The following is a 57,280-nucleotide window of genomic DNA, read 5'->3' as shown; positions in this document are numbered from 1 at the left end:
ACTCGGACGTGAAGCGCGCCCTGCAGGCCATCCCGGAGGAGTTTCGGCTGGCGGTTTACTTCGCCGATGTCGAGGGCTTCGCCTACAAGGAAATTTCAGACATTATGAATACCCCGATCGGTACCGTGATGTCCCGCCTGCACCGGGGACGGAAGATGCTGCGGGACATGCTTGCCGACTACGCCGCCGAGCGGGGATTCAAGGGCGCCGCTGCCACTGCGGCGGCCGGAAGCAACAAACAGGAGAACAGGAAATGAGCGACTGCCAGGGACTGGGCGATTGCGACGACGCCCGGATGCAACGTATCTACGAGTATCTGGATGGTGCCCTCACCCACGATGACATCGCCGAGATCAAGGATCACCTGGACGGGTGCCCGGAGTGCTTTGAGCAGTACGACCTCGAATGTGTCATCCGCGTCATGGTGAAGCGTTCCTGCACCGAGGCTGCCCCGGAGAACCTCAAAAACTCGATCCTGGACCGGATTCACAACAGCAACCCGGTCCAAGCCTGACCCTGCGGGGACATCCCGGCGTTCCGCCCGCCAAAACGAATGACCCCGGAAACCGTGAGGTTTCCGGGGTCATTCGGTTAAAGCTGTCATTCCAAGCTTTGCTTAGGCGTTGGGGCGCTTGCCGTGGTTCGCGCCGCCACGCTTACGGTCACGACGTTTACGTGCACGCTTGCTCATAGCTGGCCTCCTTAATTTTTGGTACTCAAAAGAGCTGCCCTCAAGTCTCCCACATCAGGGCACCCGCCGCGAACCGGCGGGGGCGGGGGGCGCCACAGGGGGAGCATAGAGCGGCCGAATCAGTCCAGGGAGTTGCGAATGGAGATCCGGGCCTGGTCCAGCACCGTCTTGACCGTCTCCAGCGTCACGGGCGTGATCGGATGCCGGCCGCCGTGCCGGCGCAGTTCCACGCGGATGTCATCGCGGAAGCCCTGCACCAGCATCTCCGCCTCACGCAGCCGGCTGTCGCCCTCCTGTGAGTAGCGCTGGCCTGCCAGCGCGGCGACCGTCGATCCGGCCGCACGGGCCGAGGAACGCGCTGCCTCGGCCGTGGCGGCCAGATCCGCCCGCAGCCCGCGCATGTTGACCTTTATGTCCTGCCGCAGGTTGTCCGCGAGCCGCCGGATCGAGGCGGAGATGTCGTTCTCCACGCCGGCGAGTTCGTCCCGCCGGCTGTTCAGCTCCGCAAGCCCCTCCGGGGTGATGCTGTAATACGTCCGGCGTCCCTCGGTGTGGGTGGCCACGAGCCCCTCCTCCTCGAGCTTGCCAAGTCGCGGATAGATGGTGCCGGCGCTGGGGGAGTAGGTGCCGCCGAAGCGTTCGCTGAGCGCCTTGATGAGTTCGTAGCCGTGCTTCGGACCCGACTCCAGCAGCGCGAGCAGATAGAGACGCAGCGCCCCGTGGGCAAAGACCGGCGCCATCAGGGACCCTTCGTGGGATCCGAGCCCGGCCGCCCGTGGAAGATCGACGTCTTCCCCGAAACGGAGTTGGTGCGGACCAGCATGAGCTGGGAGTCGGGGCCGGCAATGGTCTGCACGCTACCGCTGGGCTGGTTGTACCTCTGGTCGTTAATCACGATGGCCCCGCTGGCGGACTTGGCAATGATGTCCACGCCGACGTCGTGCGGGAGGCGGATGGTGACATCACCCGAGACCGAATTTGCCCCGAAGTCCTCGGTGAAGCCGTGCAGGTCAAAGCTCAGGTCCCCGCTGACGGTGTTGGCACGGATGTGGCTGAAATCGCCGGACGCCGTGACCTCCCCGGATACGCTCTTGGCCGTCAGCACGCCGTGGTGGTTGCGGGCGATCACCTCGCCGCTCACGGTGCTGACCGACAGGTCCCCGGAGGTACCGTCTGCCAGGACGGAACCGGACACCGTGTTCAGCCGGGTTCGCCCGCTGATCCCGGAGACCATGCCGTCGCCGCTGACGGTGCCGGCCTCGACCTCGACGCCGGCGGGCAGGGCGATGCTGATGACCACCGAGTTACTGCTGCTGTTGTTGACGGTGCCCATGAGGTTCTTGAACCAGCCCTGCGGCCCGTGCAACTGGTGCCTGACCTCCAGGCGGCCGTCGACGAGGCTGATCGCCAGCGGATCCCCGTGCACGTCGGACACTTCAATCCGGGTGACGGCCTCATCGTGCCTGACGATGTCGAACCGGCCCCGGACGATGCCAAGTTTAAGCGAGCTGACGCCGTCGACGTCGATGGTCTGCGGACCGGTGACGGTCCAGTAGTTCTCTGCCATGGTTCCTCCGAACGGGCGATACTTCCGCGAATCCTTGCGATATATCGTGACTATAAAGTCACGATATATCGCCGAATTTGCAGAGTCAAGATATATCGCGAAGTTCCCGGTGGCCGTAGGGGTCCCGCTACTCCGGGGCGTCGATTCTCAGCCACTGGAACCAGCCGCGGTGAAGCACGAGCCAGGCCATCAGTCCGTAGCCGGCCTGGCCCGGGGTGCCGCCGTTGGCGGCGAGGTCCTGGCGCCACTGCTCGTGGTTGAGCAGGGGGGAGAACGTGTCGACGTACAGATGTTTGCGCCGCGTGGTGACGTCGGCAAAGGCGGTGTTGAGCTCGCCCAACCTGCGGTTCTGGGTCGGGTCCAGGGTCGGCGGCGGTCCCACGACGAAGACCTCGATCTTGTTCTGCGACGCGGAGTCGAGGATGTTGGCGAGGTTGAGCCGGCTGCGGGCCGTAGAGAGCCCGAACTCGACATCGCGTCCGGACAGCCCGATCACCAGACGGTTCTCGTGGCGGTCGGTGAAGCGCCGGCCGGCTTCCTGGAACCAGCGGCCGGCCAGCCCTTCCGTGCCTTCCTGCGGGCACGGCAGGGAATAGCATTCCAGGGCCAGCCCGTCCTGCGGCGTGCGCGCCAGCACCCGCCCGAGCCAGCCCAGCGCGCGGGGATCTCCCAACCCGGCCAGCATTTCATCGCCCACGGCTGCGATCCGCAGCTTTCGATCTTCCACGACTACCTCTTCACTTCAGAGCGTCCATTAAGCCGTCCCCAGCATCCGCGACGGAGGGGACAAAGCCGGTTAAACAACGGTGCCCGGCCGGAGTTGCGTATTTCCATCTCCGGCCGGGCAGCGCTGACCTTACTTACGTGCGAAAGCCTGCTTAAGCAGCGAGTCCTGCTCGGCTGCGTGGCGTTTCATCGATCCGGCCGCGGTGGAAGCCGAGGCGGGGCGGGAAACGAGGCGGACCCGGCGGTCCAGGGCATCCGGCAGGTTGAGGCCGATGAACGGCCACGGACCCTGGTTGGCGGGCTCGTCCTGTGCCCAGACGGCCTCCGCGTTCGGGTACTTGGCAAGCTCGGCGGCAATCTCGGTGGCCGGCAGCGGGTAGAGCTGCTCAACCCGGACGATCGCCGTCGTCTTGTCGCCGGTCTTCTGCCGGGTGGAGAGCAGATCGTAGTACAGGCGGCCGGACACCAGCAGGACACGCTCAACCGCGTCACCCTGCAGCTGCTCGTGCTCGGGGATGACCGTCCGGAAGGTGCCGGTGGTGAAGTCCTCCACCGACGACGCCGCGGCCTTGAGCCGGAGCAGCTGTTTCGGCGTGAAGATGATCAGCGGCTTGCGCGGCCGGCTGTACGCCTGGCGGCGCAGCAGGTGGAAGTGCGACGCCGAGGTCGTGGGATTGGCCACGACCATGTTCTCTTCGGCGCACATGAGCAGGAAGCGCTCGATCCGGGCGGACGAGTGGTCCGGTCCCTGGCCCTCGTAACCGTGCGGCAGCATCAGCACAAGCGAGGAGCTCTGGCCCCACTTCTGCTCGGCCGAGGAGATGAACTCGTCGATGATGGTCTGCGCTCCGTTGACGAAGTCACCAAACTGCGCTTCCCAGAGCACCAGGGCATCCGGGCGTTCCACGGAGTAGCCGTACTCGAAGCCCATGGCCGCGTATTCCGACAGCAGGGAGTCGTAGATCCAGAGCTTGGCCTGGTCGTCGGAGAGGTGGGCCAGGGGCAGCCACTCGTCGCCATTGGCACGGTCGTGGAAGACGGCGTGACGCTGCACGAAAGTGCCGCGGCGCGAGTCCTGGCCGGCGAGCCGGACGGGAACGCCTTCCATGATGAGCGAACCGAAAGCGGCCAGTTCGCCGAAGCCCCAGTCGATGCCGCCTTCACGGGACATCACTTCACGCTTCTCCAGCAGCTGCTTGAGCTTCGCGTGGACCGTGAAGCCCTCGGGGATATCGATGTGGGCCTTGCCGATGCGCGCCAGGGTTTCGGTGGAAATCGCCGTCGAGGCCGGGGCGCTGATGCCGGTGTCGGACTGCTGGGCCATTGGGCGCTCCAGATCGGACACCGCGGCGGAATCGGCCTTGATGATCGGGATCGGGGAGGTCTGCGCGGCGTGGGTTTCGGCGAAGACACGCTCCAGCCGCTCCTGGTAGTCGCGCAGCAGCTGTTCGGCTTCTTCTTCGGTGATGTCACCGCGGCCGATCAGTGATTCGGTGTACAGCTTGCGGACCGACCGCTTGGCCTCGATCAGGTTGTACATCAGCGGCTGGGTCATCGAGGGGTCGTCGCCCTCGTTGTGGCCGCGGCGGCGGTAGCAGACCATGTCGATGACAACGTCCTTGTGGAACCGCTGGCGGAACTCATAGGCGAGCTGCCCGATGCGGACCACGGCTTCCGGGTCATCGCCGTTCACGTGGAACACCGGCGCCTGGATCATCTTGGCGACGTCCGTGGAGTAGGTGGAAGAACGGGACGAGGACGGGGCGGTGGTGAAGCCGACCTGGTTGTTGACCACAATGTGGATGGTGCCGCCGGTGCGGTAGCCGCGCAGCTGGGAGAGGTTGAGCGTTTCCGCCACGACTCCCTGTCCTGCGAAGGCGGCGTCGCCGTGCACCATGATCGGCAGCACGGGGAAGGCTTCGCCCTGGTCGAGGCGGTCCTGCTTGGCGCGGACTATGCCTTCGAGGACGGAGTCCACGGCCTCGAGGTGGGACGGGTTGGCGGCGAGGTAGACCTTGGTCTCCTTGCCGTTGTCCGAGGTGAAGGTGCCCTCGGTGCCGAGGTGGTACTTCACGTCGCCGGAGCCCTGCACGGAGCGCGGGTCCTGGGTGCCTTCAAATTCGCGGAAGACCTGGGCGTAGGTCTTGCCGGCGATGTTCGTGAGGACGTTGAGCCGGCCGCGGTGGGCCATGCCGATCGCCACTTCGTCGAGTTCGTCGTCGGCCGCATCGGAGATGATGGCGTCCAGCAGCGGGATCAAAGACTCGCCGCCCTCGAGCGAGAAGCGCTTCTGGCCGACGAACTTCGTCTGCAGGAACGTCTCGAAGGCCTCGGCAGCGTTGAGCTTGGAGACGATGCGCAGCTGCTCGTCGCGGCTCGGCTTGGAGTACGGGTGCTCGATCTGGTCCTGGAACCACTTGCGCTCTTCCGGGTCCTGGATGTGCATGTATTCGATGCCCGCGGTGCGGCAGTAGGCGTCGCGGAGCACGCCGAGGATGTCGCGGAAGGCGAGCATCGGCTTGCCGCCGAAGCCGCCGGTGGGCCACTCGCGGTCCAGGTCCCACAGCGTGAGGCCGTAGGTGAGGACGTCCAGGTCCGGGTGCTTGCGCTGCATGTACTCGAGCGGATCGGTGTCCGCCATGAGGTGGCCGCGGACGCGGTAGGCGTGGATGAGCTGCTGGATCCGGGCGACCTTGTTGATCTCGTCGGCCGGGTCCACCTGCAGGTCCGGGCTCCAGCGTACGGGCTCGTAGGGGATGCGCAGGGATTCGAAGATCTCGTCGTAGAAGTTCTGCGCGCCAAGCAGGAGCTGGTGCACCAGCTTCAGGAACTCGCCACTGCCGGCACCCTGGATGACACGGTGGTCATAGGTGGAGGTCAGCGTGAGGACCTTGCTGATGGCGTTGTGCGCAATGATCTTCGCGCTGGCACCCTGGAATTCGGCCGGGTAGTCCAGCGCGCCGACGCCGATGATGGCGGCCTGGCCCTTGGACAGGCGCGGCACCGAGTGCACGGTTCCGATGCCGCCGGGGTTGGTCAGCGACACCGTGGTGCCGGAGTGGTCGTCGGCGGTCAGCTTGCCGGCGCGGGCCCGCTTGATCAGGTCCTCGTAGGTGTGCCAGAACTCGGAGAAGTTGAGGGTCTCCGCCTTCTTGATATTGGGCACCATCAGCAGACGGGAGCCGTCGGGCTTCGGCATGTCGATGGCGATGCCAAAGTTCACGTGCGCCGGCTGGACTGCGACAGGCTTGCCGTCGACCTCGTCGTAGTAGACGTTCATCGACGGGAACTGGGCCAGGGCGCGGATGACGGCGTAGCCGATCAGGTGCGTGAAGGACACCTTGCCGCCGCGGGCACGGGCCAGGTTGGAGTTGATGACCACGCGGTTGTCGATCAGCAGCTTCGCCGGGATCGCCCGCACGCTGGTGGCGGTCGGGACCTCCAGGCTGGTGATCATGTTGGTGGCGATGGCCTTGGCTGGTCCGCGGAGGACGGAGACGACGTCTTCCTCCGGGGCGGTCGGGGCCTTGATGTTCTTGGGGAGCTGGGCAGGGATCGGCGCGGTGCCGGGGCCGGCGTCCGAGGTCTTGGAGCCGTCGCGGGCAACGGTGGCCGGGGCCTTCTTCGCCGGGGCGGGGGCGGGGGCAGGGGCGGCGGGGGCAGGGGCGGGCGCGGGCGGCTGCGTTGCCGTCGCGGCAGCCGGAGCTACTACGGGAAGTTCTCGGGTGGCGGGGTGCGCAACTTTCGCTGCGCCTGAGGCTCCGTTGGTGGACGAGCTGTCTCCGGCATCGAAGGATTCGAACAGGGGCCACCACTTGGCATCCACCGTGTTCTTGTCCTGCTGATACCGCTCGTACAGTTCGTCAACGAGCCACTCGTTTCCGCCAAATTCCTCTGGTAGACGGTGGCTAGGCTGCTCTGGCACTTGAATTACGCCTCTTCCATGAGTTTGATTCCCACTGGTTTCACGGTGCCTCAGCACGGCGATCGAACCAGTCTCCGCGTCCAGTGAACCCAGACCTCTGCCAGTCTAGTGACGATTCTTGCCAAACCGCCAATAAGGGTGACTCAAATCATCAAGTCGTCTCAACGCGCCATCGCGGCACCCCATCCGGCCCTCCGGAGCGGCCCGGGGCGGTGGCCCGGACTCGTGACGGGGCCCGTGGCTGGCCTCGCTAGAATCACACTGAGAACCCGTTGAGCACCGGAATGCCTATTGAAGGAGCAGCCGTGCGTTTCCTGACCGAGCCCACCACCGACCTGACCTACTCGGACCTCTTCCTTGTACCGTCCCGTTCCGACGTCACCTCCCGGCTGGATGTGGACCTGGCGGCGGACGACGGGACCGGTTCCGCGATTCCCCTCGTCGCGGCGAACATGACGGCGGTGACGGGCAAGCGCATGGCCGAGACCATGGCGCGGCGCGGCGGGCTGGCGGTGCTGCCGCAGGACGTGCCGCTCGACGTGATCCGTGACGTCACGGCCTGGATCAAGACCCGCCACCCCCTCCTGGAAACCCCGGTGACGCTGTCGCCGGCGGACACCGTCATCGATGCCCTGCACCTGATGGGAAAGCGTCCGCACGGGGCCGTCATGGTCGTCGATGACGCCGGGGCCGTCACCGGCGTCGTCCGTGCCGCCGACTGCGAGGGCCAGGACCGGTTCGCCTCCCTCGCCTCGGTGATGCGCCACCAGCCGCTGGTGCTGGACGCGGCTCTGCTGGAGGAGGGCCCCGACGGCGGCGGGTCCGGCGCCGGGGCCGCCGGGGGATCAAGCGCCGGCCTGCGCCGCGCCTTCGACGCGATGGACGCCGCCGGGACCGACTTTGCGCCCGTACAGCGGGACGGTGTCCTGGCCGGCGTCCTCACCCGGAAGGGCGCCCTGCGCTCCACGCTGTACCGTCCCTCGCTGGACGCTGCCGGCCGGCTGAAGGTGGCCGCCGCCGTCGGGATCAACGGCGATGTCGCCGGGCGTACCGCCGAACTCTTGGCCGCCGGGGTCAACGTGTTGGTCCTCGACACCGCGCACGGGCACCAGCAGAAGATGTTTGATGCCCTGGCCGCGGTGAAGGGTCTCAATCCCGGTGTGCCCGTGGTGGCAGGGAACGTGGTCACGGCGGAGGCAACCCGTGAGCTCATCCAGGCCGGCGCGGACATCGTCAAGGTCGGTGTTGGCCCCGGGGCGATGTGCACCACGCGCATGATGACGGCCGTGGGCCGGCCGCAGTTCTCCGCTGTGCTCGAGTGCTCGGCGGCCGCGCGGGCTGCCGGCGGGCGCGTCTGGGCCGACGGCGGAGTCCGCTACCCGCGCGACGTCGCACTGGCCCTGGCGGCCGGCGCCAGCCAGGTGATGATCGGATCCTGGTTCGCCGGCACGCACGAAAGCCCCGGGGACCTGCAGCAGGACGCCACCGGGCGGCAGTTCAAGGAAAGCTTCGGCATGGCGTCCGCCCGCGCCGTGCAGAACCGCAACCAGCGCGAGGGCGCGTTCGAAAAGGACCGCAAAGCCCTTTTCGAGGAAGGCATCTCCACCTCCCGGATGTTCATCGATCCGGCGCGGCCCGGCGTGGAGGACCTGCTGGACATGATCACGGCGGGGCTCCGCAGCTCGATGAGCTACGCCGGCGCTGCGGATCTGGCGCAATTCCGGGAACGCGCCGTGGCCGGCATCCAGTCCGCGGCCGGGTATGAGGAAGGCCGTCCGGTCCCGCGGAGCTGGTGAGCAGCGGCGCTGCGCGGCGGCCGCCGTCGGGCGACACCTGCGGTGTCCCGGCGGCGGCCGGCGCCTGCGCTCCTGTAGACTGAAACTCTTATGGACAGTAAATCTAGGTGCCGGCCTGGGGGCTGTCAGGCGGGAACGGAAACCGTTCCCGCGCAGTCCACCCGAAGAGCCGGCAAACCCCGAACACGTGCCCATCACTCCCCGGCGGCGCGCCAGCCAGGTGCATTTCAGAAAATCGGGACCTGCCAGGAATCGGGGCCGGCCGCGGCTGACCATCCTCCGCCGGGCAGCCCGTCCCGGTACCCAGACACCCGGCACCCCGGCAGCCGGGCGCCGCGCCGCGCCGCCGCCCCGGAAGCAGGCCGCTAAATGGAGTGGCTTCTTCTCGGAACCGGCCTGCTGCTCGTCCTCGGAACCGGCTTCTTCGTCGCCGTCGAATTTTCCCTCGTTGCCCTTGACCAGGCCACCGTCCAGCGGGCGGTGGATGACGGCGATACTGCTGCTGCGCCACTGCTCAAGTGCCTGAAGTCCCTGTCCACGCAGCTCTCCAGCTGCCAGTTGGGCATTACCATCACCACGCTGCTCACCGGCTATGTCATGGAGCCTTCGGTGGGCAAACTGCTCGAAGCCCCGCTGGGCGCCCTGGGCCTGCCGGAAGCCGCGGTTTCCTCCGTGTCGCTGGTCATGGCGATGGCCTTCGCAACCCTCCTGTCCATGCTGATCGGCGAGCTGGTCCCGAAGAACATGGCCATTGCGCTGTCGTTCCAGGTCGGCAAGGCCCTGGCCCGGCCGCAGCTGATGTTCACGGCCGTTTTCAAGCCCGCCATTGTGGTGCTCAACGGCTTTTCCAACAAGGTGCTCAACATCTTCGGTCTGGAGGCCAAGGAGGAGATTTCGGGCGCGCGGACTCCGGCCGAGCTGGCCTCCCTCGTGCGCCGCTCGGCGGCGATGGGAACCCTCGACGCCGGAACCGCCAACTTCATCGCCCGGACCCTCAAGTTCTCGGGCCGGACAGCCGCGGACGTCATGACGCCCCGTATCCGGGTCGAGACCATCGACGGGGACCAGCCGGTCTCCGACATCGTGGAGGCCGCACGCCGCACGGGTTATTCGCGATTCCCGGTCATCGGGGAATCCTCGGACGACATCCGCGGCGTGGTGCACATCAAGAAGGCCATCGCCGTACCCTCGGGCCGGCGCGCCAAGCTGGAGGCCGGTGCCATCATGACCGATGTGCTCCGGGTTCCGGAAACCATTCACCTGGACGCCCTGCTGGCCGAACTGCGCGAAGGCAACCTGCAGCTGGCCGTGGTGCTGGATGAATACGGCGGCACCGCCGGCATCGCCACCCTGGAGGATCTCGTCGAGGAAATCGTCGGGGAAGTGGCGGACGAACACGACAAGGTGCGTCCGGGACTGCTGCAGAGCGCTTCGGGGGACTGGTACTTCCCTGGGCTGCTTCGCCCCGATGAACTCTCCGAACAGATTCCGGGCCTGACCATGCCCGACGAGTCTGCCTACGAAACGGTGGGAGGCTACGTCATGAGCAAGTTGGGCCGGATCGCAGCGGTGGGGGACACTGTCGACGTCGACGGCGGCACCCTGGCCGTCACCCGCATGGACGGGCGCAGGATTGACCGGATCTGCTTCAAGCCGGTCCAGGTGCACCACGGGGAGCACTCCAACGGCCAGGTTGGTGCCGCATGAGCGACTGGGCAGGAATCCTCTGGCTGGTGGTGCTGCTGCTCGGCAACGCCTTCTTTGTTGGTGCCGAATTCGCGGTCATGTCCGCCCGCCGGAGCCAGATCGAGCCGCTCGCCGAGGCGGGATCCAAGCGGGCGCAAACCACCCTGCGGGCCATGGAAAACGTCTCGCTGATGCTCGCCTGCGCGCAGCTCGGGATCACAGTCTGTTCGCTGCTGATCCTGCAGGTGGCCGAACCGGCGATCCACCACCTGATGGCCGTGCCGCTGGAGGCCGTCGGCATCCCGGTGGAAATCGCCGACATTGTGGCCTTCGCCGTCGCCCTGCTGCTGGTCACCTTCCTGCACGTCACCATCGGCGAGATGGTCCCGAAGAACATCTCGGTCTCCGTGGCGGACAAGGCAGCCCTGCTGCTGGCGCCGCCGCTGATGTTCATCGCCCGGCTGGTCAAACCGGTGATCGTGGCGCTCAACTGGTCCGCGAACCACATCCTGAAACTGATGCGGATCGAGCCGAAGGATGAAGTCACCTCCTCCTTCACGCTCGAGGAAGTCCAGTCGATTGTGCAGGAATCCACGCGCCACGGGCTAGTGGACGACGACGCCGGACTCATCACCGGTGCACTGGAGTTCTCGGAACACACCGCGGCCGATGTGATGGTCCCGCTGGACAAGCTCGTGATGCTGAAATCGAACACCACCCCGGTGGAGTTCGAGAAGGCGGTAAGCCGGACCGGGTTCTCCCGCTTCCCGATGCTCGATGACGACGGGATGCTCTCCGGCTACCTGCACATCAAGGACGTGCTCTCCATCCCTGACGCGGCGTACCACCAGCCGATCGCGGAGAGCCACATCCGGTCGCTGGCGAACCTGGCGATGGACGACGAAATCGAGAAGGCCATGTCCGTCATGCAGCGGACCGGCTCGCACCTGGCCCGCGTGATCGGCCCGGACGGCCTCACCCAGGGCGTCCTGTTCCTGGAGGACGTGATCGAGCAGCTCGTCGGCGAGATCCGGGACGCCACCCAGGCCACCGGCTACCGGAGGCTCGGCCAGGAGCAGTAGCTGCCGGTGTATCCCTAAATAGGAATCATTCCTATTTAGGGATACACTCGAGCTATTGCTCCTGATTCTCAATAACAGATCCGAGGTTTTCCGTGCACCGTCCCGCTGCCCGCGCCATCGCCGCCGCCTTTGCCTGCGCCACCCTGCTGCTGACGGCCTGCGCCCCGACGTCGGGAAATCCCAGCGCGGGGAATTCAGCCGGTGCCGGCGACGGAATCGTCGAGGTGGTTGCCTCCACCAGCGTCTACGGGGACATCGTCAGCAGCATCGGTGCAGACAAGGTGCGGGTCACATCGATCATCGCGCGCACCAGCCAGGACCCGCACTCCTACGAGGCCACCACGCAGGACAAACTGGCGGTGTCCAAATCCGAGCTGGTGATCGAAAACGGCGGCGGTTACGACGACTTCCTCCACAAACTCGCGGACGACGCGGGGCTGGACCGCGGCAAGGTCCTGACGGCCGTGGAGCTTTCCGGGCTGGCCCCGGAAGAGACTGCCGGTCCGTCCACCACCGCCGACGGCCACGGCCAGACACCTGCCGGCTTCAACGAGCACGTCTGGTACAGCCTGCCGGCCATGGCCCGGCTCGCGGACGCCGTCGCGGCCAAGCTCGGCGAGCTTGAACCGTCCTCCGCCGAGACGTTCCGCAGCAACGCCGCAGCCTTCAAGGAATCGCTCGGCGGCCTCGAGGCCAGGCTGGCGGGAATCAGGGCGTCCGCCGGTGAGGCGCCCGTCGCCGTGACGGAACCGGTGCCGCTCTACCTGCTCGAAGCCGCCGGCCTGGAAAACCAGACCCCGGATGAGTACACCGCCGCAATCGAAGAAGACACCGACGTGCCGCCCGCCGCGCTCAAGGCGGCCACCGACCTGATGGGTGGGGGCAGCATCAGGCTGCTGGCCTACAACGAGCAGACCGAAGGCCCCCAAACGGTCGCCGTCAAGGACGCGGCAGCAGCCGCCGGTGTCCCGGTGGTGAACTTCAGCGAGACCCTGCCGGAGGACAAGTCCTACCTGCAGTGGATGACGGACAACGTCGACAACATCGCCAAGGCACTGGCCTAAGATTAGCTGGACAGCGTGAGCCGGAGGCTTGTGCAGAATTCGAGGAATCCAAGTTGACACCCGTAGTGAGCCTCCGTGGAGCCTCCCTCGCGTTCGGTAAACGCACGTTGTGGGAGGGCCTGGATCTGGACATCAACCCGGGTGAATTCTTCGCTGTCCTCGGCCCTAACGGCAGCGGTAAAACGACGTTCCTCAAGGTGCTGCTCGGACTGCAGGAGCTGAGCGCCGGATCGGCCATGCTCGCGGGCCGGCCGGTGGAGCGGGGCAGCCGTGGGATCGGCTACGTGCCGCAGCAGAAGTCCTTCGACCCCGACACGCCCCTTCGCGCCCGCGACCTCGTGGGGCTCGGCGTCGACGGCCACCGCTGGGGGCTCCGGCTCGGCACAGCAAAAGTGAACCGCAGAATCGATGAGCTCCTCGACCTGGTGGGAGCCGCCGATTACGCACGGGTCCCCGTCGGTCAGCTCTCCGGCGGCGAGCAGCAGCGGTTGCGGGTGGCGCAGGCCCTTGCCACCGATCCCAAGGTGCTGCTCTGCGACGAGCCCCTGCTGTCCCTGGACCTGCAGCACCAGCAGGCCGTGAGCGCCCTGATCAACAAACAATGCCACGACCAGGACAGTGCCGTGGTGTTCGTCACGCACGAGATCAACCCGATCATGGACTATGTCGACCGGGTGCTGTACCTGGCCGGGGGACGGTTCCGCGTGGGCCCGCCGGAAGAGGTGATGACCACGGAAGTGCTGTCCGACCTGTACGGCAGCCACGTCGAAGTGATCAACGCCAACGGACGGCTGGTCGTCGTCGGGCTGCCGGATGCCACGACGCACCACCACGAGGATGCCCACGCGGTGGCGGGGGAGGTGGGCTAGATGGACCTGGACAGCCTCCTCAATTCAATTTTCAACTTCGAAAACTACGGCGAACTGGTTGCGCTGGTGCAGAACTCCCTTTGGGCGGGCGCGGTGCTGGGCCTGCTCGGCGGGCTGATCGGAACCTTCGTGATGAAGCGTGACCTGGCCTTCGCCGTCCATGGGATCTCTGAACTGTCCTTTGCCGGTGCGGCCTTTGCCCTGCTCATCGGGGCGGACATCGTCTTGGGCTCGCTGGTGGGATCCGTCGTGGCGGCGCTCCTGCTGGGCCTGCTGGGCGTCCGCGCCCGGGACAAGAACTCGATCATCGGCGTCATCATGCCGTTCGGATTGGGCCTGGGGATCCTGTTTCTCTCCCTGTACGAGGGGCGCGCCGCCAACAAGTTCGGACTGCTCACCGGCCAGATCGTGTCCGTCGGAACCGTACAGCTCCAGGTCCTGGCCATCGCCGCCGTCGTGGTGATGATTGCCCTGGCGGCGATGTGGCGTCCGCTGACCTTCGCCAGCGTAGACCCCGACGTCGCCTCGGCCCGCGGTGTGCCCGTGCGGGCCCTTGCCCTCGGGTTCATGCTGCTGCTCGGCGTCAGCGTGGCGCTCTCCATCCAGATTGTGGGCGCACTGCTGGTGCTGGCGCTGCTGATCACTCCCGCGGCGGCGGCCATGCGGGTGACATCTTCACCCCGGTTGGTGGTGATCCTCAGCGTGGTGTTCGCCATGACGGCCACGGTTGGCGGGATCCTGCTGGCCCTCGGCGGCCGGATTCCCATCAGCCCGTACGTGACCACCCTGTCCTTCCTGATCTATGTGGTCTGCCGGGTGATCGGCGGGATCCGGGCCAGGCGCGGTGTCAACGGCCGGGTGCTGCGCCGCGCGGCGGTGCCAGCCGCCTGAGCCGGCCTGCTGACCAACGGGACGCCCTCTCCAAAAGGTATCCCACGGCGCTCAGCCGTCACGTCATCATGATTCCTCAGGCTCGTGCTGCTCTGGCGTCCGTTTTTCCCAAGCGAGGACAGCCAGGAACGACGTGGGAGACTGGCAGCTGCAGGCCCGGCTCCGGCCGGAACCTTCCACCGAGCCAGCCACCTTCGAGGTCATCCACAATGCAACCGCCCCGCACGCCCGCGCCAGCTGAAGCCAGGTGACTCCAGAGCTGGCCCCGGAGATGCCTAGGGGGATGGGGCGGCGGCCGGTAGCAGAGGGGAACATCCTGATCACGGCCAACGACGCCGACGACGAGGCCCCCGTTCCGGCCCGCAGGGCCAAAACTAGCCGGCAGCCCGGGCGGTGCAGTCCGGGCACAGCCCGAAGATCTCGACCGTGTGTTCCACCGAAGTGAAGCCGTGCTCAGTTGCCGTCCGTGCGGCCCATGCCTCGACCGCGGGTGCCTCAACCTCGACGGCCTTGCCGCAACTGCGGCACAGCAGATGGTGGTGATGGCCGGTGACGGCGCAACGCCGGTACACGGCCTCGCCGTCGGCGTTCCGGAGGACGTCCGCCAGGCCCTCGTCCGCAAGGGACTGCAGAATCCGGTAGGAGGTGGCAAGGGACACCGAGGTGCCGCGGTCCTGCAGAATGCGGTGCAGCTCCTGGGTGCTGACGAAATCCGTCAGCTCGTCGAGGACGGCGCTGACCGCGAGGCGCTGCTTGGTGACGCGCTGCTCCTTGGCCGCGGCAGGAGCCGGCACCGCGGCCTGGCTGCCGTCGGTTGTGGCGCCGTGGGACATCGTGGAACTCGCTTCGCTGGTGGTCTCGATACGGGGTGGTGGCAAGGTCCCAGATTACCAGCCGGGCGCGTGGACAACCCCGGGGCGGGACTCTAGGCTGGCCAGATGTTGCTGACGAAGTTCACGCATGCCTGTGTCCGGCTTGAGAAGGACGGCAAGGTGCTGGTGTTCGATCCGGGGAACTTCTCCGAGACCGACCAGGCCCTCGCCGGTGCCGACGCCGTGCTGATCACCCACGAACATGCCGACCACATCGACGTCGACGCAGTCGCTGCCGCCCTGTCGGCCGGCACGTCCCTGCAGTTGTATGCTCCGGCCGGCGTCGCGGCACAACTGCGCGACAAGGCGCCCGGCGCCGGGCCGCGGATCCATACCGTGGTCCCGGGCGAGGATTTCAGGACGGCGGGGTTCTCCGTCCGGTGCTTTGGCGGGCAGCACGCGCTGATCCATCCGCAGATTCCGGTGGTCGCCAATATCGGCTATTTGGTGGACTCCAACGTCTACCACCCCGGCGATTCGTTCATCGGGCCCGACGGCGCGGACGTACGGACGCTGCTGGTGCCGATCCACGCACCCTGGAACAAGGTGGGGGAGGTGGTCGACTTCGTGATCGGAGTCCGCGCCCCGACAGCCTTCCCTATCCACGACGCCCTGCTCAATGACAACGGGCGCGGCATCGTGGAAGGGCACGTGACCCGGTTCGGCGCCAGGTACGGCACCGAATACCGGCACCTCTCCAGCGGGGACAGCGTCGAGGTCTAGGAAGCCCGCGATCCCTACTGCGGCCAGGCCCCGGTGGCGAAGAATTCCCGGATCGCCGCCTCATGCGGTTCGGGGTCCAGGCCCTGGGACTGCAGCCACTCCGGGTTGTAGTAGTTCCCGGCGTAGCGGTCTCCGCCGTCGCACATCAGCGACACGACACTGCCGCGGCGGCCCTGGGCGATCATCTCCGCGATGAGCTGCCAGACGCCCCACAGGTTGGTGCCGGTGGAGGGTCCGGCGTGTAGGCCGGCGTGCTCGAGCAGGTGCCGCATTGCGGCCACCGAGGCCGCGTCCGGGACCTGGAGCATGTGGTCGATGACCGCCGGAACAAAGCTCGGTTCCAGCCGTGCCCGGCCGATTCCCTCGATCCGGGAGGGCCGGCCCGCCGGGGCCGCGGCGGCGATCCGGTACGTGGCGGGGACCCGGGCCGGGCCGGCAACTTGGGCTGTGTCGGCGGGGTCCGCCGTATCGGAGGGGCGTCCGCCGTCGGCAGCCTGGCGGCTTTCCCGCCAGCCGGGGTAGAACGCGGAGTTCTCCGGATCCACGACCGCGAGTTCCGTGTCGTGGCGGTGGTAGCGCAGGTACCGGCCGATGGTGGCGCTGGTCCCGCCGGTGCCGGCGCCCACCACAATCCAGCGGGGGATCGGGTGCTCCTCCAGGGACAGCTGGTCGAAGATGGACTCGGCGATGTTGTTGTTGCCCCGCCAGTCCGTGGCCCGTTCGGCGTAGGTGAACTGGTCCATGTAGTGCCCGTGGGTGCGCTGGGCTAATTTCGCGGCGGCCTCATAGACCTCCGAGGCGTGGTCCACGAGCAGGCAGGAGCCGCCAAACTGTTCGATCAGGGCGATTTTTTCCCGGCTGGTGGTCCGGGCCATCACCGCAATGAACGGCAGACCCAGCAACCGGGCGAAATAGGCTTCCGATACCGCCGTGCTGCCGCTGGAGGCCTCAACGATGGTGGTGCCCTCCGAGATCCAGCCGTTGACCAGGCCGAAGAGGAACAGCGAGCGGGCCAGCCGGTGCTTCAGGCTGCCGGTCCGGTGCGTTGATTCGTCCTTGAGGTACAGCTGGACGCCCCACTGCCCGGGCAACGGGACGGAGTACAGGTGGGTGTCCGCAGACCGGTTGTTTTCTGCGTTGATTCTGCGGATGGCCTCGGCGGCCCAGGCCCTGTCCTGCTGTCTCCCTCTGATCACCGCATCAGCCTACCCGCGGCGGCAGATTCCGATGGATAGAGTTGGCGGATGCAGACCCTCATGGACGTAGCCACCTTGAAGGACCGGCTGGACGCAGCCGACAACACCGGCCGGCGGACCGTCGTGCTGGACGTGCGCTGGGCGCTCGGCGACCCGCACGGCCGGGACCACTACCTCGCCGGACACCTCCCCGGCGCCGTCTTCGTGGACCTCGCCACCGAACTGGCCGGACCCGCGGATCCGGGCCGCGGCCGGCACCCGCTCCCGGCCCGGGAGCAATTCCAGGCATCCGTCCGGTCCTGGGGGGTCCGCAGCGGTGACGTTGTCGTGGCCTATGACGACAGCGGCAACCAGGCCGCCGCCCGGCTCTGGTGGATGCTGCGGAACGCCGGCTTTGCCGACGTCTGCCTGCTCGACGGCGGCCTGGCCGCCTGGCGCGGCGCGGGCTTCGGCGTCGAAAGCGGCGAATACCACACGGTGCCCGGGGACGTTGTGCTGACTGGCGGTGCCATGCCCGTGATCGACGCCGGGGAAGCGGCCTCCTGGGGACAGCGGTGCCTGCTGCTGGACGCCCGGGCGGGGGAGCGGTACCGGGGCGACTTCGAACCGGTGGACCCGCGGTCCGGCCACATCCCTGGAGCCGTTAGCGCCCCCACCACCGGAAACCTCGGAGCGGACGGCAGATTCCTGTCCCCGGCTGCCTTGCTGGAGCGCTTTACCGGACTGGGAGTGCGCGCCGACGTCCCCACCGCCGTCTACTGCGGTTCCGGCGTCACGGCCGCCCACGAAATTGCGGCCCTCGAAATTGCCGGGTTCCCTGCGGCACTCTATCCGGGGTCCTTCTCGGAATGGTCCAACAACGCCGCGAATCCGGTTGTAACCGGGGATGCACCCTACGCCGACGGCACCGCCGCGGACTAAGCGGAGGCCCGTGGACCAACAGATCAGGTGGAGCCCTCGGTGTTGACGGCCCATGGACGACAGCGTCGCTCCACGGGCGTTCGTTTACGCCGCAGGTAGCCTTTGCCTTCGGGTGCGGAGGAGATCGTTGGCTCTTTGGCGGCGTTTGCGGCGGTGGTCCTGGCTCTTTGCCACGGCCAGGTCCGGTTCCGCGTGGCGGACCGGGGACCCCGGGAGTGGCGGGGCGGTGGATTGGTAGCTGTGGCCGGTGGGGGTGGTGACGTCGAGGGTGTGCCGGGGTCCGGGGCGTGGTCTGGAACTCCAGCCGGGGGTTTCTTTGGTGTGGTTGCAGGCTTCGCAGAGCCCGGCGCCGTTGTTCTGAGTGGTGGTGCCGTTGTGGTGCCAGGGGGTGATGTGGTCGAAGTGGCGGATGGGGGCGTCGCAGTAGGGGGTGCGGCAGGTGTCGTCGCGGGCGGTGAGGTACCGGCGGAGCCCGGCCGGGAAGAGCCGTGCCCGGGAGTCCATCGCGGTGAGCTCGCCCGCTCCGGGGGCGGTGTAGAGCCGGCGGAGCCAGACGTTCATTTCGTTGTCCCCGGACTTCTCTCCGGTGCTGTCCCCCGCGTGGGGACCTGTTCCCGCCGCCCCCGTTCGCTCCCTGCCTGTGCCCGTCCACGCGTCTTTTCCGGCGTCTTTGAGCATTTCCCGGGCCCGGCCGGCGGGGACGATGCCGTAGCCGGGGAGGCGGGCGGGTTCGCTGTCGCCTTGAAAGAGGGTGCGGTCGGTCATGACGAGCTGGATTTCGATCCCGCTGATCCCGCCGGCCTTTCCGGTGGTGCGTTCGACCAGGGTGTCGGCCATGAGCTGCCCGCGGGTCCGGGGGTCCCCGGAGTTGCGGAGGGTGTCCGCGTGCCGGGTGAGGCCGGCGTAGACGGCGACACCCTGGGTGACGGGGAGCAGGGCGGTGAGGTAGCACATGGTGTCCGGGGCCGGGCGGAGGCTGACGTGCCGTTCGGCCGCCGCGTGGCTGGCGCGCTGGGTGACCGAGCGCGGGTCCCGCCGGCAGGCAGCGGTGCGGGCCGCGGCGATGATTCCCCGGTCCCCGGCGCCGTCGAAGGTTCCGGTGTCGGGGGCGAGTTCGGCGTCGACGGCGGCCCGGTCCTCCGCGGTCAGGCACGCGGTTTCCTTCACCAGCAGGGTGGCGCGCCATTCGTTGAGCTGCCCGGTGTCCAGGGCCGCGAGCGTGTGGGGCATTTCGGTGACGAGGGCCTTCGCCAGGCCCAGGAGCCGGCCGCCGCGGGCCGGGGATTCCCGCCGGGCCAGGGCGATCTGCGCTGCGACCCCCGATCCCAGCTCCGCCGCCGGCACCCCGGAGGAGGATTGTTCGCGGCGCTGGAGCAGATCGAAGGCGACGGACAGGCGGGCCTGGCGGGCAGCCAGGGCAGACTTTCGGTCTTCCAGGGACCGGATTTCAGCAATCAAACGCGCACCATCCAGCTCAGGACCGCCGCCGCACGGACCGACAGCGGCCAGAGAACGGGCCACATCCGTGACCGTCACCTGTTTTGGCTGAGCCTCGTCGGGCCCCTGATTGCCGTCCATGGAAACACACTATCGGGCACCTCAGACAATAAGACGCCGGCTGATCCGCCCTAGGCATTTCCACGACTTGCCCGCCTGATTGCCACCGCAGGGACGCGGGCCAAAGCAGTACAAGGCTGCCCGCCACAGCAACGCGGGGTCATGTATCGCCCGTAGTTCCCCGTCGGACATGCCGGAATGACCCCGCGCTGCCCGTTTCGTTCCTGTGATAGTCAGACAGCGGGCGACGCAACGGTGCTTTTGGAGTCGCTGACCTGTCGCCCCAACAAGCTGCCCTTGCTGATTGGATAAGTCCCGTCACCCGGGGGTAGCGTCGAGTCATGACTCCTGGACGCCCCGTACCACCGCCCCTCGCCAAGCCGCTGCCCGACCTCGGCGGGCCGCCCGAAGTCACTGACGGCCCGCGGCTTGCCGCGGCCTACGGTGCGACAGCCAGCGACAGCGGCCTGGTTCCCCTGACGGTGGCCCGCCGCGCGCCGAAGCAAGACGACGTCGAGATCGCCGTCGAATTCTGCGGACTCTGCCACTCGGACGTCCATGCCACCCGGGGCGAATGGGGACACCAGAACTACCCGCTGGTCCCCGGCCACGAAATCGTGGGCAGGGTCAGCCGCGTCGGGTCCGCCGTCGACGACTTCACCCCCGGCGAGCTGGTCGGCGTCGGCTGCCTGGTCGATTCCTGCCGTGAATGCGACAGCTGCCTCGATGGCCTGGAGCAGTACTGCGAAAACGGCATGACCGGAACCTACGGCGCGAAAGACCGCCGCAACGGGGACGCCATCACGCAGGGCGGCTACGCCACCTCCGTCGTGGTGGACCGCCGCTACGTACTGCACGTCCCGGAAAGCCTCGACCCCGCCGCGGCCGCGCCGCTGCTGTGCGCCGGCGTCACCACTTACTCCCCGCTGCGACACTTCGACGTCGAAGCGGGGGACGTCGTCGGCGTCGTGGGCCTGGGCGGCCTGGGCCACATGGCCGTGAAGCTGGCCAAGGCCATGGGCGCCGAAGTGAAGGTCTTCACCACGTCCGAGTCCAAAATCGCCGCGGCCCGCGAACTCGGCGCGGACGAGGTCATCCTCTCCCGCGACCAGGCCGCGATGGACGCCGCGAACCGGAGCATCGACGTCATCATCGACACCGTCGCCGCGCCCCACGACCTCAACCCGTACTTCCGCACCCTGCGCGTCGACGGGGCCCTCTTCCAGCTCGGGCTCCCCTCGGAAGACATGCCTCCCGTGAACCCCGGTGCGCTGATCCGGCGCCGGATCGCGTACGCCGGGTCGCTGATCGGCGGCATTGCCGAGACCCAGGAAATGCTGGACTTCTGCGCCGAGCACGGCGTCACCTCCGACGTCGAGGTCGTCCGTGCCGACCAGCTCAACGAGGCCTATGACCGCATGGTGGCCGGCGACGTGAAGTACCGTTTTGTCCTGGACACCAGTACCCTCGGAACACCCTCGGAAAGGGCAGACGCATGAGCACTCTCTTCACCAGGATCATCAACGGCGAGATCCCCGGCCGCTTCGTTTGGCGCGAGGACGACGTCGTGGCGTTCCTGACCGTGGGCCCGCTCGCCGACGGCCACACCCTAGTGGTGCCGACCGAGGAAGTGGACCGCTGGACCGATGCGTCCCCCGGGCTGCTGGCCCGCGTGATGCAGGTGGCCCAGAAGATCGGCGCCGTCCAGGTCGAGGTGTTCGACGCCGCGCGCGCCGGACTCATTGTGGCCGGCTACGAGATCAACCACCTGCACGTCCACGTGTGGCCGTCCAACACGATGGCGGACTTCGACTTCGGCTCGGTGGACCAGAACCCCGACCCCGCGCAGCTGGACGCTAACGCGGAGAAGCTCCGCGACGGCCTCCGGAAAGCCGGACACGAGGCCCACGTCCCGGACTCGTAGTCAGGGGCCTTGCCGACCACCACTGGCGCGGGTCTGCCGCCCGTCACCGGGCGTCAGACCGGCGCCAGCGCCTTATTAAGGACCGCGCGGATCCGCTTCTCCGAGACCGAATAGGCGGTCCCGAGTTCGACGGCGAAGAGGCTCACGCGGAGCTCCTCGATCATCCAGCGGACCTGGGTTAACTCCGCTCCGGCCCGCCGGCCCGGGAGCAGCGCCGACACGGCGTCGTCGTAGTCGTCCTCCAGTGCCTGGACCGCGGCCATGTTCTGGGCGTCCCGCTGGACGTTGGTGGGGAGCTTCTGGAGTCGCTTCTCGATCGCGGCAAGGTAGCGCGGCAGCTGGCTGAGCTGGCTGTAGCCCGTGCGTGCCACAAAACCGGGGAACACCAGTTGCTCCAGCTGGCTCCTGATGTCGTTAAGGGCGCTGATCAGGGCAAGGCTTGTGGTGCCCTTGAGTGCCTTCTCGATCCGCCGGGTGCTGGCCAGGATGCGCTCCACGACGGCGGTGACGGTGAAGACCGTGTCGATCAGCTCGGCGCGGACCTTCTCGTAGAGCGCAGTGAAGGACGCATCGTCCCAGGGCAGTTCGGCCGGCGTGAGCTTGTCGATGGCGGCGAGGGCGCAGTCGGCAATCAGTGCCGTGACGGAACCGTGCGGGTTCTGGCTGAACGTGAGTTTCTCGGTGTTGTTCAGGTGTTCCAGGACGTAGCGGTCCGGCGGCGGCACCTTGAGGGCGAGCAGGCGGATGACGCCGCCGCGCATGGCCTGTTCCTGTTCGGACCGCGTCTGGAACAGCCGCAGGGCCACGGACTGGCCCTCATCCACGAGCGCGGGGTAGCCGGTGACGGTGTGGCCCTTCACCGTGCCCTGGACCTGGCGCTGCAATGTGCCGAAGGACCAGGAAGTCAGCCCCGCCTGCTCGGCGAAACCGGTTGCGGCCGCCGACACAGCGGAAGCCGCGGTCCCCGGTGCCGCGCCGGTGGCCTGGGCTGCCGCAGTGGCGGTCGCTGTGCCGCTGGACGCGCCGTTGGACCGGCCGATCGGGGCAGGGGCCGTCGTCGCGGGCGTGGCGCCCAGCGACTCGGCGATCGCCCGGCGGGTGGCCGGGGCCAGCCGTTCCTGCAGCACGGGAAGGTCCTTGCCCTCGTCCAGGATCTTCCCCTGCGAATCCACGACACGGAAACTGACCCGCAGGTGTGCCGGAACAGCGTCCCAGTTCCAGGACTTCGGCGGGACGACCTGGCCGCGGAGCCGGCGCAGGACGAGCTCCAGGGAGGCCTCCAGTTCGTCGGCGGCCGGATCGAAGTCCGCTTCGAGGGCCGCGACGGCCTGCCGGGCGACGTCCGGGGCCGGCACGAAGTTCTTGCGCACCTGCTTGGGCAGCGACTTGATCAGGGCCGTGACCAGCTCCACCCGCTGGCCGGGAATCAGCCAGCGGAACGCCGCGTCATCGAGCTGGTTCAGGAACAGCACCGGCACCTCGGCGGTGACGCCGTCGGACGGGTTGGGTGGCGAGCCGGGGGCCACCGGGTGGAACTCGTAGCTCAGCGGCAGCTCAAAGCCCTTGTGCAGCAGGGTCTTCGGGTAGGCCGAGGCGTCCAGGGCATCCGCATCCTCGCTGATCAGCAGCGCCTGGTCGAAGTCGAGCAGCGCGGGGTCCTGCTGCCGTGCTTCCTTCCACCACTTGTCGAAGTGCCGCTCGGACACGACGTCCTTGCCGATCCGGGCGTCGTAGAACTCGAAGAGCGTCTCGTCGTCCACCAGGATGTCCCGGCGCCGCATCCGCGCCTCGAGCTCCTCAACCTCGAGGAGGAGTGACCGGTTGCGGTGGAAGAACTTGTGGTGGGTCTGCCAGTCGCCCTCAACCAGGGCATGCCGGATGAACAGTTCCCGGCAGAGCTCCGGATCCACCTTGCCGTAGTTGATCCGGCGGCTCGGGATGATGGGCACGCCGTACAGCGTGACCTTCTCATGGGCCATCACCGAGCCCATCTTCTTGGACCAGTGCGGTTCGCTGTAGCTGCGCTTGACCAGGTCCGGCGCCACCTGCTCGACCCAGAGCGGATCGAATTTCGCGGCGACGCGGGCCCACAGCCGGCTCGTCTCCACGAGTTCCGCGGCCATAACGAACGTGGGGGACTTCTTGAACAGCGCCGAGCCCGGGAAGATCGCGAAGCGGCTGCCGCGGGCGCCGGCGTACTCGCGCTTGCGCTCATCGAGGATGCCCACGTGGCTCAGCAGGCCCGAGAGCAGGCTGATGTGGATGCCCTCATGGTTGCCCACCGGATCGGCCAGGCGCTTGTTGTCCAGGCTGATGCCGAGCGGCCGGGCCAGCTGGCGCAGCTGCGCGAACAGGTCCTGCCACTCGCGCACGCGCAGGTAGTTGATGAACTCGGCGCGGCAGAGCCGGCGGAAGGCCGTGGAGGAGAGCTCCTGCTGCTTCTCCTGAATGTAGTTCCAGAGGTTCAGGAAGCCGGTGAAGTCCGAGTTCTCGTCCCGGAAGCGCGCGTGCTTCTCAGCGGCGAGCTGCTGCTTGTCGGTAGGTCGCTCGCGCGGGTCCTGGATGGTCAGCGCGGCGGCGAGGATCATGACCTCGCGGACGCAGCCGCGCTTGCCGGACTCGACGATCATCCGGCCGAGCCTGGGGTCCACGGGAAGCTGGGCAAGCTGCTGCCCGACGGCGGTCAGCCCGCCGCCGTTTCCTCCGGCAGCACCGCCGGCAGCCGGCCGGCCGCCGGGGCGGCCGTCGCCGTCGCCCGCCTCAGCCTGAGGTCGCGCGGCGCTCAAGGCGCCCAGCTCGCGCAGGAGGGTGACGCCGTCATTGATGGCCCGGGAGTCCGGCGGCTCCACGAACGGGAAGTTCTCGACATCCTTGGGCCCGCGGGCGACGCCCATCGCGGTCATCTGGAGGATGACGGCGGCGAGGTTGGTGCGCAGGATTTCGGGGTCGGTGAACGGCGGCCGGGACTCGAAGTCCTCCTCCGAGTACAGCCGGATGGCGATGCCGTCGGAGACGCGGCCGCACCGGCCGGAGCGCTGGTTGGCGGACGCCTGCGAGACCCGCTCGATCGGCAGGCGCTGGACCTTCGTGCGGTGCGAATACCGTGAGATGCGGGCGGTACCGGTGTCAATGACGTATTTGATCCCGGGAACCGTCAGGGAGGTCTCGGCGACGTTGGTGGCCAGCACGATCCGGCGTCTGCTGCCGGGATGGAAGACCTTGTGCTGTTCCTGCAGGCTCAGCCGTGCGAAGAGCGGGAGCACCTCGGTGCCGGCCAGCTTCCGGTTGGACTGGATCCTGCCGTTGAGGGCCTCGGCAGCGTCGCGGATTTCGCGTTCGCCGGAGAAGAAGACCAGGATGTCGCCCGGCGCCTCCTGGGCGAGTTCGTCGACGGCGTCGCACACTGCGTCCAGCGGGTCGCGGTCCTCTTCCAGCTCGTCGTCGGAGGCCGCAGCTGCAGCGTCGTCGGCGCTGTCACCGGCGGCCCCGCCGGCCGGCTGGGACAGCGGGCGGTAGCGGATCTCCACCGGGTACGTGCGCCCGGAGACCTCGATGATGGGCGAGGGCTCCTCCTCGCTGCCGAAGTGCTTGGCGAAGCGCTGCGGATCGATGGTGGCCGAGGTGATGATGATCTTCAGGTCCGGCCGCTGCGGCAGGATCCGCTTGAGGTACCCGAGGATGAAGTCGATGTTGAGGCTGCGTTCGTGCGCCTCGTCGATGATGATGGCGTTGTACCTGCGCAGCAGCTTGTCGCGCCGGATCTCGGCCAGCAGGATGCCGTCGGTCATGAGCTTGACCTTGGTGTTGCGGCCCACCTCCCCGGTGAAGCGGACCTGGAAGCCGACTTCCTGGCCGATCTCGACGCCGAGTTCCTCCGCGATGCGCTCCGCGACCGTGCGGGCGGCCAGCCGGCGCGGCTGCGTGTGGCCGATCAGTCCGTTCTCGCCCAGGCCAAGCTCCAGGCACATCTTCGGAATCTGGGTCGTCTTACCGGAACCGGTCTCGCCGGCGATGATGGTCACCTGGTTGGCCGCAATGGCGGCCATCAGGTCCTCGCGGCGCTCGGAGACCGGCAGCTCGGCGGGGTAGGAGATATGCAGTGTCATGGCTGCACACAGTCTACTGGGAACTGTCTGCGCGGCGGTTCCGGGACAGAGAGGTGCCCGGTCCCTGTCGGGGCCGGGCAGCGGGTGGGGGCGGATGGTGGACGGGATGCGGTGTGATCTGGTCTCGGCCGGGGTTCAGAAGATCCGGAAGGTGTAGTTGGTGCTGGGCAGGTCCAGCGCGGTCCAGTAGTCTTCCGAGCGGACCGGCGGGTTGTGGCCGAGCCCGTCCTTGCGGAGTGCTGCGACGGTGGCGGCGAGGCCGACGACGATGAGGACAATGAAGGCGATTCCGATGAGTTCCATACCTCCATGGTTCTCCGGTCGGGAAGGCAAAAGAAGTGGCAGAAATGCCCAAAAAGCCATAATTTCTGCCACTGTTTCTGTCAGACTAGAGTCATGATCAAATCAGTGGCGATGATGGTGGTTCCCAACTTCTCGATCTTCGAGTTCGGGACCGCCTTTGAGGTCTTTGGGGTGGACCGGTCGGACCGGGGGACCGGCGTGCCGGCCTTCGACTTCCGGGTCTGCACCCCCGTCCCGGGCGAGGTCCCGATGGAGTCCGGCCTGTCCCTGCACGTGGGTCTTGGGCTCGACGCCGCAGCGGATGCCGACCTGGTCATCATGACCCCCTACGGCCGGGACGAGGACCTGCCGGACACCGTGCTTGACACTCTGCGGGCGGCGCACGCCCGCGGGGCCTGGGTCATGTCCATCTGTTCGGGAGCCTTCGCCCTGGCCCGGGCCGGTCTGCTGGACGGCCGCCGCTGCACGACGCACTGGCACTATTCCCGGGAGCTCGCCGGCCGCTACCCCGCTGCGCGGGTGGATGAAAACGTCCTGTACGTCGAGGACGGCCGGATCATCACGAGCGCGGGCACGGCCGCGGGCATCGACGCCTGCCTGCACCTGGTCCGGCGGGAGTTTGGCGCGAATGTGGCGGCGGCCATCGCCAGGGACATGGTGGTTCCGCCGCACCGCGACGGTGGCCAGGCCCAGTTCATCGACCGGCCGATCCCGGCCTGCGGCTCTGAGCCCATGGAGGAACTGCTGCAGTGGATGGTCCGGCATCTGGGGGAGGACCATTCGGTCAACGAGCTTGCCGCGCGCGTCCACATGTCGCCCCGGACCTTCGCCCGGCGCTTCCGCTCCGAGACGGGTGCGACCCCGGCGGCCTGGCTAAACTCACAGCGGGTGCTGCGGGCCCAGGAGCTGCTCGAGACCACGGACCTGAATATCGACGAAATCGCCCGCGAATCCGGCTTCGGCCACTCGGTGCTGTTGCGGCACCACTTCGCCAAGGTTCTGGACACCAGCCCGCAGTCGTACCGCCGCACCTTCCGCGGACACCTGGCTGCGGCAGTCTAGATACTCCCAGTAGCCGCGATGCTCCCACTAGCCGCGGCCAGGCGGGGGCGTCAGCGGGAGTCCCGGCGGCCCGTCCGACGACGGCGGCGGGGGCTCGGCCGCCGCTTTGGCCGTCTCGACGAGGTCCCGCCAGGGGCCGGTGACGGCCTGTTCGGGCAGTGTTGCGCGGTGCTGTCCGGCCCGGATGTTGTACTGGAACCGGTCCGGCTGGCCGGCGGCGGCACTCCGGCCCGACGTGGGGACGGCGTCCCACGGGCAGGCCTCAATGAGGGGCTGCCAGAGGTCCGTATCCTCCGGCGGTGTGGGCTGCACGGTCCACGTCCGCTTCATGCCGGCCATGCCGCCGCTGCGCTGGACAGTGATTTTCATTGGTCTCGGATCGTCGGGAAACGGCAACGTTTATGGGTCTCGGAGCGCCATGAGCTAGTTACCGTCTGGCTCCAGGGAACTTTACCTTCACAGTTTCCCACGCGGACCGCACGGCGTCATGCTCTGCGGAATCCGCCCCGAACAGCTCCCTGGCGGAGGCGGCAGTGGCCTTGGCGAATGCGCCGAATGTGGCGGTCGGGGCGAGCGTGCCGCCCGTCAGCGTCTCGTACCAGATCCGGCCCGGCGCGTCCCACGCGTTGCCGCCGAGGGCCGTGGCCACCAGGCAGAACGCCCGGTTGGGGATCCCGGAATTGATGTGCACCCCGCCGTTGTCAGCGCTTGTGTGCACATAACTGTCCATGGAGTCCGGCTGCGGGTCCTTGCCGAGCACGTCGTCGTCGTACGCCGTCCCCGGAGCCCTCAGGGAACGCAGAGCGGTCCCCTGGACCTGGTCCGTGAAGAGGCCCTCGCCGATCAGCCAACTGGCCTCCGCCGTCGACTGCCGGCGGACGTGCTGCTCCACGAGGGCCCCAAAGACATCGGACATCGATTCGTTCAGCGCGCCGGCCTGGTTGCGGTAGACCAGCCCCGCGGAGTACTGGGTGACGCCGTGGGCGAGTTCGTGGCCGATCACGCTCAAGGACTTCGTGAACCGCTGGAACACCTGGCCGTCGCCGTCGCCGAACACCATTTGCCGGCCGTCCCAGAAGGCGTTGTCGTACAGGCGGCCGTAGTGGACCGTGGCCTCAAGGTGGAGGCCGTTGCCGTCGATCGAGTTCCGGCCGAAGGCTTCGGCGTAGAGGCGGTGGGTGTGCCCCAGCCCGTCATAGGCCTCGTCGGCGGCGGGATCGCCGGTGGGCGGTTCCCCCTCTTTGCGGACCACGCTGCCGGGGAGTTGCTCGGCGAACTCCGCGTCGTAGACTGTCCGTTCCGGCGGGGCCGGCCGGGGTTCGCGCAGTCCCGGATGGCTGCCGGGGCCGGGCACGGCGCGTGACGCCTGGAAGCTCGGGACGTGGTGCAGGGCTTCCTTCGCCGCACGGGCGGCGCCGGAGAGCTCAGGTTCGCGTTGGGCCGCCAGGCGGCGGAGCATGTACGGAGGAATGATGGAACAGTGCATGTGAGACCCCTTAGTGCTTCGGCGGGATCCGGTGGTGGTGCGGCGGCCGGCACCCGGTCCAGCCACCCGGCCGCCGGAACCCCGCTGCCGATGCAGACAGCCTACGAGCGGGCACCGACAATTGGCAGGGTGGCGCGCCTGGTTCCCTATTCCGCCCCGGCCCCTTCAGCACCCGGCCTGCTCCGCGGTTCCGGCCCGGACGAGAATCACGCAGCGGGAAACACGGTATCCGGTGACGGTTGTGCCGCTGCGTGACGGATGGATCCCAGCCGGCTGCCGACCGGGGGCACATTGACACGGACACGCCGGCCATTGGTGCCGGTACGGTCCAGCCGGGGCCCAACATGCCCCCGGACGGAGTCCATCCCCGCCCGGCAGCCAGGGGACTGACCTCCGTACCTCCTACCTGGCCACCCGGGGAGCCCGCGGATCGAGGACGAACTGCTGCACCATGGTCCACGAATTCGTGGTGGTCCAATAGATCAGGACACCGATGGGGAAGATGATGCCTCCAATGCCGAAAACGATCGGCAGGGCGTAGAGCACCGCTTTTTGCTGCCGCAGAAACGGGCCCGCCATGGACTCCGTGGACGCAGTCCTGGCCATGATGTGCTTCTGGGTGATGAACTGCGCCGCCGTCATGGCCAGGATCATCACGACCGAGAGGACCCACACCGCGACCACGTTGCCGCCGGGAGGGGTGCCGTGCAGCACCGTGGCGGACAGCGGGGCACCGACGATGCTCGATTCGTCGAACTGAACCACCTGTTCGTGGCTCATGGCGCCGATACCCTTACCGCTGTTGGCCGCCGCCGTCATGCCGGTCAGCACGGTGAAGAGGGCCAAGAAGAACGGCACCTGGACCAGCAGCGGAAGGCACGCCGAGAACGGGTTGGTGCCGTGCTTCTTGTAAAGGGCCATCTGCTCCTGCACCATGGCCTGGCGGGAGAGCGGGTCCGTCATACCTTTGTATTTCTCCTCCAGCTTCTTCAGCTCCGGCTGCAGGAGCCGTATGCGGCGCTGGGCCCTGATCTGCCGCAGGGCTACCGGGACCAGAGCGGCGCGGATCACCAGCACCAGCCCGATGATGGACAGGGTCCACGTCCAGCCGCTGGCAGCGGGCATGCCGAGGGAGCTCAGACCGTCATGGAGTCCCGCCATGATGACGGACACCAGCCACTGAAACGGAAACAGCAGCGCTGCGCCGGCGTCCATCCGATGCCCCCTTCGTAGGGCCGCAGCGCGGCCTCTGACCTTGCACCCTGTCAGCCAACACGAAAGAACCCCCAGAATCCAGTGGATCCTAGGGGTTCTTGTGTGTGCCCTCGATTGGAATCGAACCAACGACCTTCTGCTCCGGAGGCAGACGCTCTATCCCCTGAGCTACGAGGGCAGTCAGGGTTCCTGCCGTTACCGGCGGGACGTCCTAGAGCTTAGCAGGAAGGTGGGCTCGAAGGGAAAATCGGGCGCTCAGTAGCCCGCAAACGAGTCCACATGGATCCGCCGCGCCCCGGCCCGGCGGGCGGCGGCCCGGAGGGAGCGGACACTCGCCGGCGAGCCCGAGACGTAGACAATGCGGCCCGTGATGTCGGGGACGAGGTCTTTCAGCGCGGCGCCGTCGATCCGGACGGCGCCCGCATCCTGCATGAACGCCGGCGGCGCGGAGCCGTCGGCAAGCCGGGCGATGACCCGGGCCCCGGTACGCTCAAGTTCGCCGGCGTAGGCGAGCTCGGCGGCAGTCCTGGCCAGGTACAGCAGGACCACATCCCGGCCGCCGGCGGAGCCCCCGGACAGCTGGGCCAGATACGGGGTGATGCCGATACCTGCCGCTATCAGCAGCACGGGCGCCTCCGGACTCCGCGGCAGGACGAAGTCGCCGCCCACGGTGGTGGCGGTCAGCTCGTCGCCGGGCTCCAGGGCGAGGAGCGACCGTTTCGCCGTGGACCGCGGTTCGGCCGTTCCGACACCGATGGTCAACTCCGGGGAGTCCGGGGCACTGGTCAGGCTGAACACCCGCCGCCGGCCTTTGTGGTCCGACTTCCCTTCCGGCAGGTTCAGCTCGATGTACTGCCCCGGAGTGAAGCGCAGCGGCCGCCCGGGCTGGAAGCGGAACTCCGTCGTCGTCGGGGTAAGCGGGCGGGAGCCCCGGAACCGGAGCTGGATGCGGCCGCGCTGGCCGGCGGCGAAGGCGAGGGCGTTCCCGACGAGCAGCGCCAGCTCGGGGGAGTTGGCCACGAAGCCCAGGTTGTAGGGGATGGCGAACAGCAGCCCGACGACGGCGGCGAGCGCCAGTTGCTGCCAGCGGCGCGGGGGCAGGGTGAGCGGCTCGGTCAGCATAAAGCCGGCGAAGAACAGCACCGGGCGCTGGGCTACGGACTGCCATAGCGCTTCGCCCGCTCCCATGCCGGCGCGCAGCAGTTCCACCGACACGATCGACACGGCCACCACGGTGAACACGGACGCCATCAGCAGCTTCCGGACCCGGTAGAGCACCAGCAGGACCCCCGGCAGCACCAGCCACAGCATCGCAGGGGTGGCGGCCCACCAGGTGGCGATATTGAGTCCGGTCAGCCCGGTGATGAACGCGCCGGTAGCCGCCGGATTGAAAATGTGGCGCCCGCGCCAGGCCAGGGCGTACTTGGACGCCGACGCGAGCACGCAGGCGAGGGCCACGCCGGCCAGGTCCAGGTACTGCAGTCCCGAAGGGAACTGCGTCGGCCAGAAGAGGAAGTAGAGCAGCAGGCCGGTGATCAGGGAAGACTCGGAGTGCGGCCGCACACCGAACATGGCAGCGAGGGCGCGGTTGGACGCGTAGCTCAGGCCGAGACAGAGCGCCAGGTGCGCGATCATCTCCGGGAGCCCGAACGTCAGCCAGCCGAGCACATCGAGCAGCAGGCTGTAGCCGGCGAGCACGGCCAGGACCCAAAGAACCAGCCGGTACATCGTGAACCTGCCCAGGGCAGTGTCCAGCCGCGAACTGATGGCCGTGGAGATGGTGGCGGTCATGTAAACAACACCCCTTCAAAATCGGCCGAATACTCCGCGTGGCCGTCCGAGTGGACGGTCAGCCAGGAACATTCGAATTCCTCCCGCAGGCGGGCCCCCTCGACGAAGAACAGTGCGGTCGCCAGCGCGTCGGCCACCATGGCGCTCGCCGCCATCGCCCAGCTGGCGACGACGGTGCGCACCGGCGCCCCGGTGGTGCCGTCGAGCACGTGGTGCAGCCCGTCGCCCCAGGCGCGCCGGTTGGCCGCGGAGGCGCAGAGCGCCCCGGCTCCGAGGCTGACGATGCCGATGGCCCGGGCCGGATCATAGGGATGCTCCAGGCCCACCTCCACCGGTACGGCTCCCGCGTTGACCAGGTCACCGCTCGCGTCGATGAAGTGCTCGCTGATGCCGCCGCCGCGCAGTTCGGCGGACAGCAGATCCGCCAGCTGGCCCTTTCCGGCTGCCCCGACGTCGATCACCACCGGGGCCCGGGTGGTCAGGACCGTGCCCTGCCAGTCGAGCACCCCGTCCCAGGCCGGGGCGGGCAGCGGAGGGCCCCCCGGGCGGAGGGAGTAGCCGGCGTCATAGCCGAGCTGTTCGAGGCTTCCGCCGATCAGCGGCGTCATGGCCCCGCCGCTGAGCCGGTACAGGGTTGCGTAGAGCGGCCCCAGCTCGGCGGCCCCGGCCGGCAGGGTGTAGCGCCCGGGCTGCCGCGCGGCGGCGGCAATTACGGAGTCCGGCCGGAAGCGGGACCACGCGGCGTCGTAGTCCGCCACCGCAGCCAGCAGTTGGCGGCGGAGCGCGCCGGAGAGCGGGGCGGGTGTTGAGATGTCCCAGCGGGTACCGATCCCGTCGAAACTGAAATCCGTCCAGCCCGGATGCGGCACGTTACCTCCTGCTGGCTGCTGGCTGGTTGTGACGTGCTGTTATGCCCGTGCCTCGGACTTGATCTTTTCCACGGCCTGGTTGAAGCCGCCGCTGGTCAGGGATGAACCGGCCACTTTGGAGACCTTGATCTCGTCCATGCTCTTCCCGACGATCTGGGACTGGATGCCGCCGGCGAATTCGCCCTGGAATTTCCTGGTGTTGGGGTTCGACGGATGCTGGGTGATCTGGACGTCGGACACGGTCCCGCCGGCCAGGGTCAGGGTCACCCCCACCGTCTCGGTGCCGTTCGGTGAGACGTAGTTGCCGTCCGCACTGTAGCTGCCGTCCTTATAGCTGGCGCCGCCCGCGGCGGCTGACGGTGCGGCGCTCGTTGCCGGGGTGCCGGTGGCCTGCCCCGGCGCGCAGCCTGCCGCGGAGCCGGCCAGGGACAGCCCTGCGATGCCAACGAAAACGCTTTTCCGGAAAGAGGTGTTCATGTGGCTGCTCATTTCTCTGGCGACGATCGAAAGGGGCAATGACGGAGAGCTGTGACCCGAGCGCTGTGACCCGCGAGCGGATACTCCCATGACAACGACCCGCGAGCGGATACTCCCATGACAACGTATGAATCAGCGTAGTGGTTCACCCGGTGGACCAGCATCAATTCCGCCACACTGCAGGCCACCGGTAGGCTGGAACCGTGACCCCAGAAGAACTCTCCCTCGCCATATCCGCCTGCCTGAAGGACGCCGTCGCCGCCGGTGAAATCACCCTCCCCGCATCCGATGTCCCGGATGAGGTGCGCGTCGAGCGACCGAAGAACCGGGACCACGGCGACTGGGCCACCAACATCGCCCTGCAGCTGGCCAAAACGGCGGGCACCAACCCGCGGGAGTTCGCCTCGGTCCTGAGTGCCCGGCTGAAGTCCATCGACGGGGTCTCCGCCGTCGACATCGCCGGTCCGGGATTCCTGAACATCACCGTCGACGCTGCCGCCGCCGGCGCCCTGGCGAAGGCCATCGTCGAGGCTGGGCCGGAGTACGGCACCAACACCGCGCTCGCGGGCCACACGGTCAACATGGAATTCGTCTCCGCCAACCCCACCGGGCCGCTGCACATCGGCCACACCCGCTGGGCGGCCCTGGGCGACGCGATTGCCCGCGTCCTCCGGGCCTCCGGCGCCGACGTCACAGCCGAGTACTACATCAATGACGCCGGGTCGCAGATGAACGTCTTCGCCCACTCGGTCCTGTCCCGGCTGCACGGCCGCGGGGTCCCGGAGGGCGGCTACCCCGGCAAGTACATCGCTGATCTTGGCCATGAGGTGCTGACCCAGCACCCGGGCATCCGTGAGCTGACCGACGTCGCCGCGCTGCCGGTGATCCGCGGTGCGGCCTACAAGGCCCAGCTGCACGACATCAAGCGCACCCTGGCTGAGTTCGGCGTCGCCTTCGATGTCTACTTCTCCGAACAGGAACTCCACGACGGCGGGGCGATCGAGGACGCCGTGGCGCGGCTCCGGGAACAGGGCCACGTCTACGACGACGGCGGCGCGGTCTGGCTGCGCACCACGGACTTCGGTGATGACAAGGACCGCGTGATGATCCGCGCGAACGGCGAGCCGACGTATTTCGCCGCCGACGCCGCCTACTACCTGTCCAAGAAGGACCGCGGCTACACCGAGAAGATCTACCTGCTCGGCGCGGATCACCACGGCTACATCAACCGGCTCAAGGCCATTGCTGCCGCCGCCGGTGACGACCCCGAGGTCAACATCGAGGTCCTGATCGGCCAGCTGGTCTCCGTCAACGGCGCCAAGCTCTCCAAGCGTGCCGGGAACATCATCGAGCTCAAGGACCTCATCTCCTGGCTGGGCAAGGACGCGGTCCGCTACTCGCTGGCCCGCTTCCCGGCCGATTCGCCGCTGACCCTGGACCCGGAACTGCTCAAGAAGCACAGCAACGAGAACCCGGTGTTCTACGTCCAGTACGCGCATGCCCGGTCCCGCGGGACGGCCCGCAACGCCGTTGCCGCCGGGGTGGACCGCAGCTGCTTCGAGGCATCGCTCCTCGAGCACGCTACCGAAAACGAGCTGCTCTCCTACCTCGGCAGCTACCCCTCGATCGTGGCCAAGGCCGCCGAACTGCGCGAGCCGCACCGCGTGGCCCGCCACCTCGAGGTCGTCGCCGGCGCGTATCACCGCTGGTACGACGCCTGCCGTGTGGCGCCACTGGGCGACGAACCGATCACCGATCTCAACCGCACCCGGCTGTGGCTCAACGACGCCACGAGCCAGGTGCTGGCCAACGGGCTGGAACTGCTGGGCGTCTCGGCGCCGGAACGGATGTAACCGCCATGAACACGAACCCGTCCACCACCGCCGGCGCGGGCTCCCCGCTGGCGCCCGAATGGCTGGCCGTCCCCGCTGACCTCAATGCCCTGCACGAGCCGCTGTGGGCAGCCGGGGTGGCCCGGAATGACGAGGGCGAACTCGCCATCGACGGCATCCCCGTCAGCGAGCTCCAGCGCCAGTTCGGCACACCCCTGTTTGTGATGAGCGAGAACGACTTCCGGGCCCGGGCCCGCGCTTTTTCTGATGCCTTCAACGACGCCTTCGCTGACATCTGCGGGGGAGTGGACGTCTACTACGCCGGCAAGTCCTTCCTGTGCACGGCAGTGGTCCGCTGGGTCGAGGAAGAGGGGCTGCGGCTGGACACAGCCTCCGGCGGGGAACTCGCCGTCGCCGCCCGCGCCGGGATCCCCGGCGCCGACGTCGCGCTGCACGGCAACAACAAGTCCGACGGCGAGATCCACCGCGCGCTGGACCTGAAACTGGGCCGGATCGTGGTGGACAGCCTCGCCGAACTCGATCGCGTCGCCAAAATCGCCGACGCCCGCGGCGAAATCGCGAAGGTCATGCTGCGGCTGACCCCGGGTGTGCACGCCCACACCCACGAATTCATCGCCACAGCCCACGAGGACCAGAAGTTCGGCCTGTCCATGGCCGGGGACTCCACCGAGCAGGCCGGGCTGTCCGCGGCCGAGGAAGCCGTGGCCGCGGCGTCGGGCTACCCCGGCATCGAACTGCTGGGCCTGCACTGCCACATCGGTTCGCAGATCTTCGAGCCGGACGGCTTCGCCCTCGCCGCGGAGAAGCTGCTGGACTTCCTGGCCGCGATGCAGAACAAGTACTCGATCGTGCTCCCCGAACTGGACCTCGGCGGCGGCTACGGCATCGCCTACACGCCGGTGGACACCCCGCGCCCGGCCGCCGAAATCGCCCAGGCGATGGCCGCCGTCGTCCGCTCCAAATGCGCCGAGCTGGGGATTTCCGCCCCGCGGATTTCGATCGAACCGGGCCGTGCGATCGTCGGCAGCACCACCTTCACGCTCTACGAAGTGGGCACGCTGAAGACCGTCCGGGTCGATGCACCGGCACCCGGCGAAGCCGGCAAACCTGAAGAACCCGGCGAAGCCAGCCAAGCCTGCGAAAACGTTACGTACCCGCGCCGGTATGTGTCGGTGGACGGCGGCATGAGCGATAACCCGCGCCCGGTGCTGTACGACGCGGATTACTCGGCAATTCTGGCCTCCCGGACCTCGGACGCGGCCCCGCAGCTTTCCCGCGTAGTGGGCAAACATTGCGAGAGCGGCGACATAGTTGTTAGAGATGTATATCTGCCCGAGGACGTGGCAGCCGGTGATCTGCTCGCTGTACCGGGTACCGGCGCCTACTGCTGGGCCCTGTCAAGCAACTACAACTATCTGGCCCGGCCGGGCGTTGTCGCTGTGCGCGACGGATCTGCCCGGCTCATTGTCCGCGGGGAAACCGAAGAAGATCTGCTCAACCGCGACATGGGAGTCTGAATGACCGAATTGCGAACCCTGAAAGTAGCCCTGCTGGGCTGTGGCAACGTCGGGGCCCAGGTCGCGCGGATTCTCCTTGACGACGCCGACATGCTCGCCTCACGCGCCGGCGCCCGCCTGGAGCTGGCCGGCATCGCCGTGCGCAACCTCGAGGCCGCCCGCGAGGTCGAGCTGCCCCGCGGGCTGTTCACCACCGACGCGGAGAGCCTCGTCAAGGACGCCGATCTGGTGATCGAGCTGATGGGCGGAATCGAACCCGCCCGGACCCTGATCCTGACCGCCATGCGCAACGGCGCCTGCGTGGTCACCGGCAACAAGGCGCTCGTTGCCAAAGACGGCCCCACCCTCCACGAGGAAGCGGACAAGGCCGGTGTACAGCTGTCCTACGAGGCGGCCGTTGCCGGCGCGATCCCGATCCTGCGGCCCATCCGGGACAGCCTCTCCGGCGACCGGATCACCCGGGTGCTCGGCATCGTCAACGGCACCACCAACTTCATCCTGGACCAGATGGATTCCACCGGGGCGCAGTTCGCCGACGCCCTGGCCCAGGCCCAGCGGCTGGGCTACGCGGAAGCGGACCCCACCGCCGACGTCGAGGGCTACGACGCCGCCTCCAAGGCCGCCATCCTTGCCTCGCTGTCCTTCCACACCCGTTTCTCGCTGGATGACGTGTACTGCGAGGGCATCAGCTCCGTCACGTCCGCCGACATCGCCGCGGCGAAGGACGCAGGCTTCGTCATCAAGCTGCTGGCGATCGCCGAGAAGCTGGGGGCCACAGGCAGGGAAACAGGCACGGAAACAGGCAGGGAAACAGGCACGGAAACAGGCACAAAAACAGGCACGGAAACAGCCGACGGGAACACGGGCGTGTCCGTCCGCGTGCACCCGACCCTGCTGCCGCGCGAACACCCGCTGGCGGCGGTGCGCGGAGCGTTCAACGCCGTCTTCATCGAGGCCGAAAACGCCGGCGAGCTGATGTTCTACGGCCAGGGCGCCGGCGGCAAGCCGACCGCCTCTGCCGTGATGGGGGACCTCGTCTCCGCTGCCCGCAGCATCGTCCTGGGCGGTCCCGGCCGCGCCGAGACCACAACGGGCAAGGTGTCTGCCCTTCCCATCGCCGCCGCGGTCACCAGCTACTACATCGGACTCGACGTAGCGGACCAGCCCGGTGTGCTGGCCAAGATCGCCCGGCTCTTTGCCGAGCACGGCGTTTCCATTGAAATCATGCGGCAGACCATCCACCGCGATGCTGATTCGAATGTCGAGTCAGCGGAGCTCCGGATCGTGACCCACCGTGCAAGTGAGGCTGCACTGGCAGCCACCGTCGAGGCCGTCAAGGGCCTGGACGTCATCAATTCAGTTACATCCGTACTGCGGGTAGAAGGAGTCTAAGTGGCTCACCAATGGCGCGGCGTTATCCGCGAATACGCCGAACGACTGCCGGTCACCGAGGCGACCAAGGTCATCACCCTGGGGGAGGGAGGCACCCCGCTGGTGTACGCGCAGCAGCTTTCCGCCCTTACCGGCAGCGAGGTCTACCTCAAGGTTGAGGGGATGAACCCGACCGGCTCCTTCAAGGACCGCGGCATGACCATGGCCATGACCGCGGCGGTCGCCGCCGGTGCCAAAGCCGTCGTGTGCGCCTCCACCGGCAACACCTCCGCCTCGGCGGCCGCGTATGCCACCGCGGCCGGGCTCAAATGCGTCGTGCTGGTGCCTGAGGGCAAGATCTCGATGGGAAAGCTGAGCCAGGCGATCGCGCACGGCGCAACCCTGCTGCAGGTCGACGGCAACTTCGACGACTGCCTCGACATTGCCCGCAAGCTGGGGGAGTCCTACCCGGTGTTCCTGGTCAACTCGGTCAACCCGGCCCGGATCGAGGGCCAGAAGACCGGCGCTTTCGAGGTGGTCGACTGGCTCGGTGACGCCCCGGACCTCCACGTGCTCCCGGTGGGCAACGCCGGAAACATCACCGCGTACTGGAAGGGCTACAAGGAATACTGCGCACCGTTTGAGTCTGTCACCGCCGGAACGCTGGCCGCAGTCTCCACCAGGACCCCTGTCATGTGGGGCTTCCAGGCCGCCGGCGCCGCACCGTTCGTCGCCGGCCACCCGATCACGGAACCCGACACGATCGCGACCGCCATCCGGATCGGCAACCCCGCCTCGTGGGATTCCGCGATCGCCGCGCGCGACGAGTCCGGCGGCGTGATCGAAGCGGTGACGGATGAGGAAATCCTGTCCGCCCACCGCTGGCTGTCCGCCCGTGAAGGCGTCTTCGTCGAGCCGGGCTCCGCTGCCGGCGTCGCTGGCCTGATCAAGAAGCATGCCGCCGGCGAAGTGCCGGCCGGCAAGACGATCGTCATTACGGTCACCGGCCATGGCCTCAAGGACCCGCAGTGGGCGCTCCGCACCGAGGACGGCAGTGAAGTGGAGCCCGTCAAGGTCTCGAACGACGTGGTCACCGTGGCCACGGCCCTGGGACTGGAAGAAAAGTAACCGTGGAAACCACCCTCACCATCCCGGCCGAATCCGCCGCCGACACGCCGGCGGTTCCGGCCGGGCAGCTCGTGACGGTCCGCGTGCCGGCCACGAGCGCTAACCTCGGCCCCGGGTATGACAGTCTCGGCCTGGCGCTGACGCTGTTCGACACGCTGACGGTGGAAACCCTGGACAGCGGCGAGCTGGAATTCGAGCTCAGCGGTGAAGGGGCGGAATCCCTGCCCCGCGATGCCAGCCACCTGGTGGTCAGGGCCATCACGGAGGCCCTGCACCGCCTGGGCTTCCGGCACGCCGGCCTGCGTATCACGGCAGACAACATCAATCCGCACGGCCGCGGCCTGGGCTCCTCGGCCTGTGCCGTCGTCGCCGCGGTGACCGCAGCCAATGCCTTGGTCCCGGAGGCATCGCGCCGGGACAAGGACTGGATCCTGCAGCTCACCAGTGAGATGGAAGGGCACCCTGACAACGTGGCACCGGCGATTTTCGGCGGGCTGGCGCTGTCGTGGCAGGACAGTGACCAGTACAGCAGCACCTGCGCGGCGGTCGCCTCCGCGGTCATTCCGGTGGTTGCCGTTCCGGACTTCGAACTCTCCACGGACGCCGCACGGGCGCTGCTGCCTGCCTCGGTGGGCCACCACGCCGCGGCCATGAACTCCGGACGTGCGGCTCTGCTGATCCACGCCCTGACGCAAAAGCCGGAATTCCTGCTGGCCGGCACCGAGGACTACCTGCACCAGAGCTACCGCGCCGCGGCCATGCGCCCCAGCGCGGACCTGATCGCAGCCCTGCGGCGGGCGGGCTTTGCCGCCGTCGTCTCCGGCGCCGGACCCACCGTACTGGTCCTCGCCAACGGACAGGCCCAGGCCGATGCCGCCGTCGGGTTCATCGGCACGTTCGCGTCCGGCAACACGCCGGACGTGGGCTGGCGTGTGATGAAGCTGGCTGTGGACGTCGAAGGTGCTAAAGTGGAAGTGCACCGGCGGTAATCACGCAGGCAGTAATTCAGTTACTGTTCAAAAGACCGCGATGTTGGCGTAGTTGCCTGTCTCATCTTCACTGCGCAATATTTTCCGGTGCCACCTGCTTTTGGTCTGACGCAGGAATCCGCAGAACAATCTCTGCACCCCTGAAAACGTCAGCCCGCCGTTCCTTATCTTCCGGAATGCGGCCGGTGTTGCTATATCCGGCCGTGCTGGCCAATATCTATCCGGCAAGGCCGAAATCCCGGCTGCAGATCTGAACTGCAGCCCAGATCAAATCATCGCGTCCAGCTCCTGGCCTGGACGCCGTCGAGGGGGAAGGATCCTTCGTGACCGAAACCACTGAGCTGTCTTCAGCTGTGGAAACATCATCTTCTGCTGCCGGATCGTCTCCGGCAGCACCCGCCAAGAGCAGCGGCCTCGCCGGCCTCAAGCTCGCCCAGCTCCAGGCTCTTGCCAGCCAGCTGGGGATTTCCGGCGGTTCGCGGATGCGGAAGGGCGACCTCGTGTCTGCCATTTCCGCCCACCGCGCCGGTACTCCGGTGAGCAAGGCTCCGGCCCGCGCTGCTGAAAAGGCGACCGACAACGGTACCGTCGCCCAGGCCTCAGCGCCCGCCGCCGACTCTGAGGCCCCGGCCCAGGAGAACCCGCGTGCCCGCGGACGTGGCCGCAGCCGCCGCGCCGGCAGCGACGGCGTCATCACGACTCCCGCCGCCGAGGCCCCCGCAGCCGCTCCGGCCGCGGACGCCCCCGGGGCTTCCGCCGAGGCAGGCTCTGCCGAGAACGGCTCCGCCGCTGCCTCGACGGAAGGCAGTGACCGCACCCGCCAGCCGCGCACCCGCAACCGCCGCCGCGGCGATGCCGCCGAGCAGTCCGCGGGACAGGGCGCAGGGCAGAACACAGCGCAGTCCGCAGCCCCGGCCGCAACCGTTGTCGAGGCTCCGGCCGAGCAGCGTTCGGACCAGCGCAGCGAGCAGCGTTCGGACCAGCGCAGCGAGCAGCGTTCGGACCAGCGCAGCGAACAGCGCACCGAACAGCGCACCGAACAGCGCCAGGCGGAGCAGGGCAGCGAAGACGGCCAGCGCCGTGAGGGCGCCCGCACCCGCGGCGGCCGCGACGAGGCTGCCGGCACCCGCGACAACAGTGCCAACCGCGACAACAGTGCCAACCGCGACAACAACCGCGACGGCGACGACAGCGACGGCGGCAGCCGCCGGAACCGCCGGAACCGGCGTGACCGCAATGACCGTCCCGAGCGCTCGGGCGGGCAGGACAGCCGCGACAACACCTCACGCAACGACCGCTTCCGCGACCGGAACGACCGCCGTCGGGGACGCGTGCAGGGACCGGACGTCGACGACGTCGAGGTCACCGAGGACGACGTCCTGCTGCCCGTCGCCGGCATCCTGGACGTGCTGGAGAACTACGCGTTCATCCGCACCTCCGGCTACCTGCCGGGCCCGAACGATGTCTACGTGTCCCTCGCCCAGGTCAAGAAGTACAACCTGCGCAAGGGCGACGCCGTCGTCGGGGCCATCCGCGCACCGCGTGAAGGCGAGGCCCCGCAGGGGGGCCAGCAGCAGACCGCGCGCCAGAAGTTCAACGCACTGGTCCGCGTCACCTCGGTCAACGGCAAGACCCCCGAGGAACTCAAGGACCGCGTCGAATTCGCGAAGCTCGTCCCGCTGTACCCCTCCGAGCGCCTGCGCCTTGAGACGGACCCGAAGAAGATCGGCCCCCGCGTCATCGACCTGGTTGCCCCGATCGGCAAGGGCCAGCGCGGCCTGATCGTTTCGCCGCCGAAGGCCGGCAAGACGCTCATCCTCCAGTCCATCGCCAACGCCATCACCACCAACAATCCTGAGGTCCACCTCATGATGGTGCTCGTGGACGAACGCCCCGAAGAAGTCACGGACATGCAGCGCACCGTCAAGGGCGAGGTCATTGCCTCCACCTTCGACCGTCCCGCCGACGACCACACCACCGTGGCCGAGCTCTCCATCGAACGTGCCAAGCGCCTCGTGGAAATGGGCATGGACGTTGTGGTTCTCCTCGACTCGATGACCAGGCTGGGCCGTGCCTACAACCTGGCGGCGCCGGCCTCCGGCCGTATCCTCTCCGGTGGCGTCGACTCTGCAGCGCTGTACCCGCCGAAGCGCTTCTTCGGTGCAGCCCGCAACATCGAAAACGGTGGCTCGCTGACCATCCTGGCTACCGCGCTCGTCGAGACCGGCTCCAAGATGGACGAGGTCATCTTCGAAGAGTTCAAGGGCACCGGCAACATGGAACTGCGCCTGTCCCGCCAGCTCGCGGACAAGCGCATCTTCCCGGCCGTGGACGTCAATGCGTCCGGCACCCGCCGTGAGGAAAACCTGCTGTCCCCCGAGGAAGTCAAGATCATGTGGAAGCTGCGCCGTGTCCTTTCCGGACTCGAAACGCAGCAGAGCCTTGAGCTGCTGACCAACAAGATCCGGGAGACCCAGAGCAACGTCGAGTTCCTCATGCAGGTGCAGAAGACGACGCTCGGTGCGAAGTCCGATAACGACAAGTAGCGACGCGTAACCGCTCGGAAATTGGCGGCCCTTCCCGGGCCGCCAATTACCCGGGCGGTTGTTGCGTTAACCGGTTCCTCCGCTTCAGGAAGCAACGCGGGGTCACCTAGAGCCCATCAGGGACCACAGGACGGGCCGTAAGTGACCCCGCGTTGCAGTAACTAGACTTGTAAGAGTCGAAAGAGGTTTTGAAAATGTTTGAGTCCGTACAGGGCCTGTTGGATGAGCATGACGCCATCCAGGCACAACTTGGGGATCCTGCTGTTTATGCTGACCAGAAGCTGGCCCGGAAGCTGGGGCGGCGTTCTGCCCAGCTGAACGGCATTGTCGAGGCGTACCATGCCTGGCACGGCATCCAGGATGACCTTGCGGCTGCCAGGGAAATGGCGGGGGAGGACCCGGAATTTGCGGCCGAGGTGCCGGAGCTCGAGGCTGCGCTGGAGACGGCGGCGGCCAAGCTGCGCCGGCTGCTGATCCCGCGCGACCCGGACGACGCCCGCAACGTGATCCTCGAGGTCAAGGGCGGCGAAGGCGGCGACGAGGCTGCCCTGTTCGCGGCGGACCTGCTGCGGATGTACACCCGGTACGCGGAAACCCGCGGCTGGAAGACCGAGATGATATCCGCCAACGAATCCGACCTGGGCGGCTACAAGGATGTCCAGGTGGCCATCAAGGGCAATTCGAACGATCCGGCCGAGGGCGTCTACGCGCGGCTCAAGTTCGAAGGCGGCGTGCACCGTGTGCAGCGCGTTCCCGTGACGGAATCCCAGGGCCGCATCCACACCTCCGCGGCCGGCGTGCTGGTGCTCCCGGAAGTGGACGAGCCCGAAGAACTTGAGATCAACCAGAACGACCTCAAGATCGACGTCTACCGTTCCTCCGGCCCCGGCGGCCAGTCCGTGAACACGACCGACTCCGCCGTCCGGATCACCCACCTTCCCACCGGAATCGTGGTGGCCATGCAGAACGAGAAGTCACAGCTGCAGAACCGCGAAGCCGGCATGCGCGTCCTCCGCGCCCGCATCCTGGCGCACCAGCAGGAGCAGATCGACGCCGAGAACTCGGCCCAGCGCAAGTCACAGATCCGCACCATGGACCGCTCGGAGCGCATCCGGACCTACAACTACCCCGAAAACCGGATCGCGGACCACCGTACCGGATACAAGGCCTACAACCTGGACCAGGTCATGAACGGCGACCTGGAGCCGGTCATCCAGTCGGCCATCGAGATGGACGAACAGGCCCGCCTCGACGCCATCGGCGACTGATCCTGGCCCGCGCAGTGATGACAGAAGGAACCGGGCTGAGCCTCGCGGACGCGGTCCGCGAGGCCACAGCCGTCCTGGCGGCCGCTGGCGTGCCGAGTCCCCGGGCCGACGCCGAACTCCTCGCCGAGCATTTGCTCGGCGTCGGGCTTGGCCGGCTCCGGGCACTGATGCTGGGCGACACCGCAGCCCCGGAGGGCTACCAGGAGCTCATCGGGGAGCGCGCCCGGCGCATTCCGCTGCAACACATCACCGGCGTCGCGCATTTCCGCTACCTGGAACTGGCCGTCGGGCCGGGAGTGTTCATTCCCCGGCCGGAAACCGAATCCGTGGTGCAGCTCGTGATTGACCGGCTGCAGGGCCTGGCACATCCCAAGGTGGTGGACCTGGGCACCGGATCCGGGGCCATCGCCGGCTCGATCGCGCACGAGGTTCCCGGCGCGGAGGTCCACGCCGTCGAAGTCAGTGAGTTTGCGCACGCCTGGGCTGCCCGGAACCTGCTGCCGCTCGGCGTCCACCTGATCCGCGGAGATCTGCGCGATGCCCTGCCGGAGCACAACGGGACGTTCGACGTCGTCGTGTCCAATCCGCCTTACATCCCCGCCGAAGCGGTCCCCAACGAACCCGAAGTGGCGCTGCACGATCCCCCCGAAGCACTGTACGGCGGGGGAGCGGACGGCATGGAGCTCCCGACGGCGGCCGCAGCCTCCGCGGCACGGCTGCTGGTTCCTGGCGGCTACTTCGTGATGGAACACGCCGAAGTCCAGTCCGGCTGGATCGCCGCGATGCTGGAGCGCTCCGGGCTGTGGGCCGAGGTGGCCACCCATCCTGACCTCAACGGCAGGGACCGCGCCACCAGCGCCGTCCTTGCCGACCCGGCCGGCCCGCGGTGAACCCGGGCAAACGAAGTGATGAAAGAATAGGCCAGTGACGACTAGCTACGATTGCACAGCAGCTGAGCAGCGCGCTGCCGGACTTGAACATGCCCAGCGGGCCATCAGGGACCACAAGTGCGTGGTCTTCCCGACGGACACCGTGTACGGGATCGCCGCCGATGCGTTCTCACCGCTGGCGGTGACCCTGCTGCTGGCGTCAAAAGGCCGCAGCCGGAAAATGCCGCCCCCGGTCCTGATTCCGAGGCTCAATGCCCTCGACGGCCTCGCCACGGACGTTCCGGCCGAGGCCCGGCGCCTGGCCGAGGCGTTCTGGCCGGGCGGACTGACGCTGATCCTGCATGCCCAGCCGTCCCTGGACTGGGATCTTGGCGAGACCAAGGGCACCGTCGCCCTGCGGATCCCCGCGGACGACGTCGCCCAGGACCTGCTGACGCTGACCGGGCCGCTGGCCGTGTCCTCGGCGAACCGCACGGGCCAGGCGGCAGCGCTGACCGCCGCCGAGGCCGAAGCCCAGCTCGCAGAGTCAGTGGAGGTCTACCTGGAAGGCGGGCCGCGTCCGGCCGAGGGCGCCGACGCCCTGCCCTCCACCATTGTTGATGCCACCGCCGTGCCGCTGCGGGTGGTCCGCCAAGGCGCCATCAGCCTGGAACGGCTCCGCGAGGTTGTCCCGTCCGTACTCGGCGTCGGTGAGGAACCGGAACCTGCAGAGCCGGAAGCTGCCGAGCCGGACGCTGCAGAGCCGGAAGCTGCAGAGCCGGAAGCTGCAGAGGACGGCGCCGCCACGGCGGAAACTGCCGGGCCCGGGGAACCCGGGGAGCCCGCCGGAACCATGGAGCCTGCTCAAAATGCGGAACCGGCAAATGGGGAACCCGCCGCGGCTGCCCAACGTCCCAGCGCGGGGGCCGGCACCGCATGATCCTCGCCCGACAACGCGTCCCCGTCCTTGACGTGGACGCGACGCCCCTGACGGTTCCTGAACTGACAGTGGTCCTGAACCGGTTCGTGGCCGAAGGCACTACCCGCACGGTCGTGGGACACAATCTGCACAGCGTCACACTGTGCCACTCCGACCCCGACTTCCGGGCGTTCTACGACCAAAGCGACGTGGTCCTGATCGACGGCGCGCCGGTGCTGATGTTCTGGGCCCGCGGCAGCGGGGCGCGGCAGGGCGGGGGGCCCGGCATGGACTACCGGCTGGGCTCCACGGACTGGATCCCTGCGCTGGCGGACGTCGAGGGTCTTGAGCGGATTGCCGTGATCGGAGCCGGACCCGAGGCAAACTCCCAGGCCGTGGCCCGTCTCGCGGCCCTGGTCCCGCAGGCCCGGGTGGCCGGACTGCCGGGGGAGGGCTGGAACAACCAGCTCGAGGACTCGGCGCTCACGTGGCTCGCGGAATTCGGGCCGCAGCTGGTGCTGCTCGGGCTGGGCATGCCGCTGCAGGAGCAGGTTCTCGCCCGCCGGCTGGCAACGCTGCCCCCGGCGGTCTACTGTGCCGTGGGCGGTGCGATCGAGCAGATTGCGGGGATCCAGAAACTGGCACCGCGGTGGCTCGGACGACTGGGCCTCGAATGGGCCTGGCGGCTGCTCCTGGATCCCCGGCGGGTCGCCTACCGGGTCTTCGGGGAGCCCTGGCTGCTCGCCGGGCTGCTGATCCGGCGCCGGCTACAGCCCGGGCGCTAGAACTTCTGGTCCTTAAGGGGGCCAAAGCCCTTGCCGCGCAGCCCGGCGGAAAAGGCCCCGAACCAGGCGGCCAGACCGCGGAGATCCCCGCGCTGCAGGAAGTAGCCGAGGTAGCCGCCAACATCCGCGACGAACGACTTGATCCGGAAGTGGCGGCGGATGAGGTACCCGCGGTTCCGGTAATAGAAGTAGCGCTTGAAGGCCGACTCCGGCACGATGACGTGCCACCGGGCGCCATAGACGTGCTTGGTCTCGGAAAAGGCGTGGGGGTGCGTGATCGCCGTCGTCGTGACGGTGCCGAAGCGGATGCCGGCCTTGCGGAGCCGGATGGTGAAGTCCACCTCGTCCCCGCGGATGAACAGGCGCATGTCCGGCAGGCCGACTTTGAAAAAGACATCCGAGCGGATCAGCGCGCCGTTGAAGAAGTGCCCGTCGTCCGGCAGGAAACCGATCTTCTCCACCTCGGCACGGTCGTGGGTGACCTTGCCGTCCAGGCGGAAGAAAAAGGAGAGCCGGTCGGGGTGGCCGGGGGCAACCACGAGCGGAACGACGGCCTCGAGGTCCCTGGCCTCCGCCTCGCGGACGAGCGTGGCGAGGCATTCCGGGTCGCCGGGCTCGGCGTCGTCGTCCATCATCCAGATCCAGTCGGCCCCGGTGGCGACAGCCTTAAGGATCGCGAGGGAGAAGCCTCCAGCACCGCCAAGGTTGGCCTCGGACCGGACGTAATCCACGTTTTCGTGCGCCTGCGCGACATCCTGGGCGGGGACCGTGCCGGAGTCGACAAGGCAGATTGAACGCACCGATGCCGTCTGGTTGTTGATGGCGTTCAGCAGAACCGCCAGCTCCCGGGGACGGTCAAACGTCACGGCGGCAACTGCAACCGACAGGGTCATCGAGTGTTCCTTTCAGCACGGCCGCCGGTGGTTTTCCCGCCGGCGATGGGCCGTGTGACGCGAAGACAAGTGGCCGTTGGCGTTAGTATCTTGACTAGAGTCCACTGTAATACAGCCCTGTCAGGCACTACGCACTGCCTGCCCTGCGCACGGCGACGGAGAAGTTTCATTTATCGCAAGACAGACCCACAGCAACCGAGTTCACCCCACCCCAAGAGCCACGCAGCATCATCGTGGCTCCGGGCTGTGAAACCGGGTGCGCCCTGGGCGGACGGCTCCAAGCGGGTGTCTTCGCAGTGATTATGTACCTTCTCATGATGTTCTCGGCGGCAGTCGTGAGCTACACAGCGACCTGGGGTGCCCGCTATGTCGGCAACCGGATGGAGCTGTTCTCCCCGATCCGCAGCCGGGACATGCACTCGACCCCCGTGTCCAGGCTCGGCGGCCTCGGAATCTTTGCCGGGCTTTTCGTAGCGCTGCTCATCGCCAGCCAGTCCTTCTTCGTCAAGGACATCTTCCGGAACAACGACGGGCTTTGGGGGATCCTCGCGGGCGCAGCCGTTATCGTGCTGGTCGGCGTGGCGGATGACCTGTTGGATCTGCGCTGGTGGGTCAAGCTCATCGGCCAAAGCGCCGCGGCCCTGGTGGTGGCGATCTGGGGCGTCCGGATGACCATCATTCCGTTCGTGCCGGAACCGTATGTGATCGAGAGCGACGCCGTGAGTATCGCACTGACGGCCGGTCTAATTGTGACGACGATGAACGCGTTCAACTTCATCGACGGCCTGGACGGGCTGGCTGCGGGTGTGGCCATCATCGGGGGGACGGCGTTCTTCCTTACGGCCTACTGGGTGCACCGGACGGCCATTCTGCTGGACCGCTCGGATCTGGCCACCCTGCTCACCGCCGTGCTCGTCGGCGCCTGCATCGGCTTCCTGCCGCACAACTGGTTCCCCGCCAAGATCTTCATGGGCGACTCCGGGGCCATGCTGATCGGCCTGATCATGGCCTCGGCGGGCATTGTCTCCACCGGCCAGATCACGTCCGGGCTGTACGACCGGGCCAACGGCATCCCCACCATCATCCCGATCCTGCTTCCCTTTGCGGTCCTGTTCCTGCCGCTGCTGGACCTCGGCCTGGCCGTCGTGCGCCGCACCGCGCTCGGGCGCTCGCCCTGGTCCGCGGACCGTGGCCACCTGCACCACAAGCTCCTGGATATCGGGTATTCGCACCGCGGTGCCGTGATCCTGATGTACCTGTGGACCTGTGTGCTGGCCTTTGGAGGCCTCGCCCTCGCCATCTTCCAGTGGCAGGTCGTCATGGTCGTTAATGTGGCCGCAATGGCCATCATGGCCGGGGTGACGGCATGGCCGTACCTGCGCCACAGGGCTCCGGGACTGGGGCCGCGTTCTGCAGCCGAGGATGAATGACACTGCATGGAGGCGCCCACCCCAGGGCTTTTCCGAATAATTTCTATCTCATGTAGAATTCATGTGCGGTCCTACGCCGCACCACTTTGACCAGCACGCCACGCCTCGACGATTGGGATCTCATGACCTCCAACGCCGACCCCGGACGAACGTCCGGCGCCGGAGAAGTTGGTGTCTCAGGTCCCACAAAATCATTGTGGCTGCGGCTGCTGGCCGTCAGTGCGGCCGTTGGCGGCGGCGCCTTGCTGCTCACCAGCCTGGCGGCGTTCCTTATCGACAGCATGGCCGCGGCGCTGTCGTCTCTCTTCGGCGGGGCGCTGGTGATCGCTTTCTTCTCGATCAGCCTCCTGGTAGGCCATTTCGGCGGCCGCAACCACTCCTCCGGAGCCATCGGGCTGTTCGCGGGCACCTATTTCATCAAGGTCGTGGGCTTTGCTGTGGTGCTTTTTGCCATCGGCAGTCCCGAATGGCTGAACGGGCGCTGGTTCCTGGCCGGCGCCGTCGTGACCGTGGTGCTGTGGCAGGCCGCCGAAATCTATGGTTTCAGCAAGGCCCGGCTCCAGCTCTACAACGACCCCGAGACCACGGAAGGCGACACCGATGTCTAGCCGCAAAGTTCGCCCCGCGAACCAGCCCCGCAGCCGGGAAAACACCTCCGGAGCCCCCGGTGTTTCCGACAACGGACGCGACGGCGGATACAACGCCGGCATCGCCGTCTTTAGCTACATTGTTGGCGGAATCCTCGTCTGGAGTTTGATAGGGTGGGGTCTGGATAATCTGTGGGGAACCCGCTGGATTGTACTCGCAGGCGCCCTGCTGGGAGCCGCGGGAGGGTTCTATCTTTCTCATATGCACGGCCTCACCAGCCCGGATAAATCCGTTGGCGGGGACAATACTGCACGTGGCCCGTCCAAGGACGAGGATCAGTAATGCCAAATAATTTCACACGGGGAGAATGCGACAGCAACGTTGCCTTTCCCCGACCAACGCCCAATGATGGACACTGCAGAGAGGAAACGCGTTGATCGCGCTTGCGCTCCCGGCCCAAGATTCAGGAACTTTTACGCCTCCTGGAATTGAAGAAATCCACCTGCCGGCAATCCTGCCGTGGGGGGCGGCCGACGGATTTTCCAAGCAGATGCTGCTGGTAATCCTTTCGGTCGTTATTATCGCCGCATTCTTTCTGATGGCTGCCCGCAAGGGTCAGCTCGTCCCCGGCAGGCTCCAGTTTGCAGGTGAAGCCGCTTACGGCTTCGTCCGCAACGGCATCGGCAAGGACATCATCGGCGGCAAAGACTTCATGAAGTACGTCCCGCTGCTGTTCAGCCTGTTTTTCTTCATCCTGGTGAACAACATCTACGGCGCCATTCCGGTGATCCAGCTCCCCACCTTCTCGCATGTCGGCGGCGCCTACGTGATGGCCGCGATCGTGTATGTCACTTGGATCGTCATCGGCGTCAAGAAGAACGGTCTGCGCTACTTCAAGCTGGCCACCGTGCCGTCCGGAGTCCCGGGCTACATTCTTCCGATCGTGATTCCGATCGAGATCATCTCCAACTTCCTGGTCCGCCCGGTAACGCACAGTCTGCGTTTGTTCGCGACCATGCTGGCCGGCCACCTCATCGTCATGATCGCCGGTTCCGGTATCGAGTACCTCGTCACGCAGGAGAACATCCTGCTGAAGGGCGCTTCGGTTCTCGTCCTTGGCGGGGCGATCGCCATGTACATGCTGGAAGCGTTGATCATGGTCCTGCAGGCGTACGTGTTCACGCTGCTGACCGCGATCTACATCGAAGGCGCGCTGCACGCGGATAGCCACTAGGCACCCAAAATCTTCCCCTCTGGGGATGAAGTACACCAAACAACCTGCCACATAGATGGCATCTTGAAAGGAAAAAAATGGAAGGCAATCTCAACCTCGTAGGTTACGGTCTGTCCGCAATCGGCGGTGGTATCGGTGTTGGTCTCGTGTTCGCCGCGTACATCAACGGCGTAGCACGTCAGCCGGAGGCACAGCGTGTTCTCCAGCCGATCGCATTCCTCGGCCTCGCGCTGACTGAAGCCCTCGCCATCCTCGGCCTGGTCTTCGCGTTCGTTCTTTAGTCTGAACTTTAGAACTAAGCGAACATCCAGAACCGAGTAGATAAGGACGGGTGAATTATGAATCAGCTGATCATCTCAGCCGCCACAGAGGGCACCAACCCTCTGGTTCCCAATGTCTGGGAAATGGGCGTCGTCTTCGCCGGCTTCGCTGTTCTCATGTTCATCGTGGTCAAGTACGTTGTCCCGATGTTCGAGAAGACCTTCGCAGAGCGTGCCGAGGCCATTGAAGGTGGCATCGCCAAGGCTGAAAAGGCCCAGGCGGAGGCTTCCGCTGCTCTCGAAGAGTACAAGCAGCAGCTCACCGATGCCCGTGCCGAGGCCAACCGCATCCGCGAGGAAGCACGTGCCGAAGGCGCTCAGATCCTCGCGGACCTGAAGGAGAAGGCAGCTGTTGAGTCTGCCCGCATCACGGCCCAGGCGCACGCGGCGATCCAGTCCGAGCGCCAGGCGGCCGTTGTGTCGCTGCGCACGGAAGTTGGCACGCTGGCCACCACCCTGGCAGGCCGCATTGTTGGCGAGTCCCTCGAGGACGACGCGCGCTCAGCCCGTGTGGTTGACCGCTTCCTGGCAGATCTGGAGAACCAGAACGCAGGTGCAGCTAAGTAATGGCAGGTGTATCGAGCGAATCGCTCACCGCGGCCTTGGTGGCGCTGGAAGCCAAGCTTCCATTCGCCTCGCTGCAGTTGGCTAAGGAACTCTTCGGAATCCTGGGAACGGTGGACAGCTCGGCTGGCTTGCGCCGCGCCCTGACTGACCCGTCCCGCAGCGGTGACGAAAAGTCGGCGCTTATCAAGCAGCTCTTCGGCGGGAAAGTCTCCGCGGACGCTGTGGATATCGCGAGCGGACTGGCCAGCTCACGCTGGGCGTCGGCCCGGGATATCGGTGATGCACTCGAGACTCTTGCCGCTTCGGTGGTAATTGCCGTTGCTGAGAACAAGTCTGCCGTCTCTGCCTCGGGGATCACCGGCCTGGAAACGCTGGAGAACGATCTGTTCTCCTTCAACCAGGCCGTGGAGTCCAACCACGAGGTACAGCGTGCTGTGTCCGAGCCGCAGGCTAGCGCGGCCGCCAAGGTTGCCCTCGCCGAAAAGCTCGTACCACGTGCAAGCGAGGAAGCGAAGGTCCTTATTGGACAGGCAGTTTCGCAGCCGCGTGGCCTCAAGGCAACCAAGCTCGTCCGTCGTTTCGCGGAGCTGGCAGCCAAGCGCCAGCAGCGCTGGATTGCCACGGTCAGCGTCACCCGTCCGCTGACGGAGACACAGACCAGCCGTCTGCAGGCAGGGCTGAACGCCCTGTACGGGCGCGAGCTCAAGATCAACATGAACGTTGACCCGGCACTGATCGGTGGCATCCGGATCCAGGTTGGTGACGAAGTGGTAGACGCTTCGGTGCTCGCCCGCCTGGGCCAGCTCCACCGCCAGCTTGCTTAGCCAGCCGGACCAGCACAACTAAACGAAACCCCGGTCATCGTGAGCAACGATGATCACGAAAACAGGAGAGCAGGGACTGCAGATGGCCGAATTGACCATCAACGCCGACGACGTCCGTAATGCGTTGAACGAGTTCGCGGCGTCCTACGAACCCGGAAACGCAGAGCGCGTAGAGGTTGGCCGTGTAACAACCGCAGGTGACGGCATCGCCCGTGTTGAGGGCCTTCCCTCGGTCATGGCGAACGAGCTGCTTCGCTTCGAAGACGGCACTCTGGGCCTGGCCCAGAACCTCGACGTCCGCGAGATCGGCGTTATCATCCTCGGTGACTTCACCGGGATCGAAGAAGGCCAGGAAGTTCACCGCACCGGACAGGTTCTGTCCGTACCGGTGGGCGACGCCTTCCTCGGCCGCGTTGTCGACCCGCTGGGCGAGCCCATCGATGACCTCGGCGAGATCAAGGCCGAAACCACCCGTGCCCTGGAACTCCAGGCGCCCGGCGTGACCCAGCGCAAGTCGGTTCACGAGCCAATGCAGACCGGCCTCAAGGCTATCGACGCCATGATCCCGATCGGCCGCGGCCAGCGTCAGCTGATCATCGGTGACCGCCAGACCGGCAAGTCGGCTATCGCCATCGACACGATCATCAACCAGAAGGCCAACTGGGCCTCCGGGGATGTCAACAAGCAGGTGCGCTGCATCTATGTGGCCATCGGCCAGAAGGCATCCACGATCGCGGCTGTCCGTCAGACCCTTGAGGACAACGGCGCACTGGAGTACACGACCATCGTGGCTTCCCCCGCGTCCGACCCCGCAGGCTTCAAGTACCTGGCACCGTACGCCGGTTCGGCCATCGGCCAGCACTGGATGTACGGCGGCAAGCACGTCCTCATCGTGTTTGATGACCTCTCCAAGCAGGCCGAGGCCTACCGTGCAGTGTCGCTGCTGCTCCGCCGCCCGCCGGGACGCGAAGCCTACCCGGGCGACGTGTTCTACTTGCACTCCCGTCTGCTGGAGCGTTGTGCCAAGCTCTCCGACGAGCTCGGTGCCGGTTCGATGACCGGTCTGCCGCTCATCGAGACGAAGGCAAACGACGTCTCCGCCTACATCCCGACCAACGTGATCTCCATCACTGATGGCCAGATCTTCCTGCAGTCGGACCTCTTCAACGCCAACCAGCGTCCGGCCGTCGACGTGGGTGTCTCCGTTTCCCGTGTTGGTGGCGCCGCCCAGGTCAAGTCCATGAAGAAGGTCTCCGGTACCCTGAAGCTGGAACTGGCTCAGTACCGCGACATGCAGGCGTTCGCAATGTTCGCGTCGGACCTCGACGCCGCATCGCGCCAGCAGCTGACCCGTGGCGCACGCCTGATGGAACTGCTCAAGCAGGGCCAGTACTCGCCGTTCCCGGTTGAGAACCAGGTCGTCTCCATCTGGGCCGGCACCAACGGGCACCTCGACAACGTTCCGGTTGAGGACATCAACCGCTTCGAGACCGAGTTCCTGGAGCACCTCAAGCACAAGTCCTCCATCCTGACGACGCTGGCCCAGACCAACGTCATGAGCGATGACACTGCAGAAGCTCTGAAGACCGCGATCGTGGACTTCAAGAAGGGCTTCTTCGGCGAGGGAGACAACCACCTGGTTGGTGCGGGGCACGAAGAGCACGCCCCCATCGATGAGGCACAGGTCGACCAGGAAAAAATCGTCAAGCAGAAGCGCTAGTTTCGCTGGCAGGGACTGCCGGGACCCCACCGGGTTCCGGCAGTCCCGGCCACCGGGATCTTAGGAAAGGATAAGTATGGGAGCCCAGATCCGGGTCTACCGCCAGAAGATCAGCTCGACGACGTCGATGCGCAAGATCTTCAAGGCGATGGAACTGATCGCTACCTCGCGCATCGGGAAGGCCCGAGCACGCGTAGCAGCTTCACTGCCTTACGCAAACGCCATCACGCGTGCCGTTTCTGCTGTCGCAAGCCAGAGCGAAATCGACCACCCGCTGACCACCGAGCCGGAGCAGATCCGCCGGGCCGCCGTCCTGGTAATCACCTCGGACCGTGGCCTTGCAGGTTCGTACTCCGCGAGCGTGCTCAAGCAGGCGGAAGGCCTCAACGAGTTGCTCGTCGAGGAAGGCAAGGAAGTCAAGTTTTACCTGGTCGGCCGCAAGGCGCAGGCCTACTTCGACTTCCGGAACCGTCCGTACGGGCGCGTTTGGACCGGCGGCACGGATGCGCCGGAGTTTGCCACCGCACAGGAAATCGGCGAGGCATTGCTGTCTGACTTTGCGACGGACTATGCAGAGGGCGGCGTCGACGAGATCCATGTCGTCTACACCCGCTTCAAGTCCATGGTCACCCAGGAGCCGACGGTTATCCGTCTACTCCCGCTTGAGGTTGTCGAAGAGCAGGCTGCGTCCGAATCGGACCTCCTGCCGCTCTACGAATTCGAGCCGGAAACGGAGCAGGTTCTTGATGCTCTGCTGCCGCGCTACATCGAATCACGCATCTTCGCCGCGATGCTGCAGGCAGCAGCTTCGGAGCTGGCAGCCCGCCAGCGGGCAATGAAGTCCGCCGGCGACAACGCCACGGACCTCATCAAGAAGTTCACGCGTCTGCGCAACACTGCCCGCCAGGCTGAAATTACGCAGGAGCTTTCTGAAATCGTGGCCGGCGCCGACGCGTTGAACGCGTCCTAGCCAGCCCGGTCTCGGATTCCGCTGTACCTGCACCAAAGTAAACTTAACCCAACGCCATCTACTGAGTGAAGTGAGAGAGATGACTGCCACTGCTACCGAACACGTAGCCGCGACGACCGGTGCTACCGGCCGTATTGCACGTGTTATTGGCCCGGTTGTCGACGTCGAATTCCCGGCTGACGCAATCCCCTCGATTTACAACGCACTTACCACCGAGATTACTCTCAACGGTGAGACCAAGACGATCACGTTCGAGGTTGCCCTGCACCTCGGCGACAACGTCATTCGCGCCATCTCCCTGCAGGCAACCGACGGACTCGTCCGCGGCACCGCTGTAGTGGACTCGGGTGCCCCCATCTCCGTTCCTGTCGGCGACGTCGTCAAGGGACACATCTTCAACGTCCTCGGACAGCCGCTGGACGTGGCTGAGTCGGAACTCGGCATCACCGAGCGCTGGCCCATCCACCGCAAGGCTCCGGCCTTCGCGACGCTCGAGGGTTCCACCGAGATGATGGAAACCGGCATCAAGGTCATCGACCTTCTCACCCCGTACATCAAGGGTGGCAAGATCGGCCTGTTCGGTGGTGCCGGTGTCGGCAAGACCGTGCTGATCCAGGAAATGATCACCCGTGTTGCCCGCAACTTCGGCGGCACCTCGGTGTTCGCCGGTGTCGGCGAGCGTACCCGTGAAGGTAACGACCTCTGGGTTGAAATGGAAGAGGCGGGCGTCCTCAAGGACACCGCCCTTGTGTTCGGCCAGATGGACGAGCCGCCGGGAACGCGTCTGCGCGTGGCCCTGTCCGCCCTGACTATGGCGGAGTACTTCCGCGATGTGCAGAACCAGGACGTGCTGCTCTTCATCGACAACATCTTCCGCTTCACCCAGGCAGGCTCCGAGGTTTCCACCCTCCTCGGCCGCATGCCGTCGGCCGTGGGCTACCAGCCCAACCTGGCTGACGAGATGGGTCTCCTCCAGGAGCGCATCACGTCCACCAAGGGCCACTCGATCACCTCGATGCAGGCCATCTACGTCCCCGCAGATGACTACACCGACCCGGCCCCGGCCACGACCTTCGCACACCTCGACGCGACCACGGAACTTTCCCGTGAAATCGCTTCCCGTGGTCTGTACCCGGCCGTTGACCCGCTGACGTCGACGTCCCGCATCCTGGATCCGCAGTACATCGGCAACGACCACTACAACACGGCCGTCCGCGTCAAGCAGATCCTGCAGAAGAACAAGGAACTTCAGGACATCATCGCCATCCTCGGCGTTGACGAACTCTCTGAAGAAGACAAGATCGTCGTGTCGCGTGCACGCCGCATCCAGCAGTTCCTCTCGCAGAACACCTACACCGCCAAGCAGTTCACCGGCGTCGAGGGCTCCACCGTGGGCATCAAGGACACTGTTGAAGGCTTCACCGCGATCTGCGACGGCGAACTCGACCACATTGCAGAGCAGGCGTTCTTCAACGTCGGCGGCTTGGATGACGTTGAGCGCCAGTGGGCCAAGATCCAGGAACAGACCAAGTAATATGGCTGAGCTTGAGGTTGAGATTGTCGCAGCGGACCACTTCGTGTGGTCCGGAGCGGCCACGATGGTCAAGGCCCGCACCAGCGATGGTGAAATCGGAATCCTGCCCGGCCACGCGCCCCTGCTGGCGATTCTGGCCGAAGGCGAGCTGGCAATCCAGCCGGTCTCCGGCGACCGCATTGCCGTAGTTGTCGACGGCGGGTTCTTCTCCGTCGACAACAACCGGGTCGTCATTGTTGCTGACAACGCCCAAATGGGCGACGCGGCTACTGCGGGGATCCGCTAGCACGACCTTGATGAACGATACAGTTTTTCCGTTCATCGTCCTAGCAACGGTCTTTGGGTTGCTGGTATTTGCACTGTGCCTTTCCGGGGTGCGCCGCTTCAATCTGCGGCGCGCCTTGGGCACGGTGGACGCCTCCATTTGCACGGCTGGAAACAGCTGGCAGATGGGGGTTTGTCGTTATCAGGACAACGACCTTGAGTGGTTCCGCCTTGCCTCGCTGAGCATGCGGCCGAAGCACACCTTCCGCCGGAGTTCGCTTGAGCTGATCGGCCGGCGCAAACCCACCGAATCCGAACTTGTCAATGTCCAGCCCGACGCCGTGATAGTCGAACTCCGGTACGAAGGGCAGGACGTCCTGCTGGCCATGCGGTTCGACGCCTACACGGGGCTCTCGTCCTGGCTTGAGGCCGGGCCCGTCGTCGGCGTCGGCACCTGGCGCTAGCCCCGGTGGACTTCATCGAAGACCTCCGGGTCGTCGACGGACCGGTGCTCTGGATCGCCTGGACAGCGGGGACCGCGGGCCTGGTCTACTTGTTGTGGCAGGGCGGACGTCCCGCCGCCCGGGTTGCCTCGGGAGCCACAGCAGCCCCCCGCCGGCTGGCAGCCCTGCTTCCCCCCGCCGCCGCGATCCTGGCCGCCGCCGCGCTGCTGGCCGGCGCGCACTGGGCGCTGATCTACGTTTTCTCCGTCTTCCCCGGGGAACTTCCGCGCGAGGTTCTGGCCTGGTCCCTTCCCGCCGTCGCGGCTCTGCTGCTCTGGCTGATGCGCCTGTGGGACACCTGGCGACCCACCGGGGCCCGACCCACCGGGGCCCGACCCACCGGGGCCCGGCCCGCCGCCGCCCGGCCGGCCGCCGCCCGGCCCGCCGGG

At 66.9% G+C, this 57,280-nt stretch carries 52 protein-coding genes, 1 tRNA gene and 1 pseudogene (1 of these 54 cut by a window edge); 36 read left to right on the top strand and 18 right to left on the bottom strand.

Features of this window, described 5'->3' with window-relative positions:
• A protein-coding gene (locus tag ACZYZ3_RS11175; RefSeq protein WP_463963892.1) for a sigma-70 family RNA polymerase sigma factor crosses the window boundary here: on the top strand, positions 1-257 show its 3' portion. The gene continues 592 nt to the left of window position 1, outside the view; the window shows 257 of its 849 coding nt (coding positions 593-849); its start codon lies beyond the left edge, outside the window; it ends in the stop codon at positions 255-257.
• Positions 254-514, top strand: a complete 261-nt coding sequence (rsrA, locus tag ACZYZ3_RS11170; protein ID WP_463904153.1) for a mycothiol system anti-sigma-R factor — start codon at positions 254-256, stop codon at positions 512-514. The genes ACZYZ3_RS11175 and rsrA overlap by 4 nt, the downstream gene beginning before the upstream one ends.
• A 102-nt stretch (positions 515-616) precedes the next feature.
• On the opposite strand, the gene ACZYZ3_RS11165 is transcribed toward rsrA, so the two are convergent.
• The 5 genes from ACZYZ3_RS11165 to ACZYZ3_RS11145 all read right to left on the bottom strand — a co-directional run bounded on the left by ACZYZ3_RS11165 (position 617) and on the right by ACZYZ3_RS11145 (position 6,909).
• Positions 617-691, bottom strand: a complete 75-nt coding sequence (locus ACZYZ3_RS11165; protein WP_104061284.1) for a 50S ribosomal protein bL37 — start codon at positions 689-691, stop codon at positions 617-619.
• Between the two features lie 119 nt (positions 692-810).
• Positions 811-1,431, bottom strand: coding sequence for a PadR family transcriptional regulator (locus ACZYZ3_RS11160; protein ID WP_463963891.1), 621 nt, complete (start codon positions 1,429-1,431; stop codon positions 811-813).
• On the bottom strand, positions 1,431-2,258 hold the full coding sequence (locus ACZYZ3_RS11155; RefSeq protein WP_463963890.1) for a DUF4097 family beta strand repeat-containing protein: 828 nt from the start codon (positions 2,256-2,258) through the stop codon (positions 1,431-1,433). Before ACZYZ3_RS11155 ends, ACZYZ3_RS11160 begins: the two co-directional genes overlap by 1 nt.
• 127 nt (positions 2,259-2,385) lie before the next feature.
• A complete protein-coding gene (locus tag ACZYZ3_RS11150) occupies positions 2,386-2,985 on the bottom strand; it encodes a GDSL-type esterase/lipase family protein (protein ID WP_463963889.1) in 600 nt (199 codons plus the stop codon).
• Positions 2,986-3,114: 129 nt separating this feature from the next.
• The gene (locus tag ACZYZ3_RS11145) at positions 3,115-6,909 is read right to left on the bottom strand and encodes a multifunctional oxoglutarate decarboxylase/oxoglutarate dehydrogenase thiamine pyrophosphate-binding subunit/dihydrolipoyllysine-residue succinyltransferase subunit (protein ID WP_463963888.1); all 3,795 of its coding nucleotides are present in this window, start codon (positions 6,907-6,909) and stop codon (positions 3,115-3,117) included.
• A 305-nt stretch (positions 6,910-7,214) separates the two neighbouring features.
• On the opposite strand from ACZYZ3_RS11145, the gene ACZYZ3_RS11140 reads away from it, so the two are divergent.
• From ACZYZ3_RS11140 to ACZYZ3_RS11115, 6 genes are all read left to right on the top strand, one after another.
• Complete coding sequence (locus tag ACZYZ3_RS11140; protein ID WP_463963887.1) at positions 7,215-8,705, top strand: GuaB1 family IMP dehydrogenase-related protein; 1,491 nt, start codon at positions 7,215-7,217, stop codon at positions 8,703-8,705.
• Between the two features lie 369 nt (positions 8,706-9,074).
• The gene (locus ACZYZ3_RS11135) at positions 9,075-10,412 is read left to right on the top strand and encodes a hemolysin family protein (protein ID WP_463963886.1); all 1,338 of its coding nucleotides are present in this window, start codon (positions 9,075-9,077) and stop codon (positions 10,410-10,412) included.
• Complete coding sequence (locus tag ACZYZ3_RS11130; protein ID WP_463963885.1) at positions 10,409-11,473, top strand: hemolysin family protein; 1,065 nt, start codon at positions 10,409-10,411, stop codon at positions 11,471-11,473. Before ACZYZ3_RS11135 ends, ACZYZ3_RS11130 begins: the two co-directional genes overlap by 4 nt.
• 92 nt (positions 11,474-11,565) lie before the next feature.
• Positions 11,566-12,537, top strand: coding sequence for a metal ABC transporter solute-binding protein, Zn/Mn family (locus ACZYZ3_RS11125; protein WP_463963884.1), 972 nt, complete (start codon positions 11,566-11,568; stop codon positions 12,535-12,537).
• 53 nt (positions 12,538-12,590) lie between these two features.
• Positions 12,591-13,406 (top strand): metal ABC transporter ATP-binding protein, encoded by an 816-nt coding sequence (locus ACZYZ3_RS11120; protein ID WP_463963883.1) that lies wholly within the window; start codon positions 12,591-12,593, stop codon positions 13,404-13,406.
• Positions 13,407-14,297 (top strand): metal ABC transporter permease, encoded by an 891-nt coding sequence (locus tag ACZYZ3_RS11115; RefSeq protein WP_463963882.1) that lies wholly within the window; start codon positions 13,407-13,409, stop codon positions 14,295-14,297. It abuts the gene before it with no gap.
• A gap of 374 nt (positions 14,298-14,671) precedes the next feature.
• On the opposite strand, the gene ACZYZ3_RS11110 is transcribed toward ACZYZ3_RS11115, so the two are convergent.
• Positions 14,672-15,130 carry a Fur family transcriptional regulator gene (locus tag ACZYZ3_RS11110; RefSeq protein ID WP_463963987.1) on the bottom strand — a complete coding sequence of 153 codons (459 nt, stop codon included), beginning with the start codon at positions 15,128-15,130 and terminating at the stop codon, positions 14,672-14,674.
• A 105-nt stretch (positions 15,131-15,235) separates the two neighbouring features.
• On the opposite strand from ACZYZ3_RS11110, the gene ACZYZ3_RS11105 reads away from it, so the two are divergent.
• Positions 15,236-15,892 (top strand): MBL fold metallo-hydrolase, encoded by a 657-nt coding sequence (locus ACZYZ3_RS11105; RefSeq protein ID WP_463963881.1) that lies wholly within the window; start codon positions 15,236-15,238, stop codon positions 15,890-15,892.
• A gap of 14 nt (positions 15,893-15,906) precedes the next feature.
• Here ACZYZ3_RS11105 and ACZYZ3_RS11100 read toward each other — a convergent pair whose 3' ends face one another.
• Positions 15,907-17,088 (bottom strand): PLP-dependent cysteine synthase family protein, encoded by a 1,182-nt coding sequence (locus ACZYZ3_RS11100; protein WP_463963880.1) that lies wholly within the window; start codon positions 17,086-17,088, stop codon positions 15,907-15,909.
• A gap of 48 nt (positions 17,089-17,136) precedes the next feature.
• Between ACZYZ3_RS11100 and ACZYZ3_RS11095 the strand changes: the two genes are divergently transcribed.
• A complete protein-coding gene (locus tag ACZYZ3_RS11095; protein ID WP_463963879.1) occupies positions 17,137-18,009 on the top strand; it encodes a sulfurtransferase in 873 nt (290 codons plus the stop codon).
• A gap of 84 nt (positions 18,010-18,093) precedes the next feature.
• Here ACZYZ3_RS11095 and ACZYZ3_RS11090 read toward each other — a convergent pair whose 3' ends face one another.
• Positions 18,094-19,587 carry an HNH endonuclease gene (locus ACZYZ3_RS11090; protein ID WP_463963878.1) on the bottom strand — a complete coding sequence of 498 codons (1,494 nt, stop codon included), beginning with the start codon at positions 19,585-19,587 and terminating at the stop codon, positions 18,094-18,096.
• 320 nt (positions 19,588-19,907) lie between these two features.
• Between ACZYZ3_RS11090 and ACZYZ3_RS11085 the strand changes: the two genes are divergently transcribed.
• Positions 19,908-21,065, top strand: coding sequence for an NAD(P)-dependent alcohol dehydrogenase (locus tag ACZYZ3_RS11085; protein ID WP_463963877.1), 1,158 nt, complete (start codon positions 19,908-19,910; stop codon positions 21,063-21,065).
• Positions 21,062-21,490 carry an HIT family protein gene (locus ACZYZ3_RS11080; protein WP_463963876.1) on the top strand — a complete coding sequence of 143 codons (429 nt, stop codon included), beginning with the start codon at positions 21,062-21,064 and terminating at the stop codon, positions 21,488-21,490. Before ACZYZ3_RS11085 ends, ACZYZ3_RS11080 begins: the two co-directional genes overlap by 4 nt.
• A gap of 53 nt (positions 21,491-21,543) precedes the next feature.
• Here ACZYZ3_RS11080 and hrpA read toward each other — a convergent pair whose 3' ends face one another.
• Both hrpA and ACZYZ3_RS11070 read right to left on the bottom strand, forming a co-directional pair.
• Positions 21,544-25,596 carry an ATP-dependent RNA helicase HrpA gene (gene hrpA / locus ACZYZ3_RS11075; RefSeq protein WP_463963875.1) on the bottom strand — a complete coding sequence of 1,351 codons (4,053 nt, stop codon included), beginning with the start codon at positions 25,594-25,596 and terminating at the stop codon, positions 21,544-21,546.
• A gap of 135 nt (positions 25,597-25,731) precedes the next feature.
• Positions 25,732-25,899: a hypothetical protein gene (locus ACZYZ3_RS11070; RefSeq protein WP_463963874.1), complete on the bottom strand. Its 168-nt coding sequence runs from the start codon at positions 25,897-25,899 to the stop codon at positions 25,732-25,734.
• Positions 25,900-25,992: 93 nt separating this feature from the next.
• Here ACZYZ3_RS11070 and ACZYZ3_RS11065 point away from each other — a divergent pair, with 93 nt between their 5' ends.
• Positions 25,993-26,961 (top strand): GlxA family transcriptional regulator, encoded by a 969-nt coding sequence (locus tag ACZYZ3_RS11065; protein ID WP_463963873.1) that lies wholly within the window; start codon positions 25,993-25,995, stop codon positions 26,959-26,961.
• Positions 26,962-26,988: 27 nt separating this feature from the next.
• On the opposite strand, the gene ACZYZ3_RS11060 is transcribed toward ACZYZ3_RS11065, so the two are convergent.
• From ACZYZ3_RS11060 to ACZYZ3_RS11030, 7 genes are all read right to left on the bottom strand, one after another.
• On the bottom strand, positions 26,989-27,330 hold the full coding sequence (locus ACZYZ3_RS11060) for a protealysin inhibitor emfourin (protein WP_463963872.1): 342 nt from the start codon (positions 27,328-27,330) through the stop codon (positions 26,989-26,991).
• A gap of 58 nt (positions 27,331-27,388) precedes the next feature.
• Complete coding sequence (locus ACZYZ3_RS11055) at positions 27,389-28,447, bottom strand: M4 family metallopeptidase (protein WP_463963871.1); 1,059 nt, start codon at positions 28,445-28,447, stop codon at positions 27,389-27,391.
• A gap of 402 nt (positions 28,448-28,849) precedes the next feature.
• Positions 28,850-29,662 carry a membrane protein insertase YidC gene (gene yidC, locus ACZYZ3_RS11050; protein WP_463963870.1) on the bottom strand — a complete coding sequence of 271 codons (813 nt, stop codon included), beginning with the start codon at positions 29,660-29,662 and terminating at the stop codon, positions 28,850-28,852.
• Between the two features lie 105 nt (positions 29,663-29,767).
• Positions 29,768-29,840, bottom strand: a tRNA-Arg gene (locus ACZYZ3_RS11045).
• 77 nt (positions 29,841-29,917) lie between these two features.
• Positions 29,918-31,453: an FAD-dependent oxidoreductase gene (locus ACZYZ3_RS11040; protein WP_463963869.1), complete on the bottom strand. Its 1,536-nt coding sequence runs from the start codon at positions 31,451-31,453 to the stop codon at positions 29,918-29,920.
• Positions 31,450-32,322, bottom strand: coding sequence for an FAD:protein FMN transferase (locus ACZYZ3_RS11035; protein WP_463963868.1), 873 nt, complete (start codon positions 32,320-32,322; stop codon positions 31,450-31,452). The genes ACZYZ3_RS11040 and ACZYZ3_RS11035 overlap by 4 nt, the downstream gene beginning before the upstream one ends.
• 39 nt (positions 32,323-32,361) lie before the next feature.
• Positions 32,362-32,799, bottom strand: a complete 438-nt coding sequence (locus tag ACZYZ3_RS11030) for an FMN-binding protein (protein ID WP_463963867.1) — start codon at positions 32,797-32,799, stop codon at positions 32,362-32,364.
• Positions 32,800-33,002: 203 nt separating this feature from the next.
• Between ACZYZ3_RS11030 and argS the strand changes: the two genes are divergently transcribed.
• The 10 genes from argS to ACZYZ3_RS10980 all read left to right on the top strand — a co-directional run bounded on the left by argS (position 33,003) and on the right by ACZYZ3_RS10980 (position 46,044).
• The gene (gene argS, locus ACZYZ3_RS11025) at positions 33,003-34,652 is read left to right on the top strand and encodes an arginine--tRNA ligase (RefSeq protein WP_463963866.1); all 1,650 of its coding nucleotides are present in this window, start codon (positions 33,003-33,005) and stop codon (positions 34,650-34,652) included.
• A gap of 5 nt (positions 34,653-34,657) precedes the next feature.
• Positions 34,658-36,169, top strand: coding sequence for a diaminopimelate decarboxylase family protein (locus tag ACZYZ3_RS11020; RefSeq protein ID WP_463963865.1), 1,512 nt, complete (start codon positions 34,658-34,660; stop codon positions 36,167-36,169).
• Positions 36,170-37,561 (top strand): homoserine dehydrogenase, encoded by a 1,392-nt coding sequence (locus ACZYZ3_RS11015; protein ID WP_463963864.1) that lies wholly within the window; start codon positions 36,170-36,172, stop codon positions 37,559-37,561. It begins immediately after the preceding gene.
• A complete protein-coding gene (thrC, locus tag ACZYZ3_RS11010) occupies positions 37,562-38,668 on the top strand; it encodes a threonine synthase (RefSeq protein ID WP_463963863.1) in 1,107 nt (368 codons plus the stop codon).
• Positions 38,669-38,670: 2 nt separating this feature from the next.
• Complete coding sequence (gene thrB / locus ACZYZ3_RS11005) at positions 38,671-39,657, top strand: homoserine kinase (RefSeq protein ID WP_463963862.1); 987 nt, start codon at positions 38,671-38,673, stop codon at positions 39,655-39,657.
• A 323-nt stretch (positions 39,658-39,980) separates the two neighbouring features.
• A complete protein-coding gene (gene rho, locus ACZYZ3_RS11000; RefSeq protein ID WP_463963861.1) occupies positions 39,981-42,203 on the top strand; it encodes a transcription termination factor Rho in 2,223 nt (740 codons plus the stop codon).
• Positions 42,204-42,397: 194 nt separating this feature from the next.
• Positions 42,398-43,471 carry a peptide chain release factor 1 gene (prfA, locus tag ACZYZ3_RS10995; protein WP_463963860.1) on the top strand — a complete coding sequence of 358 codons (1,074 nt, stop codon included), beginning with the start codon at positions 42,398-42,400 and terminating at the stop codon, positions 43,469-43,471.
• A 17-nt stretch (positions 43,472-43,488) separates the two neighbouring features.
• Positions 43,489-44,361 (top strand): peptide chain release factor N(5)-glutamine methyltransferase, encoded by an 873-nt coding sequence (gene prmC / locus ACZYZ3_RS10990; RefSeq protein ID WP_463963859.1) that lies wholly within the window; start codon positions 43,489-43,491, stop codon positions 44,359-44,361.
• Positions 44,362-44,395: 34 nt separating this feature from the next.
• Complete coding sequence (locus ACZYZ3_RS10985; protein ID WP_463963858.1) at positions 44,396-45,280, top strand: L-threonylcarbamoyladenylate synthase; 885 nt, start codon at positions 44,396-44,398, stop codon at positions 45,278-45,280.
• Entirely contained in the window at positions 45,277-46,044 is a 768-nt protein-coding gene (locus ACZYZ3_RS10980; protein WP_463963857.1) for a WecB/TagA/CpsF family glycosyltransferase, read from the top strand. Before ACZYZ3_RS10985 ends, ACZYZ3_RS10980 begins: the two co-directional genes overlap by 4 nt.
• Here the strand turns inward: ACZYZ3_RS10980 and ACZYZ3_RS10975 are convergent.
• Positions 46,041-46,937, bottom strand: coding sequence for a glycosyltransferase (locus tag ACZYZ3_RS10975; protein WP_463963856.1), 897 nt, complete (start codon positions 46,935-46,937; stop codon positions 46,041-46,043). The two genes, ACZYZ3_RS10980 and ACZYZ3_RS10975, sit on opposite strands and share 4 nt — an antisense overlap.
• 296 nt (positions 46,938-47,233) lie before the next feature.
• Here ACZYZ3_RS10975 and ACZYZ3_RS10970 point away from each other — a divergent pair, with 296 nt between their 5' ends.
• The 13 genes and pseudogenes from ACZYZ3_RS10970 to ACZYZ3_RS10910 form a co-directional block, all read left to right on the top strand.
• On the top strand, positions 47,234-48,367 hold the full coding sequence (locus ACZYZ3_RS10970) for an MraY family glycosyltransferase (protein WP_463963855.1): 1,134 nt from the start codon (positions 47,234-47,236) through the stop codon (positions 48,365-48,367).
• Positions 48,368-48,489: 122 nt separating this feature from the next.
• Positions 48,490-48,975, top strand: a complete 486-nt coding sequence (locus tag ACZYZ3_RS10965; RefSeq protein ID WP_463963854.1) for a hypothetical protein — start codon at positions 48,490-48,492, stop codon at positions 48,973-48,975.
• Positions 48,968-49,297: a hypothetical protein gene (locus ACZYZ3_RS10960; protein ID WP_463963853.1), complete on the top strand. Its 330-nt coding sequence runs from the start codon at positions 48,968-48,970 to the stop codon at positions 49,295-49,297. The genes ACZYZ3_RS10965 and ACZYZ3_RS10960 overlap by 8 nt, the downstream gene beginning before the upstream one ends.
• Before the next feature lie 91 nt (positions 49,298-49,388).
• Entirely contained in the window at positions 49,389-50,189 is an 801-nt protein-coding gene (gene atpB, locus ACZYZ3_RS10955; RefSeq protein WP_463963852.1) for a F0F1 ATP synthase subunit A, read from the top strand.
• Between the two features lie 77 nt (positions 50,190-50,266).
• Positions 50,267-50,470, top strand: a complete 204-nt coding sequence (gene atpE, locus ACZYZ3_RS10950) for an ATP synthase F0 subunit C (protein ID WP_009356484.1) — start codon at positions 50,267-50,269, stop codon at positions 50,468-50,470.
• Between the two features lie 57 nt (positions 50,471-50,527).
• Positions 50,528-51,076, top strand: a complete 549-nt coding sequence (locus ACZYZ3_RS10945) for a F0F1 ATP synthase subunit B (RefSeq protein WP_463963851.1) — start codon at positions 50,528-50,530, stop codon at positions 51,074-51,076.
• A complete protein-coding gene (locus tag ACZYZ3_RS10940) occupies positions 51,076-51,900 on the top strand; it encodes a F0F1 ATP synthase subunit delta (protein ID WP_463963850.1) in 825 nt (274 codons plus the stop codon). Before ACZYZ3_RS10945 ends, ACZYZ3_RS10940 begins: the two co-directional genes overlap by 1 nt.
• An 82-nt stretch (positions 51,901-51,982) precedes the next feature.
• Positions 51,983-53,620, top strand: a complete 1,638-nt coding sequence (atpA, locus tag ACZYZ3_RS10935; RefSeq protein WP_282382575.1) for a F0F1 ATP synthase subunit alpha — start codon at positions 51,983-51,985, stop codon at positions 53,618-53,620.
• A gap of 76 nt (positions 53,621-53,696) precedes the next feature.
• Positions 53,697-54,590: a F0F1 ATP synthase subunit gamma gene (locus tag ACZYZ3_RS10930; RefSeq protein ID WP_463903419.1), complete on the top strand. Its 894-nt coding sequence runs from the start codon at positions 53,697-53,699 to the stop codon at positions 54,588-54,590.
• Positions 54,591-54,669: 79 nt separating this feature from the next.
• Positions 54,670-56,124, top strand: coding sequence for a F0F1 ATP synthase subunit beta (atpD, locus tag ACZYZ3_RS10925; RefSeq protein WP_463963849.1), 1,455 nt, complete (start codon positions 54,670-54,672; stop codon positions 56,122-56,124).
• Position 56,125: 1 nt separating this feature from the next.
• Positions 56,126-56,410, top strand: a complete 285-nt coding sequence (locus ACZYZ3_RS10920) for a F0F1 ATP synthase subunit epsilon (protein ID WP_307459655.1) — start codon at positions 56,126-56,128, stop codon at positions 56,408-56,410.
• Between the two features lie 10 nt (positions 56,411-56,420).
• Complete coding sequence (locus ACZYZ3_RS10915) at positions 56,421-56,852, top strand: DUF2550 domain-containing protein (protein ID WP_463963848.1); 432 nt, start codon at positions 56,421-56,423, stop codon at positions 56,850-56,852.
• Between the two features lie 5 nt (positions 56,853-56,857).
• A pseudogene (locus ACZYZ3_RS10910) lies at positions 56,858-57,280 on the top strand (esterase); the annotation flags it as partial.

The sequence above is a fragment of the Pseudarthrobacter linnaei genome, assembly GCF_055412825.1.
This window is presented reverse-complemented; position numbering and strand designations above follow the sequence as displayed.

Coding starts and splice junctions, on each gene's coding strand:
- rsrA (WP_463904153.1), top strand. CDS start 254: ATGAGCGACTGCCAGGGACTGGGCGATTGCGACGACGCCCGGATGCAA.
- ACZYZ3_RS11160 (WP_463963891.1), bottom strand. CDS start 1,431: ATGGCGCCGGTCTTTGCCCACGGGGCGCTGCGTCTCTATCTGCTCGCG.
- ACZYZ3_RS11155 (WP_463963890.1), bottom strand. CDS start 2,258: ATGGCAGAGAACTACTGGACCGTCACCGGTCCGCAGACCATCGACGTC.
- ACZYZ3_RS11135 (WP_463963886.1), top strand. CDS start 9,075: ATGGAGTGGCTTCTTCTCGGAACCGGCCTGCTGCTCGTCCTCGGAACC.
- ACZYZ3_RS11130 (WP_463963885.1), top strand. CDS start 10,409: ATGAGCGACTGGGCAGGAATCCTCTGGCTGGTGGTGCTGCTGCTCGGC.
- ACZYZ3_RS11115 (WP_463963882.1), top strand. CDS start 13,407: ATGGACCTGGACAGCCTCCTCAATTCAATTTTCAACTTCGAAAACTAC.
- ACZYZ3_RS11110 (WP_463963987.1), bottom strand. CDS start 15,130: ATGTCCCACGGCGCCACAACCGACGGCAGCCAGGCCGCGGTGCCGGCT.
- ACZYZ3_RS11105 (WP_463963881.1), top strand. CDS start 15,236: ATGTTGCTGACGAAGTTCACGCATGCCTGTGTCCGGCTTGAGAAGGAC.
- ACZYZ3_RS11095 (WP_463963879.1), top strand. CDS start 17,137: ATGCAGACCCTCATGGACGTAGCCACCTTGAAGGACCGGCTGGACGCA.
- ACZYZ3_RS11090 (WP_463963878.1), bottom strand. CDS start 19,587: ATGGACGGCAATCAGGGGCCCGACGAGGCTCAGCCAAAACAGGTGACG.
- ACZYZ3_RS11085 (WP_463963877.1), top strand. CDS start 19,908: ATGACTCCTGGACGCCCCGTACCACCGCCCCTCGCCAAGCCGCTGCCC.
- ACZYZ3_RS11080 (WP_463963876.1), top strand. CDS start 21,062: ATGAGCACTCTCTTCACCAGGATCATCAACGGCGAGATCCCCGGCCGC.
- hrpA (WP_463963875.1), bottom strand. CDS start 25,596: ATGACACTGCATATCTCCTACCCCGCCGAGCTGCCGGTCTCCGAGCGC.
- ACZYZ3_RS11070 (WP_463963874.1), bottom strand. CDS start 25,899: ATGGAACTCATCGGAATCGCCTTCATTGTCCTCATCGTCGTCGGCCTC.
- ACZYZ3_RS11065 (WP_463963873.1), top strand. CDS start 25,993: ATGATCAAATCAGTGGCGATGATGGTGGTTCCCAACTTCTCGATCTTC.
- ACZYZ3_RS11060 (WP_463963872.1), bottom strand. CDS start 27,330: ATGAAAATCACTGTCCAGCGCAGCGGCGGCATGGCCGGCATGAAGCGG.
- ACZYZ3_RS11055 (WP_463963871.1), bottom strand. CDS start 28,447: ATGCACTGTTCCATCATTCCTCCGTACATGCTCCGCCGCCTGGCGGCC.
- yidC (WP_463963870.1), bottom strand. CDS start 29,662: ATGGACGCCGGCGCAGCGCTGCTGTTTCCGTTTCAGTGGCTGGTGTCC.
- ACZYZ3_RS11040 (WP_463963869.1), bottom strand. CDS start 31,453: ATGACCGCCACCATCTCCACGGCCATCAGTTCGCGGCTGGACACTGCC.
- ACZYZ3_RS11030 (WP_463963867.1), bottom strand. CDS start 32,799: ATGAACACCTCTTTCCGGAAAAGCGTTTTCGTTGGCATCGCAGGGCTG.
- ACZYZ3_RS11020 (WP_463963865.1), top strand. CDS start 34,658: ATGAACACGAACCCGTCCACCACCGCCGGCGCGGGCTCCCCGCTGGCG.
- ACZYZ3_RS11015 (WP_463963864.1), top strand. CDS start 36,170: ATGACCGAATTGCGAACCCTGAAAGTAGCCCTGCTGGGCTGTGGCAAC.
- prfA (WP_463963860.1), top strand. CDS start 42,398: ATGTTTGAGTCCGTACAGGGCCTGTTGGATGAGCATGACGCCATCCAG.
- prmC (WP_463963859.1), top strand. CDS start 43,489: ATGACAGAAGGAACCGGGCTGAGCCTCGCGGACGCGGTCCGCGAGGCC.
- ACZYZ3_RS10980 (WP_463963857.1), top strand. CDS start 45,277: ATGATCCTCGCCCGACAACGCGTCCCCGTCCTTGACGTGGACGCGACG.
- ACZYZ3_RS10975 (WP_463963856.1), bottom strand. CDS start 46,937: ATGACCCTGTCGGTTGCAGTTGCCGCCGTGACGTTTGACCGTCCCCGG.
- ACZYZ3_RS10965 (WP_463963854.1), top strand. CDS start 48,490: ATGACCTCCAACGCCGACCCCGGACGAACGTCCGGCGCCGGAGAAGTT.
- ACZYZ3_RS10960 (WP_463963853.1), top strand. CDS start 48,968: ATGTCTAGCCGCAAAGTTCGCCCCGCGAACCAGCCCCGCAGCCGGGAA.
- atpE (WP_009356484.1), top strand. CDS start 50,267: ATGGAAGGCAATCTCAACCTCGTAGGTTACGGTCTGTCCGCAATCGGC.
- ACZYZ3_RS10945 (WP_463963851.1), top strand. CDS start 50,528: ATGAATCAGCTGATCATCTCAGCCGCCACAGAGGGCACCAACCCTCTG.
- ACZYZ3_RS10940 (WP_463963850.1), top strand. CDS start 51,076: ATGGCAGGTGTATCGAGCGAATCGCTCACCGCGGCCTTGGTGGCGCTG.
- atpA (WP_282382575.1), top strand. CDS start 51,983: ATGGCCGAATTGACCATCAACGCCGACGACGTCCGTAATGCGTTGAAC.
- ACZYZ3_RS10930 (WP_463903419.1), top strand. CDS start 53,697: ATGGGAGCCCAGATCCGGGTCTACCGCCAGAAGATCAGCTCGACGACG.
- atpD (WP_463963849.1), top strand. CDS start 54,670: ATGACTGCCACTGCTACCGAACACGTAGCCGCGACGACCGGTGCTACC.
- ACZYZ3_RS10920 (WP_307459655.1), top strand. CDS start 56,126: ATGGCTGAGCTTGAGGTTGAGATTGTCGCAGCGGACCACTTCGTGTGG.
- ACZYZ3_RS10915 (WP_463963848.1), top strand. CDS start 56,421: ATGAACGATACAGTTTTTCCGTTCATCGTCCTAGCAACGGTCTTTGGG.